Raw genomic sequence first — 47,493 nt, 5'->3', positions numbered from 1 at the left:
CGTCGGCGCTGGCTGCGCGATGGCGGCGACCGCTGCCGGGATGACTGCTGCCGCGACGACCGCGGCGGCAGCGGGCCGCTCGCGCGGCTCGGCCGCGGCGATGGCCATCGGCGCGGCGCTGCCGTCGCCCGGTGGCTCGGTCGGCGCGAAAAGGGAGGGCGGGCCGGCGAATTGCCGTGCGGGCGGCAAGCGCCGCTCCATCTCCGACTGACGGACGAACTGGGTGGGCGTCATCGCATCCAGCGGCAGGTAGCGCTGGGTCACCTGGCGCAGGCGGTCGGGCTCGTTCAGCAGGGCCCATTCGGCGCGCAGCACCTGGGTGCGCTCGCGCGCCTGCTCGGTGCGGCGGTTGATGTCGCGAAGCTGCCGGTCGAGCTCGGAGACCGAGTGCTTCACCTGATACAGATAGAGACCCGCGCCGGCGGCGGCGCAGAGGGTCACGAGGGTCAGGGGGCGGATCATGCGGCCTCCTCCAGTCGTTCCAGGGCGCGCAGGCGGGCCGAGCGCGCACGGGGATTGGATGCGGTCTCCGCCTCGGCAGGGCGGAGCGCGCGGGGTGTGATGAGACGGAAGCGTGGCGCGACGCGGGACGTCAGCGCGGCGGGATCGTGGCGCGAGGCGCCGATGTTCCGTCCGGCGGCCTCGGCCATGAAGCGCTTGGCGATGCGGTCTTCCAGCGAATGGAAGGCGACGACGACCAGCCGCCCGCCCGGGGCGAGAAGCTGTGCGGCGGCGGCGAGGCCACGCTCGACCTCGCCGAGCTCGTCATTCACCGCGAGGCGCAACGCCTGGAAGGACCGCGTCGCGCCGTCGATGCCGGAGGGGTCGCGCGGCACCTTGGACCGCACCAGGGCGGCGAGATCGCCGGTGGTCTCGAAGGGCTGCTCGCGGCGGCGCTCGACGATGGCGCGCGCGATGCGCCGGGCGAAGCGCTCCTCGCCGAGCTGGAACAGGATGTCGGCGAGCTCGGCCTCGGGGAGGGTGTTCACGAGGTCGGCGGCGGAGGGGCCGGACTTCTCCATGCGCATGTCGAGCGGGCCGTCGGCGCGGAAGGAGAAGCCGCGCTCCGCCTGGTCGAGCTGGAAGGAGGAGACGCCGAGATCCATGACCACGCCGTCGAGCGCCGTGACGCCGCGCGCCGACAGGTGCTCCAGCATGTCGCCGAAGCGGCCTTCGATCAGTTGCAGACGCGGCGCGTGGCGGGCGACGAGGCCCGCCCCGCGGGCGATGGCGTCGGGATCACGGTCCATCGCGAAGACCGTGCAATGCGGCGCGGAGTCGAGGATAGCGGCCGTATAGCCGCCACCACCGAAAGTTGCATCGAGGTAATGCGCGCCATCCCGCGGGGCGAGGGTGGCGAGCACTTCCCGCAGCATGACGGGGAGGTGGCCGGTCATGACGCGCTGCCTTCGGGGGCGCTGGCGGGCAGGGTCAGGGCCTCGTCGCGCGCGCGCTGACGCTGTTCGCGGCGGAAGGCGGCGTGGCGCTCGGTGTTCCAGATCTGGAAGATCTCGTCATGGCCGACGATCGAGATCGCCTCGCCGAGCTCGGCTTCCTCGATCAGATCCTCGGGCAGCACGATGCGGCCATCGGCATCGGGGCGGGCCGGATGGGCGTCACCGAACAGGACGGAACCGAGGGTGCTGGCCTTGGCGGAGAAGTAGTCGAGACGGCGATATTGCGCCGACATCGCCTGGAAGCGGGGCTTCGGCCACACATTGATGCAGGGCTGGTCGAAGGCGAGGACGAGGACGATGTCGAGGGTCCCGATTTCCTCAAGCGAGCCGCGGAAAGCGGCAGGCACGGAAATGCGGCCCTTCTTGTCCAACTTCCCCTTGTGCGTGCCCAGGAACTGGGTCATCGCCCCCCGCAAGCGGCCTGGGTCTGCCGCTGATGATGCCTGTTCCGCCCGGGATCAGCGGCCGGCGAGGCCCCCCGACCCCGCCGGCTCGCCCGACCATCCCGCTCCGGTACCCTCTCGCCCCCCCGAGCGTCCTGGGTTCCTCACGGGATGCCATGGGATAACACGGGAAATTCTGGGACAGCAAGGGAGAAAGAATCTTCCGCCATCGATGTGTTGCACGAAAAACACCACGTTTCCCGGCGCTTAACGAGTCACCCTGAATCATTGGTCGAGCAAATGCGAGTGTTTTCTCAGGACCCTTGCGGAAAGTGCTCATATCGCTTCCGGGACAAGAAAATCTGTGCCGACAAGCCACGCTGTGGCGGCACGGAAGCCACGCCTGAGCAGAGTTCCATGCCCATCGGATCGAGGCTCTGCCTCGATCCGGGAGCGCAAGGCGCGACCGCGCCCGGACCGGCAGCACTCCCCGTCGCATCAGCGCATGGCGCGAAGGCAAGCCGCGCGGACGCGCGGCGCCCGCCGTCTGAGGGACAAGCCAAGAAACGGATCGAGGCTCTGCCTCGATCCGGGAGTGCACGGCGCGACCGCGCCCGGACCGACAGCACTCCCCGTCGCATCAGCGCATGGCGCGAAGGCAAGCCGCGCGGATGCGCGGCGCTCGCCGTCAGAGGGACAAACCAAGAAACGGATCGGGGCTTTGCGTCGATCCGGGAGCGCAAGGCGCGACCGCGCCCGGACCGACAGCACTCCCCGTCGCATCAGCGCATGGCGCGAAGGCAAGCCGCGCGGACGCGCGGCGCCCGCCGTCAGAGGGACAAACCAAGAAACGGATCGAGGCTTTGCGTCGATCCGGGAGCGCAAAGCGCGACCGCGCCCGGACCGACAGCACTCCCCATCGCATCAGCGCATGGCGCGAAGGCAAGCCGCGCGGACGCGCGGCGCCCGCCGTCTGAGGGATCAAACCAAGACTCACCTCATCGCCGCCCTGCGGGCGGCGGTGAGCGTCAGACGGCCTGTAAGCCGGGTTCTGTCCAGCCCGTCGCCGGGCCTGTGCGGCCATTCCTCTGGAGCCTGCATCGCTGCAGGCTTCGCGCGGCCAACCCGGGCGGAAGGGCGGGACCGCCCCTGCGTCAGTGCCCGAAGGCACCTCGCCGTCCGCCCCTATTCGGCCTTGCTCCCGGTGGGGTTTGCCGTGCCGCCGCCGTTGCCGGAAGCGCGGTGGTCTCTTACTCCACCGTTTCACCCTTGCCGCGCGGTGCCACCCCGAGGGGAAACACGTCGCGGCGGTCTATTCTCTGTGGCACTTTCCCTGGGGTCGCCCCCGCCGGTCGTTGACCGGCACCGTGGTCCTGTGGAGCCCGGACTTTCCTCCAGCCCGCGATCGCTCGCGGACCAGCGGCCGCCCGGCCGTCTGACGCGGCGCGGTGTGCGCCCGGAGGCAGCCGCCCGTCAAGCGGCCTCGGCACGCATCCAGTCCCATAGAAGCTGGGCGGGTCGCCGCAGCGGTCCGGGTGGCTTGGCCAGGTGATGCGCCCGCGGCCCCGGGGCGGCGAAGGGATGCGCATAGACCAGGCGCCCCGCCGCGATCTCCCGATCCGCGAGGTCACCGCGCGCCAGGGCAAGGCCAAGCCCGGCCGCGGCCGCTTCCAGCGTCAGGCCGAAATCGCTGAACACGGGCCCGTTCGCGGGCGCGGCGCCACGCCAGCCCGCCGCGGTCAGCCAAGCCATCCAATGGTCGCGGTTGACGTCGAAGATCAGCGGGAGGCGCTCGGCGATCGCCTTGATCGAGGGCGTGCCGCGCAGCTTGAAGGATGGCGCGCGCACCGGGCGCAGCGTCTCCGGCATCAGCAGCGTGGCCTCGAGCCCCGGCCAGGGCGGGATACCGTGGCGCACCAGGAAGTCGAGCCCCTGCCGCTGCGCATCCTGCAATTCCGTCGTCGCGACCACGTCCACGCGGATCGCGGGATGCGCGGCGTTGAATCCCGGCAGGCGCGGCAGCAGCCAGCGCGCGGCGAAGGTAGGCACGACCCCGATGCGGACCTCGGCCGCTGAATCCTGGGCGCGGCGCCGGCGCGCGGCGGCCCGGCGCGTGGCGTCCTCGATGCCGGCGAGCAGCGGCGCGACCTCCCCATGATACCGCCGGGCGAGCGGCGTCGGCTCGGTCCCACGGGGCCCGCGACGGAACAGCGGCGCGCCGAGCATCGCCTCCAGCGCCGCGATGTGCCGGCTGATCGCGCCATGCGTCAGGCCGAGCGCCGCACCCGCCTGGCCGAAGCTGCCCGCCCGCAGCGCGGCATCCAGCGCGCGAAGCTGTTCCATGCTGGGCAGGCGTGTCGGCCGCATGGCCGTGAGTATTCCTCACGGCCGGTGTGATGGCGAAGCGCTTCCGCGGTCGGGCTGCCATGCGGAATGCTCGGCGATACGGCGCATTCCCCAACCCCGCGCCGCAGGAGCCGACCATGTCCACCGACCCCACCGCCACCACCATCCGGACCGCAGGGTATCCGGGCCGTCGCGCGATCGTCGCCGCGCCGGGCCCGCTGATGCGCCTGTGGCACAAGGCGGTGGATGCGGTGGAGCGCCGCCGCGCGCTGGACCATGTCGCGCGCATGGATGACCGGATGCTGCGCGACATCGGCGTCCATCGCGGCAATGTCGAGGACGCCGTCCGCCAGGGCCGGGAGGCGGACAAACGCGTCCTGCCCTGGTGGGATCGCTAGAGCCAATCCCGTCCGGGCGGGATCCCACCCGGACGGGTGAAGATGCCTCGCCAAACATAGGCGAGAGCGGTTCCGCCCTCGGAGGAACCGCTCTAGTTCCGGCAGAGATCGGCCACCGCTGCGATCCGCGCCCGGGTGGGGGCATCCGCGATGCCATCCGCCCGGCCGGGCATCCAATGCCGCTGGAAGGCCGTGACCAGCACCGGCAGCTTCAAATCCGTCCGGTAGCCGATGGCCCCGAGCAGTGGCAGCACCGCCTCCGCATCCGGCGGGGGCGGATCGGCGTCGGACCATAGCCCGACGCCGTTGCGCGCCAGGCCTTCCCAGTCGAACAACTCGCCCGGGTCTTCCTTGCGGTCCGGGGCGATGTCGCTGTGTGCGACCACATTGCGCGGTGGGATCGGATGCCGGCCGAGGATGTCGACGCACAGGTCGCAGACCGCCGCCATCTGCAAGGCCGGGAAAGGCCGGTAACCCCATTCATGGCCGGGATTGACGATCTCGATGCCGATGGAGCGCGCGTTCAGCGCCTCATGCCCACGCCAATGGGAAATCCCGGCATGGGCGGCCCGCCGGTCCTCGGGGACCAGGCGGAAGATCGTGCCGTCCTCCTCGACGACATAGTGCGAGGAGACCTTGGCGGCCGGGTCGCGCAGGCGGTCAATCGCCTCCTGGCCCGAACGCATGCCGGTGTAGTGCAGCACCAGCATGTCGATGGGGATGCCCTCGGGCCGCGCATCGTGGTTGGGGCTGGGGAGGTCGCGGATCATCATAGGGCGCTGCGGAGGGGGCTCCGCCCCCTCCGGACCACCCCCGCCAAAGGCCGAAAGGCCTTTGGAAACCGCGACCTTGGCGCTGGGCGGGAGGTTCGTCTTTCAGGGGAAACGCATTCCGTGCCCGGAACCCGGGAATCATGCGGAAAAGGGCCCGAGAGCGACTGCGCAGCCGACGGTGCGCCTTTTGCGCTCGACGCCAGGTATCGGTTTCCAAAGGCCCTGTGGCCTTTGGTGGGGAGGGGCCCGGGGATGGGCAAAGCCCCTCCTCGGCCGGCAGCGCCGATCAGAGCCCCCGCTCCCGCTTGATCCTGTCCCAGGCGGCGTTGATATCCGCGACCTTCGCCGTGGCGCGCTTCACGAACTCCTCCGGCACGCCGCGTGCGGCGAGGCCGTCGGGGTGGTTCTCCCGCATCAGTTGCTTCCAGGCGGCGCGGACCTGCTCGTCGCTTGCTTCCCGCGTCAGGCCGAGCACCGGGTAGGGATCTTCCATCTGCTGGGTGGACACGCCGCGCGGGCTGCCGCCCTTAGCCCGTTCCCAGGCCGCGGCGTCGAGCCCGAAGCGCGCGTGGATGCCGCGCAGCATGTCGCCTTCGGATTTGGTCACCGGCCCGTCGGCGCGGGCGATGCGGACGAAGGCGGCGAGCACGTCTTCCAGCATCGCCTTGTTGTCGGCGAAGGCCTCGCCGAGCTTGGAGGCGAAGGGTTCCCAGCCTTCCGCTTCCTCGCGCGCCTGGTCGAACAGGCGGCCGACGTCGCGCAGGCCTTCTTCCGGCACACGGAACATCTGGCGGAAGGTGTCGATCTCGGCGCGCTTCACCGGGCCGTCCACCTTGGCGAGCTTGGCGGCGAGCACGACCACGGCGAAGGAGAACAGGTTCTCCTTGCCGCCCAGCATATGGACCATATCGGCGGCATTGGGCGGAATCCCGCGCGCGCCGGGCAGCGCGCCCTGATCGGCCGCATGGCCGAGCGCCGCCCCCATCATCGCGCCGAAGGGCCCGCCCATGGCGAAGCCCGCCATGCTACCCAGGATCTTGCCCCAGAAATTCACGCCTGCACCTCTTCCGGCCCTAGCTAGCACGTCGGGTGCCGTGCGGGGGAGGGCAAGGCCGCGCAACGATCGGCGCTGCCTTGCCCCGCGCCCTGCGCCTCTCTATTGCGAGAACGGTGCGGCGCGCGCCAGGCGGGCCGCGGTGAAGGGGTGGCTTCATGGCCGGCTGGCAGTTCTGGATCGATCGCGGGGGTACTTTCACCGATATCGTCTCCCGCGACCCGTCAGGCCGGCTGTCCACCCGCAAGCTGCTGTCGGAGAATCCGGAACGCTACCGGGACGCCGCCGTGGCCGGCATCCGGGAGACGCTGGGCCTCGCGCCGGGCGCACCGATCCCGGCAGGCACCATCGACGCGGTGAAGATGGGCACCACCGTCGCCACCAATGCGCTGCTGGAGCGCAAGGGCGAGCGGGTGCTGCTGCTGGTCAATCGCGGCTTCGCGGACATGCTGCGCATCGGCAACCAGGCGCGGCCGCGGCTCTTCGACCTCGACGTGAAGCTGCCGGAACTGCTGCATGAACGCGTCGCGGAGATCGGCGGCCGCGTCGCTGTGGACGGCGCGGAGATCGAACCGCTCGACGAGACCGCCGCGCGTGCCGCGCTGAAGGCCGGCTTCGCCGAGGGCATCCGCGCCGTCGCCATCGTGATGATGCATGCCTGGGCGCATCCGGCGCATGAGCTGCGCCTCGGCGCCATCGCGCACGAGGAAGGCTTCACCCAGGTCTCGCTGTCCCACCAGGCGAGCCCGCTGCCGCGCATCGTGCCGCGCGGGGATACGACGGTGGTGGATGCCTATCTCTCGCCGGTGCTGCGGCGCTACGTCGATCAGGTGGCGAGCGAGCTGCCGGGCGTGCGCCTTTACTTCATGCAGTCCAATGGCGGCCTGACCGAGGCCGGCCGCTTCCAGGGCAAGGATGCGATCCTGTCCGGCCCGGCGGGCGGCATCGTCGGCGCCGTGCGCACCGCCGGCATGGGCGGCTTCGACCGCATCATCGGCTTCGACATGGGCGGCACCTCGACCGACGTCGCGCTTTATGCCGGCGAGTTCGAACGCGCCTTCGAGACCGAGGTCGCCGGCGTGCGCATGCGCGCGCCGATGATGGCGATCAACACGGTCGCGGCGGGTGGCGGTTCCATCCTGCATTTCGACGGCGCGCGCATGCGGGTGGGGCCCGACAGCGCGGGCGCCGTGCCGGGGCCCGCCTGCTATCGCCGCGGCGGGCCGCTCGCCGTGACGGATGCCAACGTCATGGTCGGCAAGATCCAGCCGAAGCACTTCCCGGCGATCTTCGGGCCCGATGGCGATCAGATGCTGGATGCCGACATCGTCCGGCAGAAATTCATGGCGCTGGCGGCGGAGATCGCCGCTGCCACCGGCACCCTCCGCGATCCGCGTGAGGTCGCGGAGGGCTTCCTGCGCATCGCCGTCGCGAACATGGCGAACGCCATCAAGCAGGTGTCGATCCAGAAGGGGCATGACGCGACGCGCTTCGCGCTCCAGTGCTTCGGCGGCGCAGGCGGTCAGCATGCCTGCCTCGTCGCCGACGCGCTGGGCATGGAGACGGTGTTCATCCACCCCTTCGCCGGCGTGCTGTCCGCCTATGGCATGGGCCTCGCCGACCAGGCGGCGATCCGCGAGGGCGCGGTGGAAGCCCCACTGTCCCCGGATGGCATGGACGACCTCGCCGCGCGGCTCGACGCGTTGGCCGCGCAGGGGCGTGAGGAACTGGCGCGCCAGGGCGCCGATCCGGCCGCGCTGAAGACCGCGCGCCGACTGCATCTGCGCTACGCCGGCACCGACGCCTTCCTGCCCGTGCCCTTCGGCGACCATGCCACCGTGCTCGCCGCCTTCACCGAGGCGCATCGCCGCCGCTTCGGCTTCGCCACGCCGGAACGCCAGGTGGTGGTGGAGGCGTGCATCGCCGAGGTCACCATGCCTGGCGAGCAGGTTGCCGAACCGGCCCTGCCCGATCGCGGCGATGGCCAGCCCGAACCCATCGACACGGTCGCGATGTGGAGCGAAGGCGCGGCACACGCGGCCCCGCTGTTCGACCGCGACGCGCTGCTCCCCGGTGACCTCATCCCCGGCCCCGCGCTGATCCGCGAGGCCATCGCGACCACTGTGGTCGAACCCGGCTGGACGGCCGAGCTGACCGCGCTCGACCACCTCGTGCTGCGGCGGACCTCGCCGCGCGCGGCCGCCCTCGCCGCGACGAGCGACCGGCCCGATCCGGTGATGCTTGAACTGTTCAACAACCTGTTCATGAACGTTGCCGAGCAGGCGGGCGCGGTGCTGCAGAACACCTCGCTGTCGGTGAACATCAAGGAACGGCTCGACTTCTCCTGCGCCATCTTCGACGCGCAGGGCTACCTCGTCGCCAATGCGCCGCATGTGCCGGTGCATCTGGGTGCGATGGGGGAGAGTGTGCGCACCGTCATCCGGTCGCGCGGCACGACGCTGAAGCCGGGGGACGTGGTCGCGCTGAACAACCCGTCCAATGGCGGGACGCATCTGCCCGACATCACCGTCATTACCCCGGTCTTCGACACGGCGGGGCGCGAGATCCTGTTCTTTGTCGGTAGCCGCGGCCACCACGCGGATATCGGTGGGCTGACGCCGGGTTCCACGCCGCCGGGCTCGAAGACGCTGGAGGAGGAAGGCGTCGTCATCGACGATTTCCTGCTGGTCGATGGCGGCACCATCCGCGAGGCCGAGTTCCGCACGCTGCTGGCGAGCGCGAAGTACCCCGCGCGCAGCCCCGACGTGAACGTCGCCGACATCAAGGCGCAGGTGGCGTCGAACGAGAAGGCGGTGCAGGAACTGCAACGCGCCGTCGCTGAATTCGGCCTGCCCACCGTGCGCGCCTACATGGCGCATGTGATGAACAATGCGGAGGAATCCGTCCGCCGCGTGCTGGAACGCCTGCCGGACGGCGCCTTCGAAACCACCATCGACGACGGCACGCCTCTCAAGGTCGCGGTGCGAGTGGACCACGCGAACCGCCGCGCGGTGATCGACTTCACCGGCACAGGCCCGCAGCGGCCGGACAATTTCAATGCACCCTCGGCGGTCTGCCGCGCCGTGGTGCTCTATTCCTTCCGCTGCCTGGTGGGGGAGGACATCCCGCTCAATGATGGCTGCCTCAAGCCGCTGGAGATCGTGATCCCGGAAGGGACCTTCCTCTCGCCGCGCCCGGGTGCCGCGGTGGTCGCAGGCAATACCGAAGTGTCGCAGATGACCTGCAACGCGGTGCTCGCCGCGCTCGATGCCTGCGCCTCGGCCCAGTCGACGATGAACAACCTGCTCTTCGGCGACGCCACCTACCAGTATTACGAGACCATCTGCGGCGGCACCGGCGCCGGCCCGGGCTTCAACGGCACCGGCCCTGTGCAGACGCACATGACCAACACCCGCATGACCGACCCCGAGATCCTCGAACTCCGCTACCCCGTGCGGCTGGAAGAGTTCGCGATCCGCCACGGCTCGGGCGGCAGGGGCCAGTGGCATGGTGGCGACGGGTCGCGTCGTCGCATTCGCTTCCTCCGTCCGATGGAGGCGGTGATCGTCGCCTCCCGCCGCACTGTCGCGCCGCATGGGCTGCACGGCGGCGCGAATGGCGCGGCGGGCCGGCAATGGGTCGAGCGCAGCGATGGCAGCGTCGAGACGCTGAAGGGCAGCGACCGCGCGAGCCTGCGGCCGGGCGACATCTTCGGCCTCGAAACGCCGGGTGGCGGTGGATGGGGGGCGGCGGCCGGGTGACGGCGGCGGTCGACAATCCCGGCGTGGGGCGAGGAGCCCGACCTTCGCGGTCGCGTCGGGGAGGGGCTTTGCCCCTCCCCGAACCCTACCCCAGCAAAGGCCGAAAGGCCTTTGCAAACCAATACCTGGTGCCGGGCAGCGCGGTCGGAAGCTGCGCCAAAGCCAGCTTTCGCGCACGGAGCGCGCTGACGGATCGGGACTACGGCCTGCGCAGAGTGCCAGGTGATGGTTTCCAAAGGCCCTGTGGCGTTTGGTGGGGAGGGGCAAATCCCTTCCCCGGCCTACTGTCGCCGCATCGTCGCGCCCATCGGGCAGCACCTTTCCAGCGGCGATCGCCGCCATGAAGCGCCGCGCCCTCTTCCTCCTCCTCATCCCGGTCATCCTTCTCGTCGCCGCCTGGTTCGGCCCCGGCCTGCTTGACTGGGAGGGGCAGCGTGGTCGTGTCGCCGTCATCGCCGCGGCCCGGCTCGGCCGCCCGGTGGTGCTGGCCGGACCGCTGCGCCTGACCCTGCTGCCGCAACCCATGGTCGAGGCCGACGATGTCAGCGTCGGCGATGCGGATGGCGAGGAATTCGGCGTCACCGCGCGGGTCCTGCGCCTGCGGCTCGGCCTGATTCCGCTGCTGACCGGACGCATCGAACCACGTGATCTGGTGCTGGTGGGCGCGGAGATCCGCCTGCCCTGGCCGCCCGACACCATTGGCACGCTGCGCCCGCCACCCTGGCTGACCGGCTTCGATGCGCGCATCGAGGACAGCCGCGTCGAAGTCGGCGGAGCGGTGCTGGAGGGTGTCTCGGCACGGCTCGCCGCCCCCGGGCCCTTCGATGCCATCCGCACCGAGGGCAGCTTCACCTGGCGCGGCGCGCCCGTGCGGTTCGAGACGGTGGTCGGCCGTCCCGGCTTCGACGGGGTGGCGACGCTCGACCTGTCCTTCGCCCTGCAACAGACGACCATCACCGCGCGCGGCTCCCTGGTCGCGGAAGGCGGCTTCGACGGCCGGATCGAGGCTTCGGGCAACGACCTGTCCCAATTGATGGCGGCACCCGCCGGACCTTTCCGCGCCACCGGCCGGGTGAGCGTGACCGGGGAGGTCGCGGCGGCCGACAACCTCGTTCTCGACCTCGGCGGCGTCACCGGGCGCGGGGCGGCGACCTTCCGCTTCCGGCCGGAATCGCGGCTCGACATCGCACTGGCCCTGGCGCGCATCGACCTCGATGCCTGGATCACGGCGCTGCGCGGGGCGCCGAAGCCGGTCCTGCCGATCGGGCTCGATCTCTCGGCCGAGGCGGCCAGCTTCCGTGGCCAGACCATCCGTCGCCTGCGCGGCGGGGTCTTCCGCGAGGGCGATCGCATCACGCTGACCGACATCTCCGCGGTGCTGCCGGGCGAGGCTGAGATCGAGGCGAATGGCGCGACCGCCGGCGACAGGCTGGAACTCGGCCTGCGCGCCAGCGGGCCCAGCCTGCGCGCCAGCCTCGCCGCCTTCGGCGTGCCGGTCGAACGCTTCGACCCGTCCCGCCTGCGCGCCTTCGATGGCCGCGCCCGGCTAGTGCTGGAGTCCGCGCAGCTCGGCGTGCCGGAACTCGCGGCGACATTGGACGGTGCGCGGATCAGCGGCGCCGGCGTGTTCCGCTTCGGGGCGCGACCGGCTCTGGGTCTCGGGCTGACTGTGGATCGGCTGGTCCTCGACGGGCTGCTGCCGCCGGCGGCGCGTTGGACGGAGCTGCTGCGCGGCGGCTTTGGGATCGACGCCAATCTGCGCCTGGCGGCCGAGACGGTCGTCTGGGGCGGCGTCACCGCCAGCCGCGCCGCGCTGGACGCGGTGATGGAACAGGGGCGGGTCGGCCTGCGGCGCGTCTCGGGCCAGATCGGCGGTGCGGACATCACCCTGGCGGGCAGCGTCGCGACCGGCGCGACACCCCGCTTCGGGGATCTGGTGCTGGAGGTCTCGGCGTCGAACGCCGCGGGCCTGGCGGCGGCCGCGTCACCGCTTGTGACCTTGCCCGATGCCTTCGCCGCCCAGGCGCTGCGCCTGCGCCTGACCGGCGGCGGCCCGCCCGATGCGCTGGCGCTGACGGCCGAGGGCGAACTCGGCGAATTGCGCGTCGAGGCCCAGGCCACGGCGAACCTGCCGCAGGAGCGCATTGGTGGGAACCTGACGCTGCGCCACCCCGGCGCGCCGCGTCTCGCCACTCTGCTCGGTGCGCGGGAGATGCCGGCTTGGCTCGGCGAAGGGTCCTTTTCGCTGATTGCTGCCCTGTCCGGCGGGCGCGGCAGCGTCTCGGCCGAGAACCTCGAACTGGTCGCCGGCGGGTTGCGGGCACGGGGTCAGGTGGCCGTGGCTCTTGATGGCCCGCGCCCGAAGTTGACCGGGCGCATCGCCGCCGAGCGGCTGCCGCTGCCTGAACTCGCGTTGCGCGATAATGATCCGCTGGGCTTCGGCGTGCTCGGCGCGTTCGATGCCGACCTCGCCGTGGAGGCGACGGAGATGATCGCCCCCGGCCTGCCGCCGCTCGATGAGATGAGCGGCCGGGTGAAGCTCGACGCCGGCAAGCTTGCGGTCGAGGAGCTGCGGGCCCGGCTCGGTGGCGGGGCGCTGGAAGGGACGCTGAACCTTGATGTCGCGACAGTGCCGCCGGTGCTGTCGGCCTCGCTGGGACTGACCGGGGCGACGCTGACGGGGCCGCTTTTCGGCCTGCCCTTCGACCTGGTCTCCGGCCGGCTTGACGCCCAGGCGCGTGTCACGGCCCAGGGCCATGCGCCCGCCGCCCTGCTCGGCACCCTGACCGGGGACGGGCGGATCGCCCTGGTGGATGGGGTGATCGTCGGCGTCGCCCTGGGCCGCGCGGCCAGCGCCGCCGGCATCGAGGACGCCGCCCAGGCCGAGACCGCCGTGCGCGAGGCGCTGGACGGCGGCGCCACGGCGGTCGAGCGCCTGGAAGGCGGCTGGCGGGCCAATGCCGGCGTGGTGACGCTGGACGGCATTCGCATTGCCGGCGAAGGCGGGATGTCGGGCGCCGTCGAGGGCAGCATTGATCTGCGACGCGGGGCGGTCGATCTGCGCTTCCTGGTCCAGCCGCCTCCAGCCGAGGCGCCGCCGATCGCCCTGCGCGTCACCGGGCCGGCGGAGACACCGAACCGGCAGCCGGAGGTCGCCACCTGGGCGCGGTGGCGGGCGGAGCGGTGAGACGCGCGTTGGAGGGGGCTTTGCCCCCTCCATCCTGCGTTACCTTTGCTCCAGCAGCGCGAACACCCGCAGCGTGCTGGCGAGTGGCGCGCCGTCCTCCGCCCGTGCCGCGTCGCGTTCCGAGACCAGCGCCGCGAGGCTGATCCCCCGCGCCGCGGCGATGGCTTCCAGCGCCGCCCAGAAGGCAGGCTCCAGTGCCACCGAAGTCCGGTGCCCGGCGAGCGAGAAGGACCGCTTCGCCAGATGCGGCTTCATCCCCCGCCCTCCAGCGCGCCGCCCGGGCGCAGCATGTCTTCCGGGCGCACCCAGCGGTCGAAATCCTCCGGCGTCACATGGCCCAGCCGCGCGGCGGCGTCCTTCAGCGTCAGGTCCTCGGCGAGGGCCTTCTTCGCGATCTGCACCGCCTTGTCGTAGCCGATGCGCGGATTCAGCGCGGTCACGAGCATTAGCGACTTCGCGACCTGGTCGGCGATGCGGGCGCGGTTCGGTTCCAGCTTCGCGACCATGTGGGTGGCGAAGGAGCGCGCGGCGTCGCCCAGCAGATGCGCGCTTTCCAGCACCGATTGGATGATCACCGGCTTGAAGACGTTCAGTTCCAGATGACCCTGGGCGCCGGCGAAGGTGACCGTGGTCTGGTTGCCCATGACGCGGGCGGCGACCATGGTCAGGGCCTCGGACTGGGTGGGGTTGGTCTTGCCGGGCATGATGCTGGAGGACAGGCCGTCTGCCGGGATGACCAACTCCCCCAAGCCGCCACGCGGGCCGGACCCCAGCATACGGATGTCGTTGGCGATCTTGGTCAGCGAGACGGCGACGGTGTTCATCGCGCCATGCAACTCGACGAAGGCATCGTGGGCGGCCATGCCCTCGGACTTGTCGGGGTTGGGGGCGAAGGCCTCGCCGGTGCGCTCGGCGAGGATGGCGCAGAAGGCGTCGTCGAAATCCGGGTGGCGATTCAGGCCGGTCCCGGCGGCGGTGCCGCCCTGGGGCAGCAGCAGCAGGCGCGGCAGGGTGTCCGCCACGCGGGCGATGCCGTTCTGTACCTGGCGTGCCCAGGTGGCGAACTCGCCGCCCAGCGTGACCGGCACGGCATCCATCATGTGGGTGCGCCCCAGCTTCACGATATCCGCGTAGGCGTCGGCCTTCGCGGTCAGCGCGGCATGCAGCGCGGCGAGCCCCGGCAGCAGGCGCCCGCGCACAGCCTGCACGGCCGCGATGTGCATCACCGTCGGAAAGCTGTCGTTCGAGGACTGGCCGCGATTGACGTGGTCGTTCGGATGGATCGGCTTCCGCGAGCCGAGCGGCTCGCCGAGCGCCTCATTGGCGCGGTTCGCGATGACCTCGTTCGCATTCATGTTGGTCTGGGTGCCGGACCCGGTCTGCCAGATGGGCAGGGGGAAATCGGCGTCGCGCAGGCCGGTCGCGACTTCCTCGGCCGCCGCCTTGATCGGTTCGGCGATGGCGTCGGGCAATTCGCCAAGGCGGCGATTGGCCTCGGCCGAGGCCCATTTCTGCAGGCCGGTGGCGCGGATCACGCCCGGGTCGAGGCGGGTATCCCCGATGCGGAACAGCGCCCGGGCGCGCTCGGTCTGCGGGCCCCAGTAGCGGTCCGCGGGGATCTCGATGGTGCCGAGCGAATCCGTTTCGGTGCGGGTGGCGGTCATGCAGTCCTCCGTCCGGCCCGATATGGGGGGCATCCGGCCCCGCCAAAGGCCAGACCTTCGTCGGGGGACCCATGGTGTGCCGGGCTGGTCGGGCGGCCGCGCGCGAAACACGGGCCGATGTTGAACCGACAAGGGCCAGTCCCTTGCCGGTTCCGCATCAGTCGAGCGAACCGTAGGTCGAGATCTCGATCAGGTTGCCGTCCGGATCGCGGCAATAGACCGAGGTGATCGGCCCCAGAGCGCCATCCTTCGCCACCGGTCCCTGCTCCACCGCCACGCCGCAATCGCGCAGATGGGCGATGATCTGCTCCGCATCCACCGTGACGATGAAGCACAGGTCGGCGGTGCCGGGCACGCCGCCGGCCACGCCGGTCCACCATTCGGTCTGCGTTGCCTCGACCGGGCGGAGATTGATCTTCTGCCCGCCGAACTTCACCGTGGTCCGGTCGTGCGGGCCGAACTCGCCAACCTCCATGCCCAGCACGCGCTGATACCAGGAGGCCGAAATGGTCACGTCCTTGACGGTCAGGACCAGGTGATCGAGGCGATCGACAGCAAAGCGCATGGCGGATCCCGGAACGGTTCAGCCCGCGCCCTGTACAGCCCGAAGCTGGCTCTGTCACGGTCGCTGGTGGGTTGGAGCGGCCTCCGCCTCACTTGCGCGAAGATACGACTCGCGAGGCGACGGGGAGGCCTTGCCCTTCCCCGAACCCCACCAAAGGCCGCAGGGCCTCGAAAAACCGATACCTGGCGCCGGGCGGGACGTTTCGGGATGTCTAGGCGCACGCAGCGCCTGGCGCCAGGCAATGCCTCGTGGCGCCATGCACGGAGCACGCGCTTCCGGGGGTGCGGACCCGTCGTGCAGGTCGCCAGGTCAAGGTTTCCAAAGGCCCTGTGGCCTTTGGTGGGGAGGGTTCGGGAGGGGCAAAGCCCCTCCTGATCGACGGTGCCGCTTCAGCGCTGCCACCCGCCCGGATGGTAGCGCCAGTGGTCGCCATCCTGATCCCAGCGCGGCTGGGCGTAGTGGCGTCCGCGGCGGGTGCGGACCCAACGTCCTTCCTCCCAGACATAGCGCCGGCCGTTCCAGCGGTAGTGCCCGTCCGCCCAGACATAGCCGCGGCGCGGCGGCGGAACCGGGCGGGCATAGGGCGGCGGGGGCGGCGGGCCGAAATTCAGCGTGATGCTCTGCGCCTCGGCGGTCGCAGGGAGGCCGAGGCCGGTCGCTGCCGCGGCCAGGGCGGGGAGGACGACGAAAAGGCCTCGACGGGTGGTCATGCAGTCTCTCCTTCGCAGAGGGGGCAGGAGGTCCCATCCCCTGGACACAGCCTCCGCGCCAGATGCGGCAGGGCGGAGGCAGTCCTGTTGCGAAGGGCAACGCCGCGTTGCGGCGCCGGTTGCGTCAGGCGCGGCGGCGCGCCGTGACCTCAATCTCGATGCGCATGGCATCGGTCTGCAGGCCCGCATGAATCAGGGTCGAAGCGGGGCGCGCCTTGCCGAAGTACTTCTTCACCACCGGCCAGCAAGGTTCCCAATCCGCACGGTCGGGGACGATGAAGAGCGCGCGGACCACGTCATCCAGCGTCGCGCCCGCCTCGGCCAGCGCGGAAGCGATGTTGCGGAAGCACTGGTCGGCCTGCGCCACGACATCCGGCTCGATGGTCATGCGGCTATAGTCGTAGCCGGTGGTGCCGGACACCCAGATATCCTCGCCGATGACGACGGCGCGGGAATAGCCGATCTCCTCCTCGAACTTCGAGCCGGAGGAGATGAGGCGACGATCGGTCATGCGGGTGGTCCTTGCCTTGGTCGGGGTGTCGGCGCCGCGTCGTCCCGGCCGAGTTCGGCGAGACGGCTACGGAACTCGGCCTTGCGCAGTTCGGCGAGCAGCCATTGTTCTTCAGACAGCAGATGCGCCGCTTTGCGGATGACGTGGAAGCTGAAGCCGGCGCCGAGGGCCAGGAGGACGAAGAAGATCCCCAGGGGCCATTGGCCCTGGCCCAGCGAGTAGAGCGCCACGAAGCCGAAGATGACGACTATGGCGCCATTGGCGAACAGCGCGGTGAAGCGGATGCGTTCCGGCATGGCTCGCAGCCGGTATCAGGTCGCGACGGGCCCGCCGCAGCGTTCGGGCCTGTGGATTCGCTCGGCCGAGGCGGGGAACTGCGTGAGCTTCCCTGCCGGCCGGATCGGGCGGCGCAGCAGTTCCCCGCCGCAATTGGGGCAGAGCCCGCCCGGCAGCTTGGTGCGCACGCACTCCACGCACCATGTGCATTCGAAGGAACAGATCAGCGCGTCGCGGCTGTCCGGCGGCAGGTCCCGGCCGCAGCATTCGCAGTTGGGGCGAAGGGCGAGCATGGCCGGGTTCCTTTCCGGGTCAGGGTGGTGCGACGCGGCGCGAGGCCAGCGACTGCACGCAGGGCATCACCAGCAGAATGACCAGAAAGGCGATGACCCACGCGATCGGCCAGGCGCCGAGTGCCATCACGGACAGCCCAAGCGCCATGGCGGTCGAGATGCCCGAGATGATGAAGGTCATGATGGCGGTGATCAGCAGACCGGTCAGCGGCAACCTGAACCTCGCAGGCAGGCGGCGGTCGGCCGCCTGGCTCACTCCAGCCCCTCGTAGAAGTCGTTGCCCTTGTCGTCGACGACGATGAAGGCGGGGAAGTCCTCGACCTCGATCTTCCACACGGCTTCCATGCCGAGCTCGGGGTATTCGAGAACCTCGACCTTCTTGATACAATCCTGCGCGAGCCGCGCCGCCGGCCCGCCGACCGAGCCCAGGTAGAAGCCGCCATACTTCTTGCAGGCGTTGAGCACCTGCTTCGACCGGTTCCCCTTGGCCAGCATGATCAGCGACCCGCCATTGGCCTGGAAGGATTCGACGTAGCTGTCCATGCGCCCCGCCGTGGTTGGGCCGAAGGAGCCGGTGGCGAAGCCCTGCGGCGTCTTGGCCGGGCCGGCGTAATAGACCGGGTGGTCCTTGATGTATTGCGGCAGGCCCTGGCCGGCGTCGATGCGTTCCTGCAGCTTGGCATGCGCGATGTCGCGCGCCACCACGATGGTGCCGGTCAGCGACACGCGCGTCTTCACCGGATACTGGCTGAGCGTCGCGCGGATCTGGTCCATCGGCTGATTGAGGTCGATTTTCACGACCTCGCCGCCGAGGATGTCCTCGGTGTGCTCGGGCAGGTAATGCGCCGGCTCGTGTTCGAGCTGTTCGAGGAAGATGCCCTCCGGCGTGATCTTCGCCTTGATCTGGCGGTCGGCGGAACACGACACGCCGATGCCGATCGGCAGCGAGGCGCCGTGCCGCGCCATGCGGATCACCCGCACGTCATGGCAGAAATACTTGCCGCCGAACTGCGCGCCGATGCCGAGGTTCTGCGTCAGCTTGTGGATCTCGGCCTCGAGCTCGGTGTCGCGGATCGCGTGGCCGGACTTGTCGCCCTTGGTCGGCAGCGCATCGAGCCACTTGGTCGAGCCAAGCTTCACCGTCTTGAGGTTCATCTCGGCGCTCGTCCCGCCGATCACGATGGACAGGTGATAGGGCGGGCAGGCCGAGGTGCCGAGCGTCTTGATCTTCTCCTCGATGAAGGCGAGCAGCTTCGGCTTGTTCAGCACCGCGCGGGTCTGCTGGTAGAGGAAGGTCTTGTTGGCCGATCCGCCGCCCTTGAGGATGAACATCAGGTGCATCTCGTCGGCGTGGTGGTCGCCGGGCTGCGCCATGATGGAGAATTCGACCGGCATGTTGTTGCCGGTGTTGGTCTCCTCGAACATCGAGATCGGCGCCATCATCGAATAGCGCAGGTTGGTCTCGGTATAGGTGCGGGCGACGCCGAAGGAGAGCGCCTCCTCCTCATCGCCCTCGACCCAGACGCGCTGGCCCTTCTTGCCGAAGACGATGGCGGTGCCGGTGTCCTGGCACATGGGCAGCACGCCGCCGGCGGCGATGTTGGCGTTCTTCAGCAGGTCGAGGGCGACGAAGCGGTCATTCGCGCTCGCCTCGGGGTCCTTGAGGATGTTCGAGAGCTGCTGGAGATGCGCCGGGCGCAGCAGATGCGAGACGTCGTGGCAGGCCTGGAAGGCGAGCTCGGTCAGCGCCTCGGGCTTCACCTTCAGCACGGTCTTGCCATCGACCTCGACGGTCGAGACGCCCTGGATGTCGAGCTTGCGGTAGGGCGTGGCGTCCTCGCCCAGCGGGAACATCGTCGAGAACTGGTATCCGGCCGGGCGGGCGGGTGCGTCGGCAGCGTCGAGCGGCGGGGTCATGAGTCGGTCTCCGGGGGCGCAGGAGAACGGATGCGCCTTTGCGGGTGCTGTAGCAAAGGGGGAAGGCGGGCGCCAACTTCGGGGCCGATCAGGATTGCCGGCCGCGACCTTCTCCATCGCGCATAAAGTAAATTTTCAGCAATCTTGCGTCCAGATGCGGGCGTCACGATGTGACGCCCATGATCGACGCACAGCAACTGCTGAACCGCTTTTTCGGCACGGGCGCGGCGCCCGGCCAGGACCAAAACCAGGCTACCGGGCAGCCCGCTTCCTCGGGGTTGTCGGGCCTGACGGCGCCTGGCGGGCTGGCGACGGCGGCGCGCCAGGTCCTCGGCCAGGGCGGGGTCGGCGGACTGGCCGGCGCGGCGGCGGCAGGCGGGCTGTTGTCCCTTCTGGTCGGGAAGAAGAAGGGGAGGGGCGGCAGCATGCTCAGCCATGGTGGCGCGGCGCTGCTCGGGGCCCTGGCGGACCGTGCGTTCCAGAACTGGCAGGCTGGCCGGCAGCCGGCTGCCGTCTCGGCGCCGACCCCGCGGGATGCCGCTTCCGTCGATGCGCGATTCCTGCCCGGCGCGGCGCCCGGAGCCGATGGCCTGCCCTTCGAACTGGCACTGATCAAGGCCATGATCTGCGCCGCACGGGCCGATGGGCACATCGATGCCGAGGAACGCCGGCGTATCTTCGCCCAGGTCGAGCAGGCAGGCCTGGACGCCGAAGCCAAGGGGTTCGTGTTCGACGCGCTGGATACGCCCATCGGCGTGGGCGAGGTGACGGCAGCGGCGACGACACCCGAGCAGGCGAGCGAACTGTACCTGGTGTCGCGCCTCGCCGTGGATCCGGACGATGTGGCGGAGCGCGCCTATCTGCAGGCGCTGGCGCATCGGCTGAAGCTGCCTGACGACCTTGTCGCGCATCTCGACCGTCAGGCCGATCTGGCATCGGCGCCGCAAGCCTGAAGCGTGATGGCCGAAGGCGCGAATGCACCGGATGTCTGATACCAGCGGCACGAATCCGTGACTCGTGCCGAGGCCGCGACATGGAACCCGGAAGGCGGCCCGCCGGTAGTCCAGTGTCACGCGGGAGGCGTGCCTTCGGCACGAAGCCAGGCAAAGCGAAGGTCTGCGCCCGGCGTCTGAGGGCTGGCCAATGCGGATGCCGATGGCCCGAATAGGGCCGCCGGTATGAATCACACGATCCGACAATGGGTTGGAGCGTGATCGGTGAGCAAGAGCGAACCGATCGCGCTCTCGCAGGTAGCGTTCGTGGCGCCGATGACCGCCGTCAGCCGTCCTTCGCGGGCTTCCGGCGGAAGGCGTCGAGGCTGACGACCTGCGCCGGAGCGGCCGGGGGCGTCTCCGCCTCGGGCTCGGGCTCGACGTCATCAGGGGCTTCGGCGACGTCTTCCATGATCGGCCCGTTCATGCCCAGCGCGGGGAAGCGCAGGCCGAAGCGCACATGCGGGTCGTGGAACATGGTCAGGGCGCCGAAGGGCACCACCAGGCGGGACGGGACGCCGCCGAAATAGAGCGTCACCGAGAACCGCCCGGCGACGCGGTCGATCACCAGGTCTTCGAACTGGTGCTGCAGGACGATAGTGATTTCCTGCGGGTAGCGGGCCTTGAGGTGGCCGGGCACCGTCGCGCCCGGGTGGTCGGTGCGGAAGGTCAGGTAGAAATGGTGCTCGCCCGGCAAGCCGTCCTTCGCGGCGCTTTCCAGCGCGCGGATCGCGACCTCGCGCAGGGCTTCCTCGGCCCAGATGTCATAGGGCAGCAGGCTTTCGGGAGGTGCGGCGTCGTCGCTCATGCGGCCATCTAGGCCAGGAACCCATGCTATGCCAAGCGAAGTGGGGGGCTTCTGTTGCCCGGTGCCCCCCGAACCGCGCTTACCTATTTAGGCAGCGAGCGCCACAGCCTCGCGGCTGTTATCGTTGGCACTTGTGAATTGGTCCGATGACGGCGGTACCATGCCGGGCAAAAGGCGTATCTTTACCGCGCGCGTCGAGCCTGTTTCGCCCCCATCTGCCGCTGATAAGGCGGGTTGATGGTGGAGGCGCCGGGTACCGCCCCCGGGTCCGCAACGCTTATTCCATACGCCGTTTATCACCATAGTCACCGAAGTGACGCGCCTCATATAATCCAGGCGCGTCCGGATTTCGAGGGGCTTCCGTCAGCCCTCGCGGTCTTTGGCGAGTCCGCGTTCCACGACCTTGGCATAGAGCGCGGCGCCATAGGGGATCGCTTCGTCGTTGAATTGGTAGCGCGGGTTGTGCGGCGTCGCCCCCGGGCCGTTGCCGACATGGATGTAGGCACCCGGGACCTTCTCCATCATGAAGGAGAAATCCTCCGAGCCCATGCCCGGCGGGTTGTCGCGCGCGACCTTGTCGGTCCCGACCAGCTCGGCGGCGGCGTCCGCATAGGCCTCGGTCTGGGCGGCGTCGTTGATGGTGGGCGCGAAGATCAGGCGCCAGTCGAGCGTCGCGGTCGCCCCGAAGCCCGCGGCGACGCCCTCGGCGACCCGGCGCATCGATTCCTCGATCTGCACGCCGACCTCGCGGGTGAAGAAGCGGGCGGTGCCGGAGATGGTCGCCGTCTCGGGGATGACGTTATAGGCGTCCCCGCCCACCACCTTGGTCACGCTGACCACCGCCGGATCGCGCGGGGACAGCGTGCGGCTGACGATCGACTGCAGCGCCGTGGTCACGTGGCAGGCGGTCAGCACCGGGTCGATGGAGGCCTCCGGCCGCGCGCCGTGGGATCCCTTGCCGGCGATGGCGATGTCGAAGAAGGCGCCGCCGGCGGCAGTGGGGCCGGAGCGGATGCCGTATTCGCCGACCGGCATGCCCGGGCGGTTATGCATGCCGTAGATCGCGTCGCAGGGGAAGCGCTCGAACAGCCCGTCGGCCAGCATGGCCAGGGCGCCGCCGCAGCCTTCCTCGCCGGGCTGGAAGATGAAGTGGACGATGCCGTCGAAGTTGCGCGTCTCGGCCAGGTACTTGGCCGCGCCGAGCAGCATGGTGGTGTGGCCGTCATGCCCGCAGGCATGCATCACGCCCTTGGTGGCGGAGCGATAAGGGACGTCGTTCAGTTCCTCGATCGGCAGGGCGTCCATGTCGGCCCGCAGCCCGATGGCGCGGTTGCCGGACCCGTTGCGCAGCACGCCGACCACGCCGGTGACGCCGACGCCGCGATGCACCTCGATGCCCCAGGATTCGAGCTTGCGGGCGACGATCTCGGCCGTGCGGTGCTCGGCCATGCCGAGTTCCGGATGGGTGTGGAAGTCCTGGCGGATGGCGGTGAGTTCGGCCTGGTCGCGACGGATGGCGTCGAGGGGTGACATGGCGGCTCCGGTACAAGGGTGCCCAATCCTGCACCGCTGGACGTCCGTCGGGTAGATCGGGCCGCGCTTCCCGTCGATCTGCCCCAAGGTATTGGTTTCCATAGGTCTTTCGGCCTTTGGCGGGGCGGGGTCCGGGGAGGGGCGGCGCCCCTCCCTGGTCAGGCTGTGACGACTCGGCGCCGCCGCCCTATTAGACGGGGTTCGTTGCCCAGGGGATTGTCATGGCGCTGACCGCCGACCAGCAGCAGGAAATCGAGGCCGCGCGCGCGTCCGAAGGCCGCACGCGGCGCCCGACCGTGCCGGCGCTGGAATCGATGCTGTTCCAGGCCATTCCGCTGCTCGACCACGGTTTCGTGCGCGTGGTGGACTACATGGGCGACGATGCCGCGATCGTGCAGGCGGCGCGGGTCTCCTATGGCCGTGGCACGCGCGCGGCGAATGAGGATCGCGGCCTGATCCGCTACCTGATGCGGCATCGCCATTCGACGCCCTTCGAGATGTGCGAGATCAAATATCACGTGAAGCTGCCGATCTTCGTGGCGCGGCAATGGATCCGTCACCGCACGGCCAATGTGAACGAGTATTCGGCGCGGTATTCGATCCTCGATCGGGAGTTCTACATCCCGGCGCCCGACCAGCTTGCCGCGCAATCGGTGGTGAACCGCCAGGGGCGCGGCGACATCCTGCAGGGGGCGGAGGCGGCGCATGTCCTCGACCTGCTGCGGGAGGACGCGACGCGCAACTACGACCACTACCTCGAAATGCTGAACGAGGAGGATGACGGGCAGAAGCGCGATCCGGGCCGGCAGGGCCTGGCGCGGGAGCTGGCGCGGATGAACCTGACGCTGAACGCCTATACGCAGTGGTACTGGAAGACGGATCTGCACAACCTGCTGCATTTCCTGTCCCTGCGCGCCGATCCGCATGCGCAGTACGAGATCCGCGTCTATGCCGAGGCGATGCTGGAGACGGTGAAGGCCTGGGTGCCGATGGCCCATGACGCCTTCCGCGACTATCGGCTGGGCGCGGTGACGCTGTCGGCGCAGATGATGGGCATCGTGAAGCGGATGCTGGCCGGCGAGGCCGTGACGCAGGAGGGTTCGGGCCTGTCCAAGCGGGAATGGCGCGAGTTGATGGAGACCCTGGGGCGCGATGCAGCCTGAGCCTGCCGCCGCGATCCCCGGATGCGTGCCCGGCGGGGGGCACGCGGGGCTTCTCCACGACCGGATGGAGGAGGTCTGGCTGCTTGGGGCCTGGCCGTGAGCGGCAGCACGCGGAAAGGCACCACGGCGCGGCCGCGCACCAAGAAGCCGGTGAATCGCGGCTGGGCGCTGAGCCCGCTGGCCTATCGCTGGGTGTTCATCGGCGGCTTCACCCTGGCCATCCTGGTCGGGCTGCCCTTGCTGCACGCGCTGGTGGGAGAGGTGGGGGCGATCCTGGTGGGAACCTTCATCTTCGGCTTCGTCGTGGGGCGCATGACGAAGGGGGGATAGCCCCGCTCCCGTAACCTTCGAACCCGGGAAGACGAACCCGAGGGCAGAACGCCCCGCAAGGAACGCCCATCATGACCCGCACCGACCGCATCCTCCGGCTCCTCGCCTGGCCCGCCGCGATCTGGATCGCCTATGAATTCCTCTGGTACGAGCAGTACAAGCTGACCGGCGCGCCCGGTTCGGTGGAGCAGATCTTCCAGCCCCTGGCCGACTGGTTCGGCATCCCGGCCTATGAGAAGCCCTTCCGCCTGACCGTCGCGATCCTCGAAATCATCGCCTCGGTGCTGGTGCTGGTGCCGCTGACGCGGGTCTGGGGGGCGCTGCTCGCCGTCGGGCTGATGTCCGGCGCGATCTTCTTCCACACCATCGGCCCGATCGGCATCGACCCGTACAATGATGGCGGGCAGCTCTTCAAGGAAGCCATCTTCACCTGGTTCATGGGCGTCTTCATCGCCTATGCCCATCGGGCCGAGATCCTGGCCGCCGCGGCGCGGTTCGGCTTGGCGCCGCAGGGGCATCGGGCGGCCTGAACCACCGCTGCACCGGTCAATATTTCGCAGGCATAAGTATTGCTTGCCTCAACCCCAGAAAAGGCCGGCCCGGGAACGGTCCCGGGCCGCGCAACGACAGGGGTTGTGGACCATGGCGACGGATGCGGTGCACCCGGTAGATCAGACGCTACCATTACCACGGCTCTTGCCTCTCGCCTTGCAGCATGTCCTGGTCATGTATGCCGGTGCCGTCGCGGTGCCCCTCATCATCGGCCGCGCCCTGCGCCTGCCGCCCGAGGACATCGCCTTCCTGATCAGCGCAGACCTGTTTGCCTGCGGCCTGGCGACGCTGGTGCAATCCTTCGGCCTGCCGGGCGTCGGCATCCGGCTGCCGGTGATGATGGGGGTCACCTTCGCCTCGGTCGGCCCGATGCTGTCCATGGCCGCGGCGCCGGAGATCGGGCTGCTCGGCATCTACGGATCGGTGATTGCCGCCGGCGTCTTCGGAATTGTCGTCGCGCCCTTCATCAGCCGGCTGCTGCCGCTGTTCCCGCCGGTGGTGACCGGGACGATCATCATGGTGATCGGCATCTCCCTGATGCGCGTCGGCATCAACTGGGCGGGCGGCGGGTTGCCGACGCTGACGCGCGTGGTCGACGGCGTGCCGGGCGCCTTTCCCAACCCGAACTACGCGCAGCTCGGCGGGCTTGCCATCGCGGGCATCGTACTCTGCGTCATCCTGGCCCTGCTGAAATGGGGCAAGGGCTTCGTCGCCAATGTCGCCGTGCTGCTGGGCATCGTCGCGGGGTCGGTGATCGCGGCCGCCCTCGGCATCATGCATTTCGAGAAGGTGGCCGCCGCGCCCTGGTTCGACGTGGTGCTGCCCTTCCACTTCGGCACGCCGCAATTCCACCTCGTCCCCATCGCGACCATGTGCATCGTCATGGTGGTGGTGATGATCGAATCCCTCGGCATGTTCCTCGCCCTGGGCGACATCACCGGCAAGAAGATCGACCAGGAGGCGCTGAGCCGCGGCCTGCGCGCCGATGGCGTGGGCACGCTGCTGGGCGGCATCTTCAACACCTTTCCCTACACCTCCTTCTCGCAGAATGTCGGGCTGGTCGGCGTGACGGGCGTGCGGTCCCGCTGGGTTACGGTCGCTGGCGGCGTGATCATGCTGCTGCTCGGCCTGCTGCCGAAGATGGCTGCGTTGGTCGAGGCCGTGCCCCAGGTCGTGCTGGGCGGCGCAGGGCTGGTGATGTTCGGCATGGTGGCGGCGACGGGCGCGCGCATCCTCACCTCCGTCGACTTCAAGGGGAATGCGAACAACCTCTTCGTCGTCGCGATCGCCGTCGGCTTCGGCATGATCCCGATGGTCGCGCCGAACTTCTGGCGCAACCTGCCGCATGAGCTGCACCCGCTGCTGGAATCCGGAATCCTGCTCTCCGCCATCGTCGCGGTTGCGCTGAACGCGTTCTTCAACGGGGTGGCGAGCGCGGATCGGGCGCGGGAAGAAGCCTCGGCAGCGGCAGCCGCAGCGGAACACGTGTGAGTTGGAGAGGGGCATTGCCCCTCTGATGCACCGCGAAGCAGTGCTTCGCGCCCACCAAAGGCCGAAAGGCCTCTGGAAACCACACCCTGGCGATGGGCGCCACGGGCAGAACGGTGCCGAAACCCGCACTTGCGCACGGAACACGCTAAGAGGGTCTGGCGTGACCGTGTTGCCTGACGCCAACAGATTGCGGTCCAGGGGCTCCAAGCCCCTGGCGGGGTGGTCCGGAGGGGTGGAGCCCCTCCGACTGCGCCCTTACCGCCGGCGCACCCCCGACACGTCGCGCACCGCGCCCCGCGATGCGCTGGTCGTGAGCGCCGCATAGGCCCTCAGCGCTGCCGTGACGTTCCGCTTGCGCGGCGCGGTGGGCTGCCAAGCCTCGGCGCCCTTGGCTTCCATCGCCGCGCGGCGATGCGCCAGCACCTCGTCGGACACCGCCAGGTGCAGGCGGCGGTTCGGGATGTCGATCTCGATGACGTCGCCATCCTCGACCAGGCCGATGGTCCCGCCCTCGGCCGCTTCCGGCGAGCAATGCCCGATCGACAGCCCCGAGGACCCGCCGGAGAAGCGCCCATCCGTCACCAGGGCACACAGCTTCCCGAGGCCCTTCGACTTCAGGTAGCTGGTCGGGTACAGCATCTCCTGCATGCCCGGCCCGCCACGCGGCCCTTCGTAGCGGACCAGCACCACCTCGCCGGCCTTCACGGCGCCGCCGAGGATGCCTTCCACCGCGGCGTCCTGGCTCTCGAAGACTCGGGCCGGGCCGGTGAAGGTCAGGATCGAGGCGTCCACCCCGGCCGTCTTCACGATGCAGCCTTCCTCCGCGATGTTGCCGTAGAGCACCGCGAGGCCGCCATCCTTCGAGAAGGCGTGCGCCATGTCGCGGATCACACCCTTCTCGCGATCCACGTCGAGGTCATCCCAGCGCGCCGACTGGCTGAAGGCGACGGTGGTGGGAATGCCGCCGGGGGCGGCGCGGAAGAAGGTCTGCACCGCCTCGGTCGGGCTGCGCTTCACGTCCCATTCGGCCAGCGCCTCGGCGAGGCTCGGCGCGTCGACGCGCGAGACCGAGGTGTCGATCAACCCGGCGCGATCGAGCTCGCCCAGGATGCCCATGATGCCGCCGGCGTGGTGGACGTCCTCGACATGCACGTTGATGACGGACGGCGCCACCTTGCACAGCACCGGCACGCGGCGTGACAGGCGGTCGATATCAGCCATGGCGAAGGGCACCTCGCCTTCCTGCGCGGCGGCGAGGAGATGCAGCACCGTGTTGGTCGACCCGCCCATGGCGATGTCGAGCGTCATGGCGTTCTCGAAGGCCGCGACGGTCGCGATCGACCGCGGCAGCACGGAATTGTCGTCCGTCTCATAGTGGCGGCGCGTGATCTCGACGATGCGGCGCCCGGCCTCGAGGAAGAGCTGTTCGCGGTCGCTGTGCGTCGCGACGACGGTGCCGTTGCCGGGCAGGGCAAGACCCAGCGCCTCGGTCAGGCAGTTCATCGAATTGGCGGTGAACATGCCCGAGCACGACCCGCAGGTCGGGCAGGCGGACCGTTCGATGACCTGCACTTCCTCATCGGTGACGCTGCTGTCGGCGGCGACGATCATGGCGTCGATCAGGTCGACGGACCGCTTCTGGCCGCGATGCACAACCTTGCCCGCTTCCATCGGCCCGCCCGAGACGAAGATGGTCGGGATGTTCAGCCGCATCGCGGCCATCAGCATGCCCGGCGTGATCTTGTCGCAGTTGGAGATGCAGACCAGCGCATCGGCGCAATGCGCGTTGACCATGTATTCCACGGCGTCGGCGATCAGCTCGCGGGACGGCAGGCTGTAGAGCATGCCGTCATGGCCCATGGCGATGCCGTCATCGACCGCGATGGTGTTGAATTCCTTGGCGACGCCGCCGGCCTTCTCGATCTCACGCGCCACCAGCTGGCCGAGGTCCTTCAGGTGGACATGGCCGGGGACGAACTGGGTGAAGGAATTGGCGATGGCGATGATCGGCTTGCCGAAATCCCCGTCCTTCATCCCCGTCGCGCGCCAGAGGCCCCGCGCGCCGGCCATGTTGCGGCCATGGGTGGTGGTGCGGGAGCGGTATTGCGGCATGGGCCGGGTTTCCTCATTGGCGGCTGCTGCGGCCGGTTTGCTGCGGCCGTGTGACGAAAGGGGGGTGTAGCGCGGTTGGCGTCCCGCGCCAAAACCGGGTCAGAGCCTGTCCCGGAAGCCGCTCGAAGGCGACTTCTGAAGTCCGGCACCGGCCCGCACCCCCACCCGGCCACCCAATTCAGCATACTGTCGTTGAGTGGCCGGGTGGGGGTGCGGGCCGGTGCCGGACTTTCAAGACAGGCTTTCAGTCGACGATGATGGCGGGGCCTGCCTGGGCCGGGGCCTTCACCTTGTCCCAGATGCGGGCGGCGATGGCGCGGTAGATGCCAGCTTCCTCCGTCTCCGGGCGCGCCGTGACGATGGGTGTCCCGGCATCGGCCAGTTCCCGGATGGCGAGCTTCAGCGGCAACTCGCCGAGAAACTCGACGCCCAGCCGCTCCGCCTCCCGCTTCGCCCCGCCATGGCCGAACAGATCGGTGCGGTGGTTGCAATTCGGGCAGCAGAAGAAGGACATGTTCTCGATCAGCCCGAGCACCGGAACGTTCACCTTCTCGAACATCCGCACGCCGCGCCTTGCATCGAGCAGCGCCACATCCTGGGGGGTGGACACGATCACCGCGCCCGCCAGCGGCACGCGCTGCGACATGGTGAGCTGCGCATCGCCCGTGCCCGGCGGCATGTCGACGATCATGATGTCGAGCGCGCCCCACTCCACCTGGCCCATCATCTGCTCGAGCGCGCCCATCACCATGGGGCCGCGCCAGATCATCGGGGTCTCCTCATCCACCAGGAAGCCGATGGACATGGCCTTCAGTCCCCAGCGCGACAGCGGGGTGATGCGCTGCCCGCTGGCGCGCGGCCGCTCCCGCGTGCCGAGCATCTGCGGCAGGGACGGCCCGTAGATGTCGGCATCGAGCAGCCCGACCTTCAGCCCCTGCGCAGCCAGCGCGACGGCGAGATTCACTGCCGTGGTGGACTTCCCCACCCCGCCCTTGCCCGAGGCGACCGCGACGATCGCGCCAACCTCCGGCAGCAGCATCGGGCCCTGGCCGGATGGCGCGCGCGCGGCCTCGCGCGGGGTCGCCGGCTGCGGCGCTGCCGCCCGGTGCGCGGACAGCACGACGGTCGCGCTCAGCACGCCAGGCACGGCGGCCGCGGCCTTCTGCGCGGCGGCGCGCAGCGGTTCAAGCTGCGCCGCGCGCTCCCGCGGCACCTCCAGGGAGAACTGCACATGGCCACCGCGTTCCGCCAGACCCTGGACCATGCCCGCCGAAACCACGTCCCGCCCGGTCGCAGGGTCCGTCACTTGCCGCAACGCCGCCGTCACCGCTTCCGCCAGAGTCTCAGCCATCGCTTGAAAAGCCCTCGTTACTGGACAATATCGCCTTCGCCGGGCGAGGTTGATCCTCTTAGCGGGTAGCCCACCGGGCGCCCGACCGGTAGGCATATGGTCGGCGCCCCAGCCCATGCACCCCCACATGGCAGGCGCCGGCCGGACCGTCACCACTGCATAAGAGTTTGGAGGCCCAGCGTCGAATGCCCTGGAACAACAGCGGCGGAAACTCTCCCTGGGGGAACCCGCGGCCCGGCGGGCCGTGGGGAGCGCCGCCCCCGCCCGGCGGAGGCCAGGGCGGACCTGGTGGCAGCGGCGGGCGCGGACCCGACCTCGACGACATGATCCGCCAGGCGCAGGAGGCGGTGCGCCGCTATCTGCCGCGCGGCGGCGGCAAGGGGCTGCTGCTGCTGGGCCTGGTGCTGGTCGCCGTCTGGGCGGCCTCGGGCTTCTATCGCGTCCAGCCGGACGAACAGGGCGTGGTGATGCGCTTCGGCGCCTTCGACCGCACCGCGCCGCCGGGCCTGAACTATCACATCCCCTGGCCGGTCGAATCCGTGACGACGCCGCGCGTGACGCGCATCAACCGCGTCGATATCGGCTTCGTCGGCTCGCCCGAGGCCGGGATCGTCACCGGCCGCGTGCCGCCGGCGCGTGACGTGCTCGCCGAATCGCTCATGTTGACCGGCGACGAGAACATCATCGACATCGACGTCGCCGTCTTCTGGCGCATCCGCGATGCCGGCGAATTCCTGTTCAACACCCGCAACCCGGAGAACACGGTGAAGTCCGCCGCCGAATCCGTGATGCGTGAAGTGATCGGCCGCACGCCGATCCAGCCCGCCCTGACCGAGGCGCGCGCACAGATCGAGCAGGAGGTGCTGCGCGGCACCCAGGCGATCATGGACCAGTACCAGGCGGGCATCGAGATCACCCAGGTGCAGTTGCAGAAGGTCGATCCGCCCGCCCAGGTGGTCGACGCCTTCCGCGACGTGCAGCGCGCCAACGCCGATCGCGAGCGTCTGCGCAACGAAGCGGAATCCTTCCGCAACGACATCATTCCCCGCGCCCGCGGCGAGGCCGAACGCCTGGTGCAGGAAGCCCAGGGCGCGCGCGAAAGCCAGATCGCCCGCGCCCGCGGCGAGGCGGCGCGCTTCACCAGCGTGCTGACCGCCTACCAGGCGGCGCCTGATGTGACGACGCGGCGCATGTATCTTGAGACGATGGAGGAGATCCTGCGGCGCAACCCGATGGTGATCGTCGATGACCGGCTGCAGGGCGTGGTGCCCTTCCTCCCACTCGGCGAGAACGCGGTCGCGCCGCGCCAGGCGCCGGGCCAGGGCAACCTGCCGACCACGCGGCCGGCCCCGCTGCCGCCCGGAACACCGCCCGTCCAGGGCCGCCTGCCGCAGGGGGTGACGCGATGAACCGCTCCATCATCGGCCTCGGCGTGCTCGCCGCGGCGGCCGTCACCCTGGCCTCCTCGCTGTTCACCGTGCATCAGACGCAGCAGGTGCTCATCACGCAGCTTGGCGATCCGATCCGCGTGATCGAACAGCCCGGCCTGCACTGGAAGCTGCCCTTCATCCAGTCGGTCATCACCTTCGACCGCCGCCTGCTCGACTTCGATGCGCCGGGCGAGGAAGTTATCCTGGGCGACCAGCGCCGGCTGATCGTGGACAGCTTCACCCGCTACCGCATCACCAACCCGCTGCGCTTCTATCAGACGGTGGGCGCGACGGAGCAGGGCATCCGGGCGCGGCTGAATTCGATCGTCTCCTCGTCCCTGCGTCGCGTGCTGGGCAATGAGCCGCTGCTGTCGGTGCTGTCCACCGACCGTCCGCGGATCATGGGTGAGATCCGCGGCCAGGTGAACACCGAGGCCCGCCAGTTCGGCATCGAGGTGGTGGATGTGCGCATCCGCCGCGCCGACCTGCCGGAGGAAAACACCCAGGCCATCCTGTCCCGCATGCAGTCCGAACGCGAACGCGTCGCCCGCGAGGCCCGCGCCGAAGGTGCGGAAGTCGCCCAGCGCATCCGCGCCGGGGCCGAGCGCGAGCGCACCGTGCTGCTGGCCGAGGCCCAGGCCCAGTCCGATGTCCTGCGCGGCCAGGGCGAGCAGGAGGCGATCCGCACCGTCGCCGAGGCTTTCAGCCGCGACCTGCGCTTCTTCGACTTCTGGCGCTCCATGCAGGCCTATCGGGAGGCCTTCTCGGACGGCAATGCCCGCATGGTCATGACGCCGGACTCGCAGTTCTTCCGCTTCTTCCGCGGCAGCAGCGGCGAACCGGAAGCCCTGGCCTCGCCGGCCATGCCGGCGCCAGTGCAACCGCCTGCCACGGCCTCCAGCACGCCGGCGCCGGCGCCGCAGTGACGCTGACCGGACTGGTCCAGGGCGCGGCGGTCGTCCTCGCCCTGGAAGGTATCGCCTATGCCCTTGCTCCCGGCGCCATGCGCCGGGCCCTGAATAGGCTTGCCGAGGCGCCGGAACCACGGCTGCGCCTCGGCGGGCTGGTGGCAGCGGTGCTCGGCGTGGGGCTCGCCTGGCTGCTGCAGGCGCGCTGAATGCCTTCGAGTGGCGCTGCTGCAGCATTTCGTTGCATGATGCCCGCTTCCGGCCCAACTCCGGATGGCAGCATGCTGCCCGTGCCGACTTCTCCCGGACCATTCCGCATGAGGTTCCCCACCGTGCGCTTTGCCGTCATCGCCCTTTCCGCCGTCCTGGCGGTCGCTTCCGTCGCTCCACCCGCCGAGGCGCAGCGCGCACCGGATACCTTCGCGCCCCTGGCGCGGCAGCTCCTGCCCGCCGTGGTCAACATCTCGACCACCCAGACCGTGCAGGCGCGTGGCGGCAGGCCCGATGCGCCGGAAATCCCGCAGGCGCCGCCCGGCAGCCCCTTCGAGGAGTTCTTCCGCGACTTCTTCAACCGCAACCGCCCCGGACAGGAAGGCGGGCCGCAGCAGCCCCAGCGCCCGCAGCGGCGCGGCCAGTCGCTCGGTTCGGGCTTCATCGTCGACGCCCAGGCCGGCATCGTGGTGACGAACAACCACGTCATCGACGGCGCTGACGAGATCAACGTCATCCTGCAGGACAACACCACGATCAAGGCGGAGCTGCTGGGGACCGACCCGCGCACCGACGTCGCGGTGCTGCGCATCCGCACCGACCATCCGCTGACCGCCGTCACCTTCGGCAATTCGGACGAGGCACTGGTCGGCGACTGGGTGCTGGCGATCGGCAACCCCTTCGGCCTCGGCGGGTCGGTCACGGCGGGCATCGTCTCGGCGCGCGGCCGCGACATCCGCCAGGGTCTCTATGACGATTTCATCCAGACCGATGCCGCGATCAACCGCGGCAATTCGGGCGGCCCGCTGTTCAACATGGCCGGGCAGGTGGTCGGCATCAACACGGCGATCTATTCGCCCTCCGGCGGGTCGATCGGCATCGGCTTCGCCATTCCGTCGAACCTCGCCCAGCGCATCGTCGCGCAGCTTCGCGACGGCGGCCGGGTGCGGCGCGGCTGGCTCGGCGTGAACATCCAGCAGGTGACGGACGAGATCGCCGAAGCCCTGCGCCTGCCGGGCGGCGCGCGCGGCGCGCTGGTCGCGCGCGCGCAGGAAGGCGGGCCGGCGGCGGCGGGCGGCATCCGCTCCGGCGACGTCATCCTGAAGTTCAACGGCGCCGATGTGCGGGAGATGCGCAACCTTCCGCGCATCGTCGCCGACAGCAATGTGGGCGTGCAGGTCCCGGTGGTGATCTGGCGCGACGGCAAGGAGGAGACGGTCACCGTCACCCTCGGCGAGCTGCCGTCCGAACAGGCCCAGGCCGCCGGCAGCCAGCCGGCCCAGCCCGAACCGGCGCGGCCGGTGGAACTGACCGGCCTCGGCCTGCTGGTCGCGCCGATCACCGATGAGCTCCGCCAGCGCTTCAACCTGCGGCCCGAACAGCGCGGCGTCGTGATCGTCGAGGTGGCACCGAACAGCCCCGCCGCCGAACGCGAACTGCGCCCCGGCGACGTGATCGTCGAGGTGCAGCAGGAACGCGTCTCGACGCCGAACGAGGTGCAGGAGCGCCTGGCCCGGCTGCGCCAGCAGAATCGCGGCGTCGCCCTGTTCGGGGTGGAAGGCGCGGGCGGGCAGCGCTTCGTCCCGCTGCGCCTGCGCGGCGAGAGCGGCGCGCCGGGCTGATACCGGCCGGGCGGCGCGGGGAAGGGCTCTGCCCTCCCCCGGACCCCCACCCGCCAAAGGCCGAAAGGCCGTTGGAAACCTCGACCTGGTGCTGGGCGGGGCAGGGATCTGTCGACACCCGCGCGCGCGTCGTGCCCATGGGGCACGGCCCACTCCGGCAGTGGATGCCTCTGAATGCGTGGCATCCCGGACCGCAGCTTTCCGACGCTCCAAGCGTCGCGGGGCTGGGTCCAGCTTCAGCGGGACGCCGCTGTGCCACCGATCACGGCAGCCGGGGCGCAAGCGCCTCCCACAGCGCGTACGCCGCTGCTCCCACGAGGACGAGCATCTGCAGCAGCACGATCGTCCGCAGCGCGGTCGTGAAGGACTGCTTCCGCGTCTTGTGCCGGAAGCGGTGGCGGGCAGCGAAGGCGCCCGGGCTGCCGCCGAGCGCCGCCAGGGACAGCAATGCCCGTTCCGACACGCGCCGTCCGCCTGACCGGGCCCTGCGTTTGTCGTGGTGGAAGGCGATGACGGTGAGGCCATTGATCCCGATCAGCCAGCAGCCGATGCCGGCCGCCCAGTTCAACGCGTCGCCCGTCATGCCGTCGCTGTGACGTGCTGCCGCAGCTTCGGCATCACTGTCTCGGCCAGGTGCTTCATCGTCTCTGCCTCCCAGGCCGCGTTCACGCCGGACCAGTCCAACCCGGGCAGCAGCAGGTGGCCGAAGGGCCCGACCTCCTCGCGCAGCGCCACCAGCCGGTCCAGTACGGCCTGCGGGCTGCCGGCGATGACGCAGGCCTCGATCATGTCCTCGGGCGTCGCGGTCGCCGGGTCCATCTCCTCGCGCGGGGTCATGGTGGCGGCGAGCCCCGCCCGCTTCGCCAGGCTGCCGAGATAGTCGAAATAGTACCGTGTCGCGCCTTCCGGCGCCGTGGCGCGGGCCTGCGCCTCCGCATCGCTGCCTGCGATGACCAGGTTGCGCGCGACGCGCCAGCCCGACCCGTCCACCGGCCGCCCAGCCTCGGCCAACCCCTTCGCCATGCCGCGCCAATGCCCAGCCAGCACGCGATGGGCGACGAAATTGGCGCTGATCACGCCCCAGCCGCGTGCGGCTGCGACCGTCACGCCATAGGAATCCGGTTGCCGGGCCGAGATGTGTACCGACGGCCCGCCGGCGCGGTAGGGCTTGGGCATGAAGCCCACCCCGTATTCCGGCAGCACGGTGCGCGTCAGGCTGATCGGCCAGGCCGGGCCGGCGCGGTCATAGGGCGGGTCCTGCGCCCAGATGGCCTGGATGGTCTCGATCGCCTCGATCATGCGCTTGCCGCGCTCGATCGGCGCGATGTCCCCGAACAGCTCGAAATCCGAGGCGAGGCCGCCGGCGCCGATGCCCAGCATCAGCCGTCCGGCCGACATATGGTCGAACTGCGCGACCTCCGCGGCGACGATGGCGGGGTGGTGGTTCGGCAGGTTGATCACGCCCGTGCCGAAGGCCAGCCGCGTCCGGTGTACCAGCCCGGCCATGAACATCAGCGGCGAGGCGATGGGCTCCGAACTCGCCGAGAAATGCTCGCCCACCCACAATTCGTCGAAGCCGAGCCGGTCGGCGAGCAGGGACTTCTCCGTGTCCTCGGCGAGGGTCTCATGCATCGGCCGCTGTGGCGGATGCAGCGGCATCATGAACAGGCCGAGGCGCATCGGGCGGTTTCCTTCCCGGGATCCGTCCGATGCTATGGGCGGGGCGCCGGCTTGGGAATGCGCTCGCCGTCCCGTCAGAGTCTGTTTGGAAACGCGCCATGCGACGCCTTTCCGTGTCCGGCACCGGCCGCACCCCCACCCGGCCACCCATTCCAGGATACTGACGCGGGTGGCCGGGTGGGGGTGCGGGCCGGTGCCGGACCTTCCAAACAGCCCCTCAGGTCAGCGCCAGCTCCACGCGGCCGAGCGCATCGAACTCCACCGCCCCGGAGCAGGGGCCATCGAGCCAGATCGGCGGCGTGACCGACCCCAGGAACACGACCTGCCCAGCCTTCAGCCCGCCGAAGGCCGCCGCGCCGCCCGAGGCGGCAAGCCAGGCCAGCGCCTCGAAGGGATGGCCGAGCAGGTCGGCCCCGACGCCCTCGCCGCGCACCGCGCCATCCACCGTGATCCGCCCGCGCACCGCGGCGAGGTCGATCCCCTGCCACGCCTTTACCGGCGCGCCGAGCACGCCCCCGGCATGGAACACCTGATCGGCGATCAGCGTCGGCGTGGTCAGCTTGACCAGGTCGTCATAGCGCCTCTCGACGATCTCGATGGCGGCGAAGACCTCGCCCACCGCCTCGGCGGCCTGGTCGTGGGTGCAGGCGCCGGGGGCGATGTCGCGGGCGAGGCGCAGCCCGATCTCGCATTCGAGTCCCGGGTTCAGGAAATCGGCGAATCGGGCGCTGGCCGGCGTGGCGCGCAGGCCGGATTTCGACACGAAGCCGGCGGCTGGGCCGGACAGACCCAGATAGGCCTGCATCTGCTTCGTCGTGGCGCCGATCTTGAAGCCCGCCGGCGGCAGGCCGCCCAGGCGCAGTGCGACCTCCTTCTGCAGGGCGTAGCCTGCCTGTTCCGTCTTCGGCGCGATGGCGCCGAGCGGGGCAAGGATACGCCTGCTGCGGCGGGCCTCGATGATGGCCTCGGCGGCGTCGGATGCCATGGTGGGTCCCTCCCTGTTGGGCGGCATCGTCGCCGCGCCGGGGAGGGCCCACAAGGGTGCCCTACCGCCGCACGATCTCGTAGAGCGCCACCGCCGCGGCCGCCGAGACGTTAAGGCTCTCCACGCCTTCCGCCATGGGCAGGCGGACCAGCTCGTCGCAGGTCTCGCGTTGCAGGCGGCGCAGGCCGCTGTCCTCGGCGCCGAGCACGAGCGCCACGCGCCGGTCGCGCGGGGCGGCTTCGGCCAGCGTCCGCTTGGCCTCGCCGGCCAGGCCGAGCACCCAGAAATTGTGTTTCTGCAGCGTGGCGATGGCCCGCGACAGGTTCACCTCCCGCACCACCGGCACGACATCGAGCGTGCCGGACGCCGCGCGGGCCAATGCGCCGGTCTCGGGCGGCGCATGGCGGTCCTGCAGCACCACGGCGGCGGCCCCGAAGGCCGCGGCGGCACGCAGCGCGGCGCCGACATTGCGCGGGTCGGTCACCTGGTCGAGCAGCAGCACCGGGCCCTCCGAGGCCTCGATGGCATCCTCCAGCGCGACCGGCTCCAGCGGCTCGGCGAGCAGCGCGATGCCCTGATGGACCGCATCCTCGGGCAGGAAGGTGCCGAAGCGGCTCCGTTCGGCGCGTTCGGGCGTGACCCGCCATGGGCCGGAAAAGCGCTCGCGCAGGGCGGTTTCGGCTTCGGCGGTGGTCAGCAGGCGGCGGGGCTTGCGCAGCGGGTTCGCCAGCGCCGCGATCACCGCGTGCTGGCCGTAGATCCAGTAGGCACCTGATCCGGCGCCCGCGCCGGGGCGCGGCGCCTCCGGCGCGGCGTCCGTCGCTGTGACGGCGGGCCGGCCTCGGCTGGGCTTGTGCGGGGCGTCGCCGCGGGGGTGGCGCGGCGTGTCGGCCTCGGCGCCGGGGCGGATTCGGCCGGTCTCCTCGCCCCCGCGGTCGGGGCGCGGTGCGCGGCCCGACTTCGGCGCGTGGCCAGGGGCGCGGGCGGGGCTGCGGCCGGTGGGCCGCTTCGGGGGACGTGGCATGATGCCGCGCATCCTGCGCAGACGCCGCGCCAACGCAAGCATTGCTGCGGATGCGCGGCTGTCCGTTGACAGGGGGTGTGCAATCCGGATAGTCCCGCCCGCTCCCGTCAGCCCGGCAGGGCAGGGCGGCTGCGGAGGGGTGCCCGAGTGGCTAAAGGGGACGGACTGTAAATCCGTTGGCTTGCGCCTACGTTGGTTCGAATCCAACCCCCTCCATATCGCCCGCCTGCGTGCTGACGGGACGCGATCCCCGGTCCAGGCAGCGGGAGCATGCTTGGTGGCGCCTCGCGGCGCGGGTGTAGCTCAATGGTAGAGCCCCAGCCTTCCAAGCTGGTTGTGCGGGTTCGATTCCCGTCACCCGCTCCAGCGATGCGCGGGTGACGGTCCTCAGGAACGGTTCGAACGAGGTAGCGGGACAGAGCCATGGCGAAGGCGAAATTTGAGCGGACGAAGCCGCACTGCAACATTGGCACGATCGGGCACGTGGACCATGGCAAGACGTCGCTGACGGCGGCGATCACCAAGGTCCTGGCCAAGGCCGGCGGTGCGACGTTCACGGCGTATGACCAGATCGACAAGGCGCCGGAAGAGCGCGCCCGTGGCATCACGATCTCGACGGCGCATGTCGAGTACGAGACGGCGAACCGCCACTACGCGCATGTCGACTGCCCGGGCCACGCCGACTACGTGAAGAACATGATCACGGGTGCGGCGCAGATGGACGGCGCGATCCTGGTCGTGTCGGCGGCCGACGGCCCGATGCCGCAGACGCGCGAGCACATCCTGCTGGCCCGTCAGGTCGGCGTGCCGGCGCTGGTGGTGTTCCTGAACAAGTGCGACATGGCCGATCCCGACCTGCTCGAGCTGGTCGAGATGGAAGTGCGCGAGCTGCTGTCGTCCTACCAGTTCCCGGGCGATGACATTCCGATCATCCACGGTTCGGCGCTGTGCGCGCTGGAAGACCGCGAGCCGGAGCTGGGCGAGCAGGCGGTGCTGAAGCTGATGGAGGCGGTGGACGCCTACATCCCGCAGCCGGAGCGCCCGGTCGACCGTCCGTTCCTGATGCCGATCGAAGACGTGTTCTCGATCTCGGGCCGCGGCACGGTGGTCACGGGTCGCGTGGAGCGCGGCATCGTGAAGGTGGGCGAGGAAGTCGAGATCGTGGGCCTGAAGGACACGGTGAAGACGACCGTCACGGGTGTCGAGATGTTCCGCAAGCTGCTGGACCAGGGCCAGGCGGGCGACAACATCGGCGCGCTGCTGCGCGGCACGAAGCGTGAGGACGTGGAGCGTGGGCAGGTTCTGGCCGCGCCGGGCTCGATCACGCCGCACACGCAGTTCAAGGCCGAGGCGTACATCCTGACGAAGGAAGAGGGCGGCCGTCACACGCCGTTCTTCACGAACTATCGTCCGCAGTTCTACTTCCGCACGACGGACGTGACCGGTGTGGTCACGCTGCCGGAGGGCGTGGAGATGGTGATGCCGGGCGACAACGTGTCGATGGATGTCGAGCTGATCGCGCCGATCGCGATGGACGAAGGCCTGCGCTTCGCGATCCGCGAAGGCGGCCGCACCGTCGGCGCCGGCGTCGTCGCGAAGATCACGAAGTAATCGACTTCCGCTTCGGCGGGTGAGGGAGGGCGGCGTCCGGACAGGGCGCCGCCCTTTTTCTTGCGCGGGCGGCCGGAGAGGGGCGCCGCCCCTCTCCGGACCTCACCCCCGGGGGCTTGGAGCCCCTGGACCGCAATCTGTTGGCGCAGGAAACGCGACCGTCGGCATGCCCTCCTCGCGCGCTTCCTGCGCAGGAGCGGCTTACGGCATCCATTCTGTCGGGCGGCGCCCGGCGCCAGATATCGGCTTCCAAGGGCCTTTCGGCCTTTGATGCAGAGAGGTCTGGAGAGCGGCAAAGCCCCTCTCCAAGACGTCCGAAGCCCCTGCGGCATCAGGCGGTCGGAACTGTTCCCCCATCGATGACGAACTCGGTGCCGGTTATGGCAGCGGCCCGCGGCGACGCCAGGAAGACGATCAGATCGGCGACTTCCTCAGGCTTGGCCGGTCGGCCCAACGGGATCCCGCCCAGGGAATCCATGATGATCTTCTTGCCGCCCTCATAGTCGGTGCCCGCCTCGCTCGCGAGCCGCGTGGCGAAGGCCACGGCCGCTTCCGTCTCGACCCAGCCCGGTGAGACGCGCGCGACCCTGATCCCCTTGGGCGCCACCTCCTTCGACAGGCTTTTGCTGTAGGTCGACAATGCAGCCTTCGCTGCCGCGTAGGCCGTTGTCGCCTCGGGCAGGGGCAGTTCATGCTGGATCGAGGTCACATGAATGATGACCCCCGAACCCTGCGCGATCATCGACGGCAGCAGGGCCCGGTCGAGCCGTACCGACGGCATGAGGTTCTGGTTCAGCTCCTTCTGCCATTCCTCATCCGTCAGCGCTGCGAAGCCACCCGGCGGCGCGCTCGATCCGCCGAGCACGTTGACGACGATGTCGATGCCGCCGAACCGGGCCAGCACCTCTCTGGCAAGGGCCGCGCAGCCCTCCGCGGTCATCAGATCGGCTGCGATGTAGTCGAGCCCCGGCGCCGCGACCTGCGGCGTGGTCCTGGCCGCCGCCACCACCCGCGCATCCGCGGCGAGCAACGCCCGCACCACCGCCGCGCCCACGCCCTTGGTGCCGCCCGTCACCAGGGCGCGTTGTCCGCCGAGATCCAGGTCGAAGCTCACGGGACGATCTCCAGCCGGGCGATGGCATCGCCGGCGAGGGTGAAGTCATAGCGAAGGTCCACCGGGCTTCCCGGAAAATTGCCGGTCAGATGCGCGGTGACGACGATCCTCCCACCTTGATCGTCGATGGCGATGGGCTCGCTGACATAGTCGTATTTCGCCGACGCCTCCGTCTTCCACCGCGCGATGGCGTCGCGGCCCCTATGCTCCTGCTTCTCGTCGACCACGACGGCGTCGGGCGTGAAGCACTGGGCGACCGCCGTGCCGTCCGTCGCATCGGCGGCGAAGTACTCGGCTATGGGCTTGGGCAATGGCAGGACCATGGTCGTTCTCCGGGTTACGCTTGTACGCCCGCCCGAAGTCGGCCTAGCCTTTCCGAAAGGCAAGAACGCACAATAAAGTAAGGTACTTACCGAAAAGTATGTCGCATCATTATACCCGTGAAACGGCAGCCGAGGGGGTTGAGAACGCCCTCAGATTGCTTGAGGGCCGTTGGAAGCTGGTGATCCTGTTTCACCTCTTTGGCGGGAATGTCCTGCGCTTTTCCGATCTCGAGCGGGCCATACCAGGCATCTCCCAGAAGATGCTGATCCAGCAGCTTCGGCAGATGGAAAAGGACGGGATGGTGCGGCGCATCGTGCACCACCAGGTGCCGCCAAAGGTCGAATACTGTCTGACGGAATGGGGCCAGGCCCTTTGCCCGGCGCTGGATGCCCTGCTCACCTGGGCCGCCCAGCGGGAGACGGCCGACCGCCCGGGCCGGCAGCAGGCCTGATCAGTGTCCGGCAGGCGCGGAAGCTGTGGGGCCTTGCGTCAGCCCCGCTGCGATCCCTTCAGCATCAGCACGCCCACCACCACCGCCAGCGTCCCCGCCACAGCCCCCAGCGGCGCCGGCCGCTGCACCACGACCCTGGCCGGCGCCTCGGCCTTCGCCGGGGCATCCGGTGCCAGCACCGCCTTCGGCATCTCCGCCGGCACCTGCTTCGCCTTGCGCGACCCTTCCAGGTTCGCGAAGGCCCTCGTGAACTCCGCCCCCAGCAGGAAGATCAGCGCCGAGTAGTAGATCCACACCAGCACCACCGCGAGCGAGCCCGCCGCCCCGAAGCTGCTCGCGATCCCCGCGCCGCCGATGTACAGCCCGATGGCCGACTTCCCCAATGTGAACAGCACCGCGGTCAGCACCGCCCCGATGGCCACGTCCCGCCAGGCGATGGCGCGGTCAGGCAGCACCTTGTAGATCGCGCCGAACAGCAGGCTCAGCAGGGTCAGCGAGACGGCGATGTTCACCACCTCGATCAGCGTGGCGCCGCCGGGCAGCCAGGCCCGCGCCCAGCTTCCAAGGGCAGCGATGGCGGCACTCGCGATCAGCGAGGTCAGCAGCAGGAACCCCGTGGCCCCCACCAGGCCGATCGCCGCGGCCTTGGCCTTCAGCAGGTGGGAAATGCCGCCCTGGGGCGGTGTCTCGGTCTTCCAGATGGCATTCAGCGCGGCCTGGATCTCCCCGAAGGTTCCGCTCGCGGTCAGCAGCAGCATCCCGATGCCCAGCACGCCGGCGAGCGTCCCGCGCCCGACGTCCGCCGCCCCGCGAATCGCCGTCTGGATGGCCTCGGCCGCATCGCGCCCCAGCAGGCCCCGAAGCTGTTCCTCCACCGCGCCGCGCGCCGCATCCTCCCCGAACACGGCCCCGGCGATCGCCATGGCGATCACCAGCAGCGGCGACAGCGAGAACAGGCTGAAATAGGCGATGGAAGCGGCCCGGCTCAGGCATTCATCGGCGATGAAGCCCCGCAGCGCATCCTTGGCCATGCTCCACAACCGCCGTCCGGTCATCGCCACCCCCGGAAAACCCATTCCATCCCGCAACGCCTTCGGGGTCCGCGTGGTTTCTGTGGGTCGACAGGGGCGCGGGGCTGAATTATAGACCGGCCCCTCCGCCGCGTGAGCGCGTCGAGGGGCGTAGCTCAATTGGCTAGAGCGCCGGTCTCCAAAACCGGAGGTTGGGGGTTCGAGACCCTCCGCCCCTGCCACCGCGCACCGCGTCGGCAGACCCGTCGCGGCGGAGAGCGGCCTGTGAGGGCCGCGCTTCGCCACCCATCCTTGAGGACTCAGTCTTGGCCAAGCTTGATCCGGCGCAGTTTGTCCGGGATGTCCGGCAGGAGGTTTCCAGGGTCACCTGGCCCTCGCGCAAGGAAACGCTCGTCACCACCGGCCTGGTGCTGGCGATGTCGGCGCTTGCGGCTGTGTTCTTCCTGGTGGTCGATCAGCTCATCCAGCTGATCATGCGCTTCGTGTTCAAGATCGGCTGAGGGAGGACGGCGCCGTGGCCGACAAGAAGTGGTACGTCGTTCATGTCTACTCGGGCTTCGAGAAGAAGATCGCCGAGCAGATCCAGCAGCAGGCCGCCCAGAAGGGCCTCGCCGACAAGTTCGATGAGGTGCTCGTCCCCACCGAGCAGATCACCGAGGTCCGCCGCGGCCAGAAGGTCGACACCGACCGCAAGTTCTTCCCCGGCTACGTGCTGGTGAAGATGGAAATGACCGACGACGCGTGGCACCTGGTGAAGGACACGCCCAAGGTCACCGGCTTCCTCGGCGCCCGCAACAAGCCCCAGCCCGTCCCGGCCAGCGAGGCCGAGCGCCTGCTGAAGCAGGTCCAGGAAGGCGTGGAAAAGCCCCGCAAGCCCGCCGTGGTCTTCGAGGTGGGCGAGCAGGTCCGCGTCGCCGACGGGCCCTTCACGTCGTTCAACGGCGTGGTCGAGGAAGTCGACGAGGAGAAGGGCCGCGTGAAGGTCTCGGTCTCGATCTTCGGCCGCTCCACGCCGGTCGACCTCGAATACGGGCAGGTCGAGAAGCTGTAGTCATCGCCCGGCGGCGGTCAGATCCGCCGCCAATAGGCGATGGCGCACCGGATTGGCTGCGGCAGCGGCCCGTCCGGGACGATGGACGCGACGCGTTCCGGACCATGGGCCGACCGCGCGCCATTGCGTACCTGCATCGCGCCGGTGGTCCGGCGCCAGACCAAGGCCTCGACCGCGGCACAGGGATTGGCCTGACGCTCCCAGGCGAGCGGAAAGAAGGCCAGCACGGCGACGGCGAGCGCCGCAGACGCCAGCATGAATTGCAGCAGGAAGCGCAGCGCCTGGCCGCGCGACGCGCCAGGATCGCTGCGAAACCATTGAAGCTGGAAGCGGCCGCGCCGGCCACGATGCGGTCCTTCGAAGCGCCGTCGGCGCCTGTCATCGGTGCCCAAGCCCCGGCGGTCCCGTATCCCGTTCTCAGCGCAGCATAGGCTGCCCCGCGGTGGGCGATCCAGGATTCAGCGCGGGCGCGCGGCGAGCGCCGCCCGCCCCGCCGACGTCATCTCCACCATGCCATCGCGCAGCACCACCAGGCCGGCATCGACGCAATCCTCCCACACCGTCAGGCGCGGGCAGCTCGTGCGCCAGGCATCCAGCACCTCGGCATAGGGGCGCGGCCTCTCGGCCACGAAGGCGACCAGATCCAGCATCAGGGGTCGCAGAACTTCCGACATCTCCACCTCCCTCATTCGGTCAGCAGCAGCCAGCCTCCCTGGCCGATGTAGAACACGCCCAATACCGTCACGATGCGACCGGCCCAGAGCCGGTAGGACGCATCGGTCATCGCCTCCAGCACCCGCTTGGCCAGCATGGTCCCGGTCATGGATGCCAGCACGGCCATCGCCCCGAGCCACGGATCGACGCGCCCCGCATCCACCACCAGCGCGCCGAAATAGACCAGCTTCAGGCTATGCCCGATTGCCTGGCAGGCGGCCTTGGTCGCCACGATCTCGCGCCGGTCCAGCCGCCCACCCAGGAAATGCCGGTCCAGCAGCGGCCCCGACACGCCCGTCAGCACCATCAGCGTCATCGAGACCGCACCGACGATCATGCCATGCAGCGGCTTCTCCGGGTTGGGCCGGATGCGTGGCGGCAGCGCCTGCGCGATGAACGGGCTCAGTCCCAGCAGCAGCAGCGCCACCCCGCGCTGCGGCACCAGCAGCACCAGCGACCAGGCCCCCAACGCCAGCACGCAGCCCACCGCATGCGCCACCACCGGCATGGGCCGGATATGCCGCCACCACAACACCGCCCGCCACCCGTTCGAGGAGATCTGGGTGACCGCATGCAGCGCCATCGCGTCCTGCACCGGCATCAGCACGAGCAGCACGCCTACCAGCACCAGCCCGCCCGCCATGCCGAACACGCCCGACAGCAAGGAGGTCCCGACCATGGTCAGCAGCAGCATCGCGGTCAGCGCGGGCGTCATCGGCATCTCTCTCGGCTTGCCGCCCCTTCTGCGCCCGTTGCGCCCCCTTCACAAACAGCGTTAGCTGAGCCTGAGGCTGACATTTCCTGATGCTCGAACCGCGCCGCCTGCCGCCCCTGAACGGTGTCCGAGCCTTCGAGGCTGCGGCTCGCACCGGCGGATTCGCCTCAGCGGCAGCCGAACTGAATGTCACTCCCGCCGCGATCAGCCGCCTGGTCCGCCTGCTCGAACAGCGCCTTGGCGTCGCCCTGTTCGACCGCCATGCCAACCGCCTGACCCCGACCCCGGCCGGCGAGGCCTTCCGCGCCGGCCTCACCCCGCTGCTCGACCGCCTGGCCCGCCTGACCGCCGAGATCACCGCAACCACCGCCGCCCAGGTCCTGACAGTCGGCGCCGGCCCCAGCTTCGCTGTCCGTTGGCTGATCCCGCGCTTGGCCGACTTCACGCGGGCCCACCCGGGCATCGAGGTCCGCATCGCCACCGGCGGTGCTGCCGCGCCCTTCGCCGAGGGCTGGAGCTGCGGCATCCGCCTCGGCCCCGGCGACTGGCCCGGCCTGACGGCCGAGCCCCTCATCGCCGCCGACCTCCTGCCCGTCTGCACCCCCGCCATGGCCGCCCGCCTGCGCGGCCCGGCGGACCTGCTGCCCGGGACCCTGCTGCGCGTCGCCCATGCGCCAGACGACTGGCCGCGCTGGGCCTCCGCCGCAGGCCATCCCGGGCTTCGCGCCGCCGGCCCGGTCTTCGACTTCTACGGCCAGGCCCAGCAGGCCGCGGCCGATGGCGTCGGTATCGCCATGGGCATCCGCCCCTATGTGGATGACGACCTGGCCGCCGGCCGGCTGGTCGCGCCCTTCACGATCTCGATCCCCAAGGGCGGCGCCTGGCACCTGATCTACCGCCCGGGCCGCGCCGCCGAGCCGGCCTTTGCCGCCTTCCGCGCCTGGATCCTGGCCGCGACGAACCCTACGCCGGAGCGCGCCTGACCGCCCGCCGCCGCTTCGGCATCGGCACCAACCGCAACGCCGCCACCCCAAGCCCCACGATCCCCACCCAGACCGCCGGCCGCGGCCCGAAGCTGACATCGAGATTCGCCTGCAGCACCAGCCACGGATTGATGCCCGTTCCCAGCGCATACCAGGCGAACTCGATCCCCGCGCCGGCCAGTGCCGCACCGACCGCCAGCCCCAGCAGCGCCAACACCCCGGGTGCGCTGCCCTCCGGCGCGATTAGCCGATACCCGACCAGCCAGGCATAGAGGCCGGCCATCAGCATCGGCTCCGTGACATCTGCCTTGGATTGCAGGGTGAAATGCCACAGCGCCAGCACCGTGATGGGATGCACGAACCAGTGCAGCCGCCGCCAGGCCCGCCCGCCCATCCGCTTCAGCATCCCATCCGTCGAGGTCGCCGCCAGCGCCCCCAGCCCCAGCAGCGCGACGAAGCCGATGGTCAGGTAGAAGCGCAGCACAATCTCGGAGCCGACCTTCCACCAGTTGAAGCGTTCATCCCCGATGTAGAGGAACAGGTGCAGCGCGACATAGGCGAAGGCCGCCACGCCGATCATCCGCCGCAACTCCGCGATCTTCGCTTGGCGCAGGATCTGCCGCGCCGGCGTCACGGCCAGCGAGATCAGCAGGAATCGGATGGCCCACAGCCCGGCCCGATGCGTCGCCTCCGACCACGGCTTGGGGAACAGATTGTCCTGCCAGGCGTCCCAGGCGAGCAGAACGGCCGGGACGAAGAGCAGGGCGAAGGTGAGGGCCTTGAGCGGGCTGAAGGCGCCGCTGCGGTCGCGCCAGGGCATGCGGGGTCCTTGGGTGGTTCCCCCGGATATACGTTCGGGACCGGCGCTTGGTTAGCCACGCCCCATGCCGAACCGCGGCGACGCCCCGGCCCGGCCGTCCACGCGCGTCGCGCACAGCGTACCGGTCATCTTGCCGTCGGATCATCCTTGCCCGGCATCAGGTGACGATCCCCGAAGGCCTTCCCGATACTTCTGCTGGCGCAAATGGAGGGGCGCCGCCCCTCCAAGCCACCCCGCCAGGATGCTGGGCATCCTGGACCGCCATCTTCCGGCGCTGGGCACGGCAGACGGAACGCCCCCGCCGAACGCCTTTCGTGCGCAAGAGCGGGGCATGGCACTCGTGCCGGCAGTCGCGCACCGCACCACGTCGAGGATTCCAAACGCCTTCCTGATGGCTGGCCTGCTCCCGCTGGGGAGCATGAGACGCCTTCCTCTCCAACCCGGCCCCAGCAGAGGCCAACAGGCATTTGCCGCCACCGCTTGGCGCTGCGCGCGGTTGGCCGAATGCACGCCGAACCCGGCTCTTGCGCCCGCAAGGCACTTCGAGGGAAGCGGCGTGGCCTGCCCGCCCCGCACCAATAGTCTGCGGTCCAGGGGCTCCAAGCCCCTGGCGGGGTGGTCCGGAGGGGCGGGGCCCCTCCGGTTACCGCCCACGGAAGCAAGCGGGCCTGCCGGGTTTTCGCGAGGTCTGGAGAGAGGCATGGCCTCTCCATCCCAGCGCCCCTCACTCCGTCACGCGCTGCCAGTCCGTGTCGGGATCGAAGGCCTCGATGCTCGCGGCCTCGCGCTCCGTGTCGGGGCCGAGGTCCTGCTCCCACACCACGCCGTCATGGCTGATCATGAAGGTCTTGATGCCGGTGGACCCGTATCGTGCGGGTGAGGCGATGATGGCGAAGCCGCCGATCATCCGGCCGTTCACCACGTATTCCATCGCCCCGCCGGGTGCTGCCGGCCCCTGGCGGTCCAGGATCCGGTAGACATAGCCGTGATAGGGCTCGGGCCGGTCGCCGCGCTGCGAACGGCCATAGCCGCCCGCGCTCGCCGCGGCGGCGAGCGGGCCGAGCGGGCTCTCCGGCTCGCCTTCCGCCGAGGGCCAGTACAGCCCGTCGTGATGCCCGGGCGTCGAGAAGAAGCGTTGCGCATAGGCGCGCAGCCCGCCTTGCCGCCCGACCGTGCGCGCAAATTCATCCTGC

Annotated in this window: 48 protein-coding genes, 3 tRNA genes and 2 other RNA genes (1 of these 53 running past the window's edge); 20 read left to right on the top strand and 33 right to left on the bottom strand. The window is 69.9% G+C overall.

Features of this window, described 5'->3' with window-relative positions:
• The 5 genes from ftsL to KPL78_RS28355 all read right to left on the bottom strand — a co-directional run.
• The coding region (ftsL, locus tag KPL78_RS28375) for a cell division protein FtsL (RefSeq protein WP_432761298.1) at window positions 1-462 on the bottom strand (462 nt) is incomplete at its 3' end.
• Entirely contained in the window at window positions 459-1,397 is a 939-nt protein-coding gene (gene rsmH, locus KPL78_RS28370; RefSeq protein ID WP_219766662.1) for a 16S rRNA (cytosine(1402)-N(4))-methyltransferase RsmH, read from the bottom strand. The genes rsmH and ftsL, both read right to left, overlap by 4 nt.
• A complete protein-coding gene (locus KPL78_RS28365) occupies window positions 1,394-1,861 on the bottom strand; it encodes a division/cell wall cluster transcriptional repressor MraZ (RefSeq protein ID WP_219766661.1) in 468 nt (155 codons plus the stop codon). Before KPL78_RS28365 ends, rsmH begins: the two co-directional genes overlap by 4 nt.
• Window positions 1,862-2,864: 1,003 nt before the next feature.
• Window positions 2,865-3,279: RNase P RNA component class A (gene rnpB / locus KPL78_RS28360), an RNA gene on the bottom strand.
• Window positions 3,280-3,313: 34 nt separating this feature from the next.
• Window positions 3,314-4,207: a LysR substrate-binding domain-containing protein gene (locus KPL78_RS28355; protein ID WP_219766660.1), complete on the bottom strand. Its 894-nt coding sequence runs from the start codon at window positions 4,205-4,207 to the stop codon at window positions 3,314-3,316.
• Between the two features lie 116 nt (window positions 4,208-4,323).
• On the opposite strand from KPL78_RS28355, the gene KPL78_RS28350 reads away from it, so the two are divergent.
• Window positions 4,324-4,584 carry a DUF1127 domain-containing protein gene (locus KPL78_RS28350; RefSeq protein WP_219766659.1) on the top strand — a complete coding sequence of 87 codons (261 nt, stop codon included), beginning with the start codon at window positions 4,324-4,326 and terminating at the stop codon, window positions 4,582-4,584.
• A gap of 92 nt (window positions 4,585-4,676) precedes the next feature.
• On the opposite strand, the gene KPL78_RS28345 is transcribed toward KPL78_RS28350, so the two are convergent.
• Together KPL78_RS28345 and KPL78_RS28340 are read right to left on the bottom strand one after the other, a co-directional pair.
• A complete protein-coding gene (locus KPL78_RS28345) occupies window positions 4,677-5,354 on the bottom strand; it encodes an N-acetylmuramoyl-L-alanine amidase (protein ID WP_219766658.1) in 678 nt (225 codons plus the stop codon).
• Window positions 5,355-5,643: 289 nt separating this feature from the next.
• Window positions 5,644-6,411, bottom strand: coding sequence for a TerB family tellurite resistance protein (locus tag KPL78_RS28340; RefSeq protein ID WP_219766657.1), 768 nt, complete (start codon window positions 6,409-6,411; stop codon window positions 5,644-5,646).
• Between the two features lie 158 nt (window positions 6,412-6,569).
• Between KPL78_RS28340 and KPL78_RS28335 the strand changes: the two genes are divergently transcribed.
• Together KPL78_RS28335 and KPL78_RS28330 are read left to right on the top strand one after the other, a co-directional pair.
• On the top strand, window positions 6,570-10,172 hold the full coding sequence (locus KPL78_RS28335; protein WP_219766656.1) for a hydantoinase B/oxoprolinase family protein: 3,603 nt from the start codon (window positions 6,570-6,572) through the stop codon (window positions 10,170-10,172).
• Window positions 10,173-10,512: 340 nt separating this feature from the next.
• On the top strand, window positions 10,513-13,359 hold the full coding sequence (locus tag KPL78_RS28330) for an AsmA family protein (protein WP_219766655.1): 2,847 nt from the start codon (window positions 10,513-10,515) through the stop codon (window positions 13,357-13,359).
• A gap of 39 nt (window positions 13,360-13,398) precedes the next feature.
• Here the strand turns inward: KPL78_RS28330 and KPL78_RS28325 are convergent, their stop codons facing one another.
• The 9 genes from KPL78_RS28325 to KPL78_RS28285 form a co-directional block, all read right to left on the bottom strand.
• Window positions 13,399-13,614: a ribbon-helix-helix domain-containing protein gene (locus KPL78_RS28325; RefSeq protein ID WP_219766654.1), complete on the bottom strand. Its 216-nt coding sequence runs from the start codon at window positions 13,612-13,614 to the stop codon at window positions 13,399-13,401.
• The gene (locus KPL78_RS28320) at window positions 13,611-15,023 is read right to left on the bottom strand and encodes a class II fumarate hydratase (protein WP_219766653.1); all 1,413 of its coding nucleotides are present in this window, start codon (window positions 15,021-15,023) and stop codon (window positions 13,611-13,613) included. The genes KPL78_RS28325 and KPL78_RS28320 overlap by 4 nt, the downstream gene beginning before the upstream one ends.
• A 157-nt stretch (window positions 15,024-15,180) precedes the next feature.
• A complete protein-coding gene (locus tag KPL78_RS28315) occupies window positions 15,181-15,588 on the bottom strand; it encodes a VOC family protein (protein ID WP_219766652.1) in 408 nt (135 codons plus the stop codon).
• Between the two features lie 389 nt (window positions 15,589-15,977).
• Window positions 15,978-16,298 carry a YXWGXW repeat-containing protein gene (locus KPL78_RS28310; protein ID WP_219766651.1) on the bottom strand — a complete coding sequence of 107 codons (321 nt, stop codon included), beginning with the start codon at window positions 16,296-16,298 and terminating at the stop codon, window positions 15,978-15,980.
• Between the two features lie 124 nt (window positions 16,299-16,422).
• On the bottom strand, window positions 16,423-16,809 hold the full coding sequence (locus tag KPL78_RS28305) for a RidA family protein (RefSeq protein ID WP_219766650.1): 387 nt from the start codon (window positions 16,807-16,809) through the stop codon (window positions 16,423-16,425).
• The gene (locus tag KPL78_RS28300) at window positions 16,806-17,105 is read right to left on the bottom strand and encodes a hypothetical protein (protein WP_219766649.1); all 300 of its coding nucleotides are present in this window, start codon (window positions 17,103-17,105) and stop codon (window positions 16,806-16,808) included. The genes KPL78_RS28305 and KPL78_RS28300 overlap by 4 nt, the downstream gene beginning before the upstream one ends.
• 15 nt (window positions 17,106-17,120) lie before the next feature.
• The gene (locus KPL78_RS28295) at window positions 17,121-17,378 is read right to left on the bottom strand and encodes a DUF1272 domain-containing protein (RefSeq protein ID WP_219766648.1); all 258 of its coding nucleotides are present in this window, start codon (window positions 17,376-17,378) and stop codon (window positions 17,121-17,123) included.
• A gap of 19 nt (window positions 17,379-17,397) precedes the next feature.
• A complete protein-coding gene (locus KPL78_RS28290) occupies window positions 17,398-17,592 on the bottom strand; it encodes a DUF2798 domain-containing protein (protein WP_219766647.1) in 195 nt (64 codons plus the stop codon).
• A gap of 38 nt (window positions 17,593-17,630) precedes the next feature.
• Window positions 17,631-19,295 carry a fumarate hydratase gene (locus KPL78_RS28285; RefSeq protein WP_219766646.1) on the bottom strand — a complete coding sequence of 555 codons (1,665 nt, stop codon included), beginning with the start codon at window positions 19,293-19,295 and terminating at the stop codon, window positions 17,631-17,633.
• 179 nt (window positions 19,296-19,474) lie between these two features.
• Between KPL78_RS28285 and KPL78_RS28280 the strand changes: the two genes are divergently transcribed.
• Window positions 19,475-20,248 (top strand): tellurite resistance TerB family protein, encoded by a 774-nt coding sequence (locus KPL78_RS28280; protein WP_219766645.1) that lies wholly within the window; start codon window positions 19,475-19,477, stop codon window positions 20,246-20,248.
• A gap of 325 nt (window positions 20,249-20,573) precedes the next feature.
• Here KPL78_RS28280 and KPL78_RS28275 read toward each other — a convergent pair whose 3' ends face one another.
• From KPL78_RS28275 to KPL78_RS28265, 3 genes are all read right to left on the bottom strand, one after another.
• Window positions 20,574-21,095, bottom strand: a complete 522-nt coding sequence (locus KPL78_RS28275; RefSeq protein ID WP_219766644.1) for an SspB family protein — start codon at window positions 21,093-21,095, stop codon at window positions 20,574-20,576.
• A gap of 39 nt (window positions 21,096-21,134) precedes the next feature.
• Window positions 21,135-21,452: a transfer-messenger RNA gene (gene ssrA, locus KPL78_RS28270) on the bottom strand.
• Between the two features lie 6 nt (window positions 21,453-21,458).
• Window positions 21,459-22,628 (bottom strand): M20 aminoacylase family protein, encoded by a 1,170-nt coding sequence (locus KPL78_RS28265; RefSeq protein ID WP_219766643.1) that lies wholly within the window; start codon window positions 22,626-22,628, stop codon window positions 21,459-21,461.
• A 221-nt stretch (window positions 22,629-22,849) separates the two neighbouring features.
• Between KPL78_RS28265 and thyX the strand changes: the two genes are divergently transcribed.
• The 4 genes from thyX (at window position 22,850) to KPL78_RS28245 (ending at window position 26,164) form a co-directional block, all read left to right on the top strand.
• The gene (thyX, locus tag KPL78_RS28260) at window positions 22,850-23,791 is read left to right on the top strand and encodes an FAD-dependent thymidylate synthase (RefSeq protein ID WP_219766642.1); all 942 of its coding nucleotides are present in this window, start codon (window positions 22,850-22,852) and stop codon (window positions 23,789-23,791) included.
• 96 nt (window positions 23,792-23,887) lie between these two features.
• Complete coding sequence (locus tag KPL78_RS28255; RefSeq protein ID WP_219766641.1) at window positions 23,888-24,121, top strand: hypothetical protein; 234 nt, start codon at window positions 23,888-23,890, stop codon at window positions 24,119-24,121.
• Between the two features lie 71 nt (window positions 24,122-24,192).
• Window positions 24,193-24,651 (top strand): DoxX family protein, encoded by a 459-nt coding sequence (locus KPL78_RS28250; RefSeq protein ID WP_219766640.1) that lies wholly within the window; start codon window positions 24,193-24,195, stop codon window positions 24,649-24,651.
• Window positions 24,652-24,763: 112 nt separating this feature from the next.
• Window positions 24,764-26,164: a nucleobase:cation symporter-2 family protein gene (locus tag KPL78_RS28245; RefSeq protein ID WP_219766639.1), complete on the top strand. Its 1,401-nt coding sequence runs from the start codon at window positions 24,764-24,766 to the stop codon at window positions 26,162-26,164.
• A gap of 255 nt (window positions 26,165-26,419) precedes the next feature.
• Here KPL78_RS28245 and ilvD read toward each other — a convergent pair whose 3' ends face one another.
• Both ilvD and KPL78_RS28235 read right to left on the bottom strand, forming a co-directional pair.
• A complete protein-coding gene (gene ilvD / locus KPL78_RS28240; protein ID WP_219766638.1) occupies window positions 26,420-28,276 on the bottom strand; it encodes a dihydroxy-acid dehydratase in 1,857 nt (618 codons plus the stop codon).
• Between the two features lie 244 nt (window positions 28,277-28,520).
• The gene (locus tag KPL78_RS28235) at window positions 28,521-29,627 is read right to left on the bottom strand and encodes an Mrp/NBP35 family ATP-binding protein (protein ID WP_219766637.1); all 1,107 of its coding nucleotides are present in this window, start codon (window positions 29,625-29,627) and stop codon (window positions 28,521-28,523) included.
• Between the two features lie 323 nt (window positions 29,628-29,950).
• Between KPL78_RS28235 and hflK the strand changes: the two genes are divergently transcribed.
• The 4 genes from hflK (at window position 29,951) to KPL78_RS28215 (ending at window position 33,797) form a co-directional block, all read left to right on the top strand.
• A complete protein-coding gene (gene hflK, locus KPL78_RS28230; RefSeq protein ID WP_432761297.1) occupies window positions 29,951-31,036 on the top strand; it encodes an FtsH protease activity modulator HflK in 1,086 nt (361 codons plus the stop codon).
• Window positions 31,033-31,983 carry an SPFH domain-containing protein gene (gene hflC / locus KPL78_RS28225; RefSeq protein ID WP_219766635.1) on the top strand — a complete coding sequence of 317 codons (951 nt, stop codon included), beginning with the start codon at window positions 31,033-31,035 and terminating at the stop codon, window positions 31,981-31,983. Before hflK ends, hflC begins: the two co-directional genes overlap by 4 nt.
• On the top strand, window positions 31,980-32,174 hold the full coding sequence (locus KPL78_RS28220) for a DUF2065 domain-containing protein (protein ID WP_219766634.1): 195 nt from the start codon (window positions 31,980-31,982) through the stop codon (window positions 32,172-32,174). Before hflC ends, KPL78_RS28220 begins: the two co-directional genes overlap by 4 nt.
• 108 nt (window positions 32,175-32,282) lie before the next feature.
• Entirely contained in the window at window positions 32,283-33,797 is a 1,515-nt protein-coding gene (locus tag KPL78_RS28215; RefSeq protein WP_219766633.1) for a DegQ family serine endoprotease, read from the top strand.
• A gap of 262 nt (window positions 33,798-34,059) precedes the next feature.
• Here the strand turns inward: KPL78_RS28215 and KPL78_RS28210 are convergent, their stop codons facing one another.
• The 4 genes from KPL78_RS28210 to rlmB form a co-directional block, all read right to left on the bottom strand.
• Window positions 34,060-34,380, bottom strand: a complete 321-nt coding sequence (locus KPL78_RS28210; RefSeq protein ID WP_219766632.1) for a DUF1294 domain-containing protein — start codon at window positions 34,378-34,380, stop codon at window positions 34,060-34,062.
• Entirely contained in the window at window positions 34,377-35,477 is a 1,101-nt protein-coding gene (locus KPL78_RS28205; protein ID WP_219766631.1) for an LLM class flavin-dependent oxidoreductase, read from the bottom strand. Before KPL78_RS28205 ends, KPL78_RS28210 begins: the two co-directional genes overlap by 4 nt.
• A gap of 217 nt (window positions 35,478-35,694) precedes the next feature.
• A complete protein-coding gene (locus KPL78_RS28200; RefSeq protein WP_219766630.1) occupies window positions 35,695-36,462 on the bottom strand; it encodes a 2-keto-4-pentenoate hydratase in 768 nt (255 codons plus the stop codon).
• Window positions 36,463-36,523: 61 nt separating this feature from the next.
• A complete protein-coding gene (gene rlmB / locus KPL78_RS28195; RefSeq protein WP_219766629.1) occupies window positions 36,524-37,486 on the bottom strand; it encodes a 23S rRNA (guanosine(2251)-2'-O)-methyltransferase RlmB in 963 nt (320 codons plus the stop codon).
• A gap of 133 nt (window positions 37,487-37,619) precedes the next feature.
• Here rlmB and KPL78_RS28190 point away from each other — a divergent pair.
• The 3 genes from KPL78_RS28190 to tuf all read left to right on the top strand — a co-directional run bounded on the left by KPL78_RS28190 (window position 37,620) and on the right by tuf (window position 39,097).
• A tRNA-Tyr gene (locus tag KPL78_RS28190) sits at window positions 37,620-37,702 on the top strand.
• 76 nt (window positions 37,703-37,778) lie between these two features.
• Window positions 37,779-37,852, top strand: a tRNA-Gly gene (locus KPL78_RS28185).
• A gap of 57 nt (window positions 37,853-37,909) precedes the next feature.
• A complete protein-coding gene (gene tuf / locus KPL78_RS28180; protein WP_219766604.1) occupies window positions 37,910-39,097 on the top strand; it encodes an elongation factor Tu in 1,188 nt (395 codons plus the stop codon).
• Window positions 39,098-39,428: 331 nt separating this feature from the next.
• Here the strand turns inward: tuf and KPL78_RS28175 are convergent, their stop codons facing one another.
• Both KPL78_RS28175 and KPL78_RS28170 read right to left on the bottom strand, forming a co-directional pair.
• Entirely contained in the window at window positions 39,429-40,211 is a 783-nt protein-coding gene (locus tag KPL78_RS28175) for an SDR family oxidoreductase (RefSeq protein WP_219766628.1), read from the bottom strand.
• Window positions 40,208-40,534 carry a nuclear transport factor 2 family protein gene (locus KPL78_RS28170; protein WP_219766627.1) on the bottom strand — a complete coding sequence of 109 codons (327 nt, stop codon included), beginning with the start codon at window positions 40,532-40,534 and terminating at the stop codon, window positions 40,208-40,210. Before KPL78_RS28170 ends, KPL78_RS28175 begins: the two co-directional genes overlap by 4 nt.
• A 98-nt stretch (window positions 40,535-40,632) precedes the next feature.
• Here KPL78_RS28170 and KPL78_RS28165 point away from each other — a divergent pair, with 98 nt between their 5' ends.
• Window positions 40,633-40,986 (top strand): winged helix-turn-helix transcriptional regulator, encoded by a 354-nt coding sequence (locus KPL78_RS28165; RefSeq protein ID WP_219766626.1) that lies wholly within the window; start codon window positions 40,633-40,635, stop codon window positions 40,984-40,986.
• Between the two features lie 38 nt (window positions 40,987-41,024).
• On the opposite strand, the gene KPL78_RS28160 is transcribed toward KPL78_RS28165, so the two are convergent.
• On the bottom strand, window positions 41,025-42,017 hold the full coding sequence (locus KPL78_RS28160) for a YihY/virulence factor BrkB family protein (protein ID WP_255569539.1): 993 nt from the start codon (window positions 42,015-42,017) through the stop codon (window positions 41,025-41,027).
• Window positions 42,018-42,161: 144 nt separating this feature from the next.
• Here KPL78_RS28160 and KPL78_RS28155 point away from each other — a divergent pair.
• The 3 genes from KPL78_RS28155 to nusG all read left to right on the top strand — a co-directional run bounded on the left by KPL78_RS28155 (window position 42,162) and on the right by nusG (window position 43,068).
• Window positions 42,162-42,238: transfer RNA gene (locus KPL78_RS28155), tRNA-Trp, on the top strand.
• Window positions 42,239-42,322: 84 nt separating this feature from the next.
• Entirely contained in the window at window positions 42,323-42,517 is a 195-nt protein-coding gene (secE, locus tag KPL78_RS28150) for a preprotein translocase subunit SecE (RefSeq protein ID WP_219766625.1), read from the top strand.
• 14 nt (window positions 42,518-42,531) lie between these two features.
• Window positions 42,532-43,068 (top strand): transcription termination/antitermination protein NusG, encoded by a 537-nt coding sequence (gene nusG, locus KPL78_RS28145; protein WP_219766624.1) that lies wholly within the window; start codon window positions 42,532-42,534, stop codon window positions 43,066-43,068.
• Between the two features lie 17 nt (window positions 43,069-43,085).
• Here the strand turns inward: nusG and KPL78_RS28140 are convergent, their stop codons facing one another.
• The 3 genes from KPL78_RS28140 to KPL78_RS28130 all read right to left on the bottom strand — a co-directional run bounded on the left by KPL78_RS28140 (window position 43,086) and on the right by KPL78_RS28130 (window position 44,497).
• Entirely contained in the window at window positions 43,086-43,460 is a 375-nt protein-coding gene (locus KPL78_RS28140; protein WP_219766623.1) for a hypothetical protein, read from the bottom strand.
• A 66-nt stretch (window positions 43,461-43,526) separates the two neighbouring features.
• Entirely contained in the window at window positions 43,527-43,742 is a 216-nt protein-coding gene (locus KPL78_RS28135; RefSeq protein WP_219766622.1) for a hypothetical protein, read from the bottom strand.
• Window positions 43,743-43,753: 11 nt separating this feature from the next.
• Window positions 43,754-44,497: a TSUP family transporter gene (locus KPL78_RS28130; RefSeq protein WP_219766621.1), complete on the bottom strand. Its 744-nt coding sequence runs from the start codon at window positions 44,495-44,497 to the stop codon at window positions 43,754-43,756.
• Window positions 44,498-44,586: 89 nt separating this feature from the next.
• Here KPL78_RS28130 and KPL78_RS28125 point away from each other — a divergent pair, with 89 nt between their 5' ends.
• Window positions 44,587-45,480 carry a LysR substrate-binding domain-containing protein gene (locus KPL78_RS28125; RefSeq protein WP_219766620.1) on the top strand — a complete coding sequence of 298 codons (894 nt, stop codon included), beginning with the start codon at window positions 44,587-44,589 and terminating at the stop codon, window positions 45,478-45,480.
• Here the strand turns inward: KPL78_RS28125 and KPL78_RS28120 are convergent.
• Together KPL78_RS28120 and KPL78_RS28115 are read right to left on the bottom strand one after the other, a co-directional pair.
• Window positions 45,461-46,300, bottom strand: coding sequence for a protein-methionine-sulfoxide reductase heme-binding subunit MsrQ (locus KPL78_RS28120; protein ID WP_219766619.1), 840 nt, complete (start codon window positions 46,298-46,300; stop codon window positions 45,461-45,463). The genes KPL78_RS28125 and KPL78_RS28120 overlap by 20 nt on opposite strands.
• A 724-nt stretch (window positions 46,301-47,024) precedes the next feature.
• On the bottom strand, window positions 47,025-47,493 hold the 3' end of the coding sequence (locus KPL78_RS28115) for a DUF2950 domain-containing protein (RefSeq protein ID WP_304621887.1). The gene runs 521 nt beyond the window's last position; the window shows 469 of its 990 coding nt (coding positions 522-990); its start codon lies off the right edge, out of view; its stop codon occupies window positions 47,025-47,027.

It is taken from the genome of Roseomonas alba, from assembly GCF_019430885.1.
GTDB classification, from domain to species: Bacteria; Pseudomonadota; Alphaproteobacteria; order Acetobacterales; family Acetobacteraceae; genus Neoroseomonas; species Neoroseomonas alba.
This window is presented reverse-complemented; position numbering and strand designations above follow the sequence as displayed.

Coding starts and splice junctions, on each gene's coding strand:
- KPL78_RS28365 (WP_219766661.1), bottom strand. CDS start 1,861: ATGACCCAGTTCCTGGGCACGCACAAGGGGAAGTTGGACAAGAAGGGC.
- rlmB (WP_219766629.1), bottom strand. CDS start 37,486: ATGCCACGTCCCCCGAAGCGGCCCACCGGCCGCAGCCCCGCCCGCGCC.
- KPL78_RS28335 (WP_219766656.1), top strand. CDS start 6,570: ATGGCCGGCTGGCAGTTCTGGATCGATCGCGGGGGTACTTTCACCGAT.
- KPL78_RS28130 (WP_219766621.1), bottom strand. CDS start 44,497: ATGACGCCCGCGCTGACCGCGATGCTGCTGCTGACCATGGTCGGGACC.
- KPL78_RS28305 (WP_219766650.1), bottom strand. CDS start 16,809: ATGACCGATCGTCGCCTCATCTCCTCCGGCTCGAAGTTCGAGGAGGAG.
- KPL78_RS28125 (WP_219766620.1), top strand. CDS start 44,587: ATGCTCGAACCGCGCCGCCTGCCGCCCCTGAACGGTGTCCGAGCCTTC.
- KPL78_RS28235 (WP_219766637.1), bottom strand. CDS start 29,627: ATGGCTGAGACTCTGGCGGAAGCGGTGACGGCGGCGTTGCGGCAAGTG.
- KPL78_RS28200 (WP_219766630.1), bottom strand. CDS start 36,462: ATGGCATCCGACGCCGCCGAGGCCATCATCGAGGCCCGCCGCAGCAGG.
- ilvD (WP_219766638.1), bottom strand. CDS start 28,276: ATGCCGCAATACCGCTCCCGCACCACCACCCATGGCCGCAACATGGCC.
- KPL78_RS28345 (WP_219766658.1), bottom strand. CDS start 5,354: ATGATCCGCGACCTCCCCAGCCCCAACCACGATGCGCGGCCCGAGGGC.
- KPL78_RS28320 (WP_219766653.1), bottom strand. CDS start 15,023: ATGACCGCCACCCGCACCGAAACGGATTCGCTCGGCACCATCGAGATC.
- KPL78_RS28250 (WP_219766640.1), top strand. CDS start 24,193: ATGACCCGCACCGACCGCATCCTCCGGCTCCTCGCCTGGCCCGCCGCG.
- KPL78_RS28350 (WP_219766659.1), top strand. CDS start 4,324: ATGTCCACCGACCCCACCGCCACCACCATCCGGACCGCAGGGTATCCG.
- KPL78_RS28160 (WP_255569539.1), bottom strand. CDS start 42,017: ATGGCCAAGGATGCGCTGCGGGGCTTCATCGCCGATGAATGCCTGAGC.
- KPL78_RS28265 (WP_219766643.1), bottom strand. CDS start 22,628: ATGTCACCCCTCGACGCCATCCGTCGCGACCAGGCCGAACTCACCGCC.
- KPL78_RS28295 (WP_219766648.1), bottom strand. CDS start 17,378: ATGCTCGCCCTTCGCCCCAACTGCGAATGCTGCGGCCGGGACCTGCCG.
- KPL78_RS28275 (WP_219766644.1), bottom strand. CDS start 21,095: ATGAGCGACGACGCCGCACCTCCCGAAAGCCTGCTGCCCTATGACATC.
- hflK (WP_432761297.1), top strand. CDS start 29,951: ATGATCCGCCAGGCGCAGGAGGCGGTGCGCCGCTATCTGCCGCGCGGC.
- KPL78_RS28325 (WP_219766654.1), bottom strand. CDS start 13,614: ATGAAGCCGCATCTGGCGAAGCGGTCCTTCTCGCTCGCCGGGCACCGG.
- tuf (WP_219766604.1), top strand. CDS start 37,910: ATGGCGAAGGCGAAATTTGAGCGGACGAAGCCGCACTGCAACATTGGC.
- KPL78_RS28135 (WP_219766622.1), bottom strand. CDS start 43,742: ATGTCGGAAGTTCTGCGACCCCTGATGCTGGATCTGGTCGCCTTCGTG.
- KPL78_RS28165 (WP_219766626.1), top strand. CDS start 40,633: ATGTCGCATCATTATACCCGTGAAACGGCAGCCGAGGGGGTTGAGAAC.
- KPL78_RS28355 (WP_219766660.1), bottom strand. CDS start 4,207: ATGCGGCCGACACGCCTGCCCAGCATGGAACAGCTTCGCGCGCTGGAT.
- KPL78_RS28205 (WP_219766631.1), bottom strand. CDS start 35,477: ATGCGCCTCGGCCTGTTCATGATGCCGCTGCATCCGCCACAGCGGCCG.
- KPL78_RS28170 (WP_219766627.1), bottom strand. CDS start 40,534: ATGGTCCTGCCATTGCCCAAGCCCATAGCCGAGTACTTCGCCGCCGAT.
- rsmH (WP_219766662.1), bottom strand. CDS start 1,397: ATGACCGGCCACCTCCCCGTCATGCTGCGGGAAGTGCTCGCCACCCTC.
- KPL78_RS28300 (WP_219766649.1), bottom strand. CDS start 17,105: ATGCCGGAACGCATCCGCTTCACCGCGCTGTTCGCCAATGGCGCCATA.
- KPL78_RS28210 (WP_219766632.1), bottom strand. CDS start 34,380: ATGACGGGCGACGCGTTGAACTGGGCGGCCGGCATCGGCTGCTGGCTG.
- thyX (WP_219766642.1), top strand. CDS start 22,850: ATGGCGCTGACCGCCGACCAGCAGCAGGAAATCGAGGCCGCGCGCGCG.
- KPL78_RS28120 (WP_219766619.1), bottom strand. CDS start 46,300: ATGCCCTGGCGCGACCGCAGCGGCGCCTTCAGCCCGCTCAAGGCCCTC.
- KPL78_RS28280 (WP_219766645.1), top strand. CDS start 19,475: ATGATCGACGCACAGCAACTGCTGAACCGCTTTTTCGGCACGGGCGCG.
- KPL78_RS28315 (WP_219766652.1), bottom strand. CDS start 15,588: ATGCGCTTTGCTGTCGATCGCCTCGATCACCTGGTCCTGACCGTCAAG.
- KPL78_RS28330 (WP_219766655.1), top strand. CDS start 10,513: ATGAAGCGCCGCGCCCTCTTCCTCCTCCTCATCCCGGTCATCCTTCTC.
- hflC (WP_219766635.1), top strand. CDS start 31,033: ATGAACCGCTCCATCATCGGCCTCGGCGTGCTCGCCGCGGCGGCCGTC.
- KPL78_RS28285 (WP_219766646.1), bottom strand. CDS start 19,295: ATGACCCCGCCGCTCGACGCTGCCGACGCACCCGCCCGCCCGGCCGGA.
- KPL78_RS28215 (WP_219766633.1), top strand. CDS start 32,283: ATGAGGTTCCCCACCGTGCGCTTTGCCGTCATCGCCCTTTCCGCCGTC.
- KPL78_RS28310 (WP_219766651.1), bottom strand. CDS start 16,298: ATGACCACCCGTCGAGGCCTTTTCGTCGTCCTCCCCGCCCTGGCCGCG.
- KPL78_RS28245 (WP_219766639.1), top strand. CDS start 24,764: ATGGCGACGGATGCGGTGCACCCGGTAGATCAGACGCTACCATTACCA.